At 36.8% G+C, this 57,671-nt stretch carries 61 protein-coding genes and 4 pseudogenes (1 of these 65 running past the window's edge); 43 read left to right on the top strand and 22 right to left on the bottom strand.

All coding sequences use genetic code 11. The features are described from left to right. The first annotated feature begins 131 nt into the window (after positions 1–131). The 7 genes and pseudogenes from GLW08_RS03915 to GLW08_RS03890 form a co-directional block, all read left to right on the top strand. Entirely contained in the window at positions 132–725 is a 594-nt protein-coding gene (locus GLW08_RS03915; RefSeq protein WP_237458290.1) for a CBO0543 family protein, read from the top strand. A 407-nt stretch (positions 726–1,132) separates the two neighbouring features. Further along, positions 1,133–1,735, top strand: a complete 603-nt coding sequence (locus GLW08_RS03910) for a hypothetical protein (RefSeq protein ID WP_160847252.1) — start codon at positions 1,133–1,135, stop codon at positions 1,733–1,735. A gap of 46 nt (positions 1,736–1,781) precedes the next feature. After that, positions 1,782–2,213: a hypothetical protein gene (locus GLW08_RS03905; RefSeq protein WP_160847251.1), complete on the top strand. Its 432-nt coding sequence runs from the start codon at positions 1,782–1,784 to the stop codon at positions 2,211–2,213. Between the two features lie 461 nt (positions 2,214–2,674). Further along, entirely contained in the window at positions 2,675–3,664 is a 990-nt protein-coding gene (locus GLW08_RS03900) for a Gfo/Idh/MocA family protein (RefSeq protein ID WP_160847250.1), read from the top strand. A 60-nt stretch (positions 3,665–3,724) separates the two neighbouring features. Further along, positions 3,725–4,153, top strand: a complete 429-nt coding sequence (locus GLW08_RS03895; protein ID WP_160847249.1) for a ferritin-like domain-containing protein — start codon at positions 3,725–3,727, stop codon at positions 4,151–4,153. Between the two features lie 70 nt (positions 4,154–4,223). After that, positions 4,224–4,388: a hypothetical protein gene (locus GLW08_RS21570; protein WP_202406380.1), complete on the top strand. Its 165-nt coding sequence runs from the start codon at positions 4,224–4,226 to the stop codon at positions 4,386–4,388. 296 nt (positions 4,389–4,684) lie between these two features. Further along, positions 4,685–5,020, top strand: a pseudogene (locus GLW08_RS03890) (DUF4256 domain-containing protein); the annotation flags it as partial. Between the two features lie 63 nt (positions 5,021–5,083). Here the strand turns inward: GLW08_RS03890 and GLW08_RS03885 are convergent. Further along, on the bottom strand, positions 5,084–5,620 hold the full coding sequence (locus GLW08_RS03885; protein ID WP_160847248.1) for a DUF420 domain-containing protein: 537 nt from the start codon (positions 5,618–5,620) through the stop codon (positions 5,084–5,086). Positions 5,621–5,845: 225 nt separating this feature from the next. Between GLW08_RS03885 and GLW08_RS22365 the strand changes: the two are divergent. Then, positions 5,846–5,980 (top strand): annotated as a pseudogene (locus GLW08_RS22365) (IS200/IS605 family element RNA-guided endonuclease TnpB); the annotation flags it as partial. A 197-nt stretch (positions 5,981–6,177) separates the two neighbouring features. Here GLW08_RS22365 and GLW08_RS03880 read toward each other — a convergent pair. After that, positions 6,178–6,639: a hypothetical protein gene (locus GLW08_RS03880; RefSeq protein WP_160847247.1), complete on the bottom strand. Its 462-nt coding sequence runs from the start codon at positions 6,637–6,639 to the stop codon at positions 6,178–6,180. 88 nt (positions 6,640–6,727) lie between these two features. Here GLW08_RS03880 and GLW08_RS03875 point away from each other — a divergent pair, with 88 nt between their 5' ends. The 5 genes and pseudogenes from GLW08_RS03875 to GLW08_RS03860 form a co-directional block, all read left to right on the top strand. Further along, on the top strand, positions 6,728–7,132 hold the full coding sequence (locus GLW08_RS03875) for a hypothetical protein (protein ID WP_160847246.1): 405 nt from the start codon (positions 6,728–6,730) through the stop codon (positions 7,130–7,132). 187 nt (positions 7,133–7,319) lie between these two features. Beyond that, on the top strand, positions 7,320–7,535 hold the full coding sequence (locus GLW08_RS03870; protein WP_160847245.1) for a hypothetical protein: 216 nt from the start codon (positions 7,320–7,322) through the stop codon (positions 7,533–7,535). A gap of 254 nt (positions 7,536–7,789) precedes the next feature. Next, positions 7,790–8,278, top strand: a complete 489-nt coding sequence (locus GLW08_RS03865) for a GyrI-like domain-containing protein (RefSeq protein ID WP_160847244.1) — start codon at positions 7,790–7,792, stop codon at positions 8,276–8,278. 181 nt (positions 8,279–8,459) lie between these two features. Continuing rightward, positions 8,460–8,600 (top strand): helix-turn-helix domain-containing protein, encoded by a 141-nt coding sequence (locus tag GLW08_RS22360; protein WP_237458634.1) that lies wholly within the window; start codon positions 8,460–8,462, stop codon positions 8,598–8,600. Positions 8,601–8,684: 84 nt separating this feature from the next. Further along, a pseudogene (locus GLW08_RS03860) lies at positions 8,685–9,264 on the top strand (RNA-guided endonuclease TnpB family protein); the annotation flags it as partial. A 168-nt stretch (positions 9,265–9,432) separates the two neighbouring features. Here the strand turns inward: GLW08_RS03860 and GLW08_RS03855 are convergent. Beyond that, a complete protein-coding gene (locus GLW08_RS03855; protein WP_160847243.1) occupies positions 9,433–9,588 on the bottom strand; it encodes a hypothetical protein in 156 nt (51 codons plus the stop codon). 310 nt (positions 9,589–9,898) lie between these two features. On the opposite strand from GLW08_RS03855, the gene GLW08_RS03850 reads away from it, so the two are divergent. Beyond that, positions 9,899–10,048, top strand: a complete 150-nt coding sequence (locus GLW08_RS03850; RefSeq protein ID WP_160847242.1) for an FbpB family small basic protein — start codon at positions 9,899–9,901, stop codon at positions 10,046–10,048. 59 nt (positions 10,049–10,107) lie between these two features. On the opposite strand, the gene GLW08_RS03845 is transcribed toward GLW08_RS03850, so the two are convergent. Beyond that, complete coding sequence (locus GLW08_RS03845) at positions 10,108–10,845, bottom strand: SDR family oxidoreductase (RefSeq protein WP_036823747.1); 738 nt, start codon at positions 10,843–10,845, stop codon at positions 10,108–10,110. Positions 10,846–11,160: 315 nt separating this feature from the next. On the opposite strand from GLW08_RS03845, the gene GLW08_RS03840 reads away from it, so the two are divergent. Beyond that, positions 11,161–12,531 (top strand): esterase/lipase family protein, encoded by a 1,371-nt coding sequence (locus tag GLW08_RS03840; protein ID WP_160847241.1) that lies wholly within the window; start codon positions 11,161–11,163, stop codon positions 12,529–12,531. 259 nt (positions 12,532–12,790) lie between these two features. On the opposite strand, the gene GLW08_RS03835 is transcribed toward GLW08_RS03840, so the two are convergent. Beyond that, on the bottom strand, positions 12,791–13,012 hold the full coding sequence (locus tag GLW08_RS03835) for a hypothetical protein (protein WP_160847240.1): 222 nt from the start codon (positions 13,010–13,012) through the stop codon (positions 12,791–12,793). 443 nt (positions 13,013–13,455) lie between these two features. Between GLW08_RS03835 and GLW08_RS03830 the strand changes: the two genes are divergently transcribed. Beyond that, the gene (locus GLW08_RS03830; RefSeq protein WP_160847239.1) at positions 13,456–13,773 is read left to right on the top strand and encodes a DUF3243 domain-containing protein; all 318 of its coding nucleotides are present in this window, start codon (positions 13,456–13,458) and stop codon (positions 13,771–13,773) included. Positions 13,774–13,815: 42 nt separating this feature from the next. Here the strand turns inward: GLW08_RS03830 and GLW08_RS03825 are convergent, their stop codons facing one another. Then, positions 13,816–14,391 (bottom strand): helix-turn-helix transcriptional regulator, encoded by a 576-nt coding sequence (locus GLW08_RS03825; RefSeq protein WP_337193893.1) that lies wholly within the window; start codon positions 14,389–14,391, stop codon positions 13,816–13,818. Positions 14,392–14,495: 104 nt separating this feature from the next. Beyond that, positions 14,496–16,256, bottom strand: a complete 1,761-nt coding sequence (locus GLW08_RS03820; protein WP_160847237.1) for an HD domain-containing phosphohydrolase — start codon at positions 16,254–16,256, stop codon at positions 14,496–14,498. 222 nt (positions 16,257–16,478) lie between these two features. Between GLW08_RS03820 and GLW08_RS03815 the strand changes: the two genes are divergently transcribed. Together GLW08_RS03815 and GLW08_RS03810 are read left to right on the top strand one after the other, a co-directional pair. Beyond that, entirely contained in the window at positions 16,479–19,415 is a 2,937-nt protein-coding gene (locus GLW08_RS03815) for an EAL domain-containing protein (RefSeq protein WP_160847236.1), read from the top strand. A 347-nt stretch (positions 19,416–19,762) separates the two neighbouring features. Then, complete coding sequence (locus tag GLW08_RS03810; protein WP_160847235.1) at positions 19,763–19,939, top strand: hypothetical protein; 177 nt, start codon at positions 19,763–19,765, stop codon at positions 19,937–19,939. A 310-nt stretch (positions 19,940–20,249) separates the two neighbouring features. Here the strand turns inward: GLW08_RS03810 and GLW08_RS03805 are convergent, their stop codons facing one another. Further along, positions 20,250–21,026 carry a methyltransferase domain-containing protein gene (locus tag GLW08_RS03805; RefSeq protein ID WP_160847234.1) on the bottom strand — a complete coding sequence of 259 codons (777 nt, stop codon included), beginning with the start codon at positions 21,024–21,026 and terminating at the stop codon, positions 20,250–20,252. 163 nt (positions 21,027–21,189) lie between these two features. On the opposite strand from GLW08_RS03805, the gene GLW08_RS03800 reads away from it, so the two are divergent. From GLW08_RS03800 to GLW08_RS03785, 4 genes are all read left to right on the top strand, one after another. Further along, the gene (locus GLW08_RS03800; RefSeq protein ID WP_160847233.1) at positions 21,190–21,639 is read left to right on the top strand and encodes a methyltransferase family protein; all 450 of its coding nucleotides are present in this window, start codon (positions 21,190–21,192) and stop codon (positions 21,637–21,639) included. A 72-nt stretch (positions 21,640–21,711) separates the two neighbouring features. Beyond that, a complete protein-coding gene (locus GLW08_RS03795; RefSeq protein WP_160847232.1) occupies positions 21,712–22,551 on the top strand; it encodes a DUF2785 domain-containing protein in 840 nt (279 codons plus the stop codon). 757 nt (positions 22,552–23,308) lie between these two features. Then, the gene (locus GLW08_RS03790; RefSeq protein WP_160847231.1) at positions 23,309–23,893 is read left to right on the top strand and encodes a hypothetical protein; all 585 of its coding nucleotides are present in this window, start codon (positions 23,309–23,311) and stop codon (positions 23,891–23,893) included. Between the two features lie 69 nt (positions 23,894–23,962). Continuing rightward, positions 23,963–24,100, top strand: coding sequence for a hypothetical protein (locus GLW08_RS03785; protein WP_160847230.1), 138 nt, complete (start codon positions 23,963–23,965; stop codon positions 24,098–24,100). Positions 24,101–24,215: 115 nt separating this feature from the next. Here GLW08_RS03785 and GLW08_RS03780 read toward each other — a convergent pair whose 3' ends face one another. Then, positions 24,216–25,274: an NAD(P)/FAD-dependent oxidoreductase gene (locus GLW08_RS03780; protein ID WP_160847229.1), complete on the bottom strand. Its 1,059-nt coding sequence runs from the start codon at positions 25,272–25,274 to the stop codon at positions 24,216–24,218. Positions 25,275–25,465: 191 nt separating this feature from the next. On the opposite strand from GLW08_RS03780, the gene GLW08_RS03775 reads away from it, so the two are divergent. From GLW08_RS03775 to GLW08_RS03765, 3 genes are all read left to right on the top strand, one after another. Beyond that, positions 25,466–25,711: a hypothetical protein gene (locus GLW08_RS03775; RefSeq protein ID WP_160847228.1), complete on the top strand. Its 246-nt coding sequence runs from the start codon at positions 25,466–25,468 to the stop codon at positions 25,709–25,711. Positions 25,712–25,894: 183 nt separating this feature from the next. Next, positions 25,895–26,854 carry a sodium:calcium antiporter gene (locus GLW08_RS03770; RefSeq protein ID WP_160847227.1) on the top strand — a complete coding sequence of 320 codons (960 nt, stop codon included), beginning with the start codon at positions 25,895–25,897 and terminating at the stop codon, positions 26,852–26,854. A 174-nt stretch (positions 26,855–27,028) separates the two neighbouring features. Continuing rightward, entirely contained in the window at positions 27,029–27,640 is a 612-nt protein-coding gene (locus GLW08_RS03765) for a metallophosphoesterase family protein (RefSeq protein ID WP_160847226.1), read from the top strand. A 39-nt stretch (positions 27,641–27,679) separates the two neighbouring features. Here the strand turns inward: GLW08_RS03765 and GLW08_RS03760 are convergent, their stop codons facing one another. Next, on the bottom strand, positions 27,680–28,426 hold the full coding sequence (locus tag GLW08_RS03760; protein ID WP_160847225.1) for a DUF7662 domain-containing protein: 747 nt from the start codon (positions 28,424–28,426) through the stop codon (positions 27,680–27,682). 107 nt (positions 28,427–28,533) lie between these two features. On the opposite strand from GLW08_RS03760, the gene GLW08_RS03755 reads away from it, so the two are divergent. The 3 genes from GLW08_RS03755 (at position 28,534) to GLW08_RS03745 (ending at position 30,714) form a co-directional block, all read left to right on the top strand. After that, positions 28,534–28,758, top strand: a complete 225-nt coding sequence (locus tag GLW08_RS03755; protein ID WP_160847224.1) for a DUF3892 domain-containing protein — start codon at positions 28,534–28,536, stop codon at positions 28,756–28,758. A gap of 1,036 nt (positions 28,759–29,794) precedes the next feature. After that, entirely contained in the window at positions 29,795–30,154 is a 360-nt protein-coding gene (locus GLW08_RS03750) for a hypothetical protein (RefSeq protein WP_036823303.1), read from the top strand. A gap of 224 nt (positions 30,155–30,378) precedes the next feature. Then, a complete protein-coding gene (locus GLW08_RS03745) occupies positions 30,379–30,714 on the top strand; it encodes a nucleoside triphosphate pyrophosphohydrolase (RefSeq protein WP_160847223.1) in 336 nt (111 codons plus the stop codon). Positions 30,715–30,893: 179 nt separating this feature from the next. Here the strand turns inward: GLW08_RS03745 and GLW08_RS03740 are convergent, their stop codons facing one another. Continuing rightward, positions 30,894–31,892 (bottom strand): zinc-binding dehydrogenase, encoded by a 999-nt coding sequence (locus GLW08_RS03740; protein WP_160847222.1) that lies wholly within the window; start codon positions 31,890–31,892, stop codon positions 30,894–30,896. Between the two features lie 143 nt (positions 31,893–32,035). Here GLW08_RS03740 and GLW08_RS03735 point away from each other — a divergent pair, with 143 nt between their 5' ends. Further along, positions 32,036–32,818, top strand: coding sequence for a C39 family peptidase (locus GLW08_RS03735; protein WP_160847221.1), 783 nt, complete (start codon positions 32,036–32,038; stop codon positions 32,816–32,818). Between the two features lie 157 nt (positions 32,819–32,975). On the opposite strand, the gene GLW08_RS03730 is transcribed toward GLW08_RS03735, so the two are convergent. After that, complete coding sequence (locus tag GLW08_RS03730) at positions 32,976–33,545, bottom strand: GNAT family N-acetyltransferase (RefSeq protein WP_160847220.1); 570 nt, start codon at positions 33,543–33,545, stop codon at positions 32,976–32,978. Positions 33,546–34,243: 698 nt separating this feature from the next. Here GLW08_RS03730 and GLW08_RS03725 point away from each other — a divergent pair. Both GLW08_RS03725 and GLW08_RS03720 read left to right on the top strand, forming a co-directional pair. Then, on the top strand, positions 34,244–34,390 hold the full coding sequence (locus GLW08_RS03725) for a hypothetical protein (protein WP_160847219.1): 147 nt from the start codon (positions 34,244–34,246) through the stop codon (positions 34,388–34,390). Between the two features lie 85 nt (positions 34,391–34,475). Then, positions 34,476–35,567: pseudogene (locus GLW08_RS03720) on the top strand (DEAD/DEAH box helicase); the annotation flags it as partial. Positions 35,568–36,172: 605 nt separating this feature from the next. On the opposite strand, the gene GLW08_RS03715 reads toward GLW08_RS03720, so the two are convergent. After that, positions 36,173–36,721 (bottom strand): HTH-type transcriptional regulator Hpr, encoded by a 549-nt coding sequence (locus GLW08_RS03715; RefSeq protein WP_160847217.1) that lies wholly within the window; start codon positions 36,719–36,721, stop codon positions 36,173–36,175. Between the two features lie 167 nt (positions 36,722–36,888). Continuing rightward, complete coding sequence (locus GLW08_RS03710) at positions 36,889–37,752, bottom strand: DMT family transporter (RefSeq protein ID WP_160847216.1); 864 nt, start codon at positions 37,750–37,752, stop codon at positions 36,889–36,891. Positions 37,753–37,979: 227 nt separating this feature from the next. Here GLW08_RS03710 and GLW08_RS03705 point away from each other — a divergent pair, with 227 nt between their 5' ends. Next, positions 37,980–38,828, top strand: coding sequence for a YihY/virulence factor BrkB family protein (locus GLW08_RS03705; protein ID WP_160847215.1), 849 nt, complete (start codon positions 37,980–37,982; stop codon positions 38,826–38,828). Beyond that, positions 38,821–39,906: a mechanosensitive ion channel family protein gene (locus GLW08_RS03700; RefSeq protein WP_337193892.1), complete on the top strand. Its 1,086-nt coding sequence runs from the start codon at positions 38,821–38,823 to the stop codon at positions 39,904–39,906. Before GLW08_RS03705 ends, GLW08_RS03700 begins: the two co-directional genes overlap by 8 nt. A gap of 470 nt (positions 39,907–40,376) precedes the next feature. On the opposite strand, the gene GLW08_RS03695 is transcribed toward GLW08_RS03700, so the two are convergent. Beyond that, complete coding sequence (locus tag GLW08_RS03695; RefSeq protein ID WP_160847214.1) at positions 40,377–40,916, bottom strand: TetR/AcrR family transcriptional regulator; 540 nt, start codon at positions 40,914–40,916, stop codon at positions 40,377–40,379. Between the two features lie 253 nt (positions 40,917–41,169). On the opposite strand from GLW08_RS03695, the gene GLW08_RS03690 reads away from it, so the two are divergent. The 4 genes from GLW08_RS03690 (at position 41,170) to GLW08_RS03675 (ending at position 44,260) form a co-directional block, all read left to right on the top strand. After that, the gene (locus tag GLW08_RS03690) at positions 41,170–42,060 is read left to right on the top strand and encodes a 3-keto-5-aminohexanoate cleavage protein (RefSeq protein ID WP_160847213.1); all 891 of its coding nucleotides are present in this window, start codon (positions 41,170–41,172) and stop codon (positions 42,058–42,060) included. Next, the gene (locus GLW08_RS03685) at positions 42,060–43,022 is read left to right on the top strand and encodes a 3-hydroxyacyl-CoA dehydrogenase NAD-binding domain-containing protein (protein WP_237458289.1); all 963 of its coding nucleotides are present in this window, start codon (positions 42,060–42,062) and stop codon (positions 43,020–43,022) included. The genes GLW08_RS03690 and GLW08_RS03685 overlap by 1 nt, the downstream gene beginning before the upstream one ends. Positions 43,023–43,038: 16 nt before the next feature. Next, positions 43,039–43,509: a thioesterase family protein gene (locus GLW08_RS03680; RefSeq protein WP_337193891.1), complete on the top strand. Its 471-nt coding sequence runs from the start codon at positions 43,039–43,041 to the stop codon at positions 43,507–43,509. Between the two features lie 127 nt (positions 43,510–43,636). Next, positions 43,637–44,260, top strand: coding sequence for a flavin reductase family protein (locus GLW08_RS03675; protein WP_160847211.1), 624 nt, complete (start codon positions 43,637–43,639; stop codon positions 44,258–44,260). 83 nt (positions 44,261–44,343) lie between these two features. Here the strand turns inward: GLW08_RS03675 and GLW08_RS03670 are convergent, their stop codons facing one another. After that, complete coding sequence (locus tag GLW08_RS03670; RefSeq protein ID WP_160847210.1) at positions 44,344–45,219, bottom strand: NAD(P)-dependent oxidoreductase; 876 nt, start codon at positions 45,217–45,219, stop codon at positions 44,344–44,346. Positions 45,220–45,967: 748 nt separating this feature from the next. On the opposite strand from GLW08_RS03670, the gene GLW08_RS03665 reads away from it, so the two are divergent. Further along, a complete protein-coding gene (locus GLW08_RS03665) occupies positions 45,968–47,917 on the top strand; it encodes an aconitate hydratase (RefSeq protein ID WP_160847882.1) in 1,950 nt (649 codons plus the stop codon). A gap of 14 nt (positions 47,918–47,931) precedes the next feature. Continuing rightward, positions 47,932–48,108, top strand: coding sequence for a hypothetical protein (locus tag GLW08_RS21565; protein WP_202406395.1), 177 nt, complete (start codon positions 47,932–47,934; stop codon positions 48,106–48,108). 74 nt (positions 48,109–48,182) lie between these two features. Here GLW08_RS21565 and GLW08_RS03660 read toward each other — a convergent pair whose 3' ends face one another. Continuing rightward, complete coding sequence (locus GLW08_RS03660) at positions 48,183–49,019, bottom strand: hypothetical protein (RefSeq protein WP_160847209.1); 837 nt, start codon at positions 49,017–49,019, stop codon at positions 48,183–48,185. 145 nt (positions 49,020–49,164) lie between these two features. Between GLW08_RS03660 and GLW08_RS03655 the strand changes: the two genes are divergently transcribed. Next, positions 49,165–49,692 carry a hypothetical protein gene (locus GLW08_RS03655; protein WP_160847208.1) on the top strand — a complete coding sequence of 176 codons (528 nt, stop codon included), beginning with the start codon at positions 49,165–49,167 and terminating at the stop codon, positions 49,690–49,692. A gap of 121 nt (positions 49,693–49,813) precedes the next feature. Here the strand turns inward: GLW08_RS03655 and GLW08_RS03650 are convergent, their stop codons facing one another. Both GLW08_RS03650 and GLW08_RS03645 read right to left on the bottom strand, forming a co-directional pair. Then, entirely contained in the window at positions 49,814–50,311 is a 498-nt protein-coding gene (locus GLW08_RS03650) for a flavodoxin (RefSeq protein ID WP_160847207.1), read from the bottom strand. Positions 50,312–50,341: 30 nt separating this feature from the next. Continuing rightward, complete coding sequence (locus GLW08_RS03645; RefSeq protein ID WP_160847206.1) at positions 50,342–50,725, bottom strand: hypothetical protein; 384 nt, start codon at positions 50,723–50,725, stop codon at positions 50,342–50,344. A 231-nt stretch (positions 50,726–50,956) separates the two neighbouring features. Between GLW08_RS03645 and GLW08_RS03640 the strand changes: the two genes are divergently transcribed. Beyond that, a complete protein-coding gene (locus tag GLW08_RS03640; protein ID WP_160847205.1) occupies positions 50,957–51,421 on the top strand; it encodes a GNAT family N-acetyltransferase in 465 nt (154 codons plus the stop codon). Position 51,422: 1 nt separating this feature from the next. Here the strand turns inward: GLW08_RS03640 and GLW08_RS03635 are convergent, their stop codons facing one another. The 3 genes from GLW08_RS03635 to GLW08_RS03625 form a co-directional block, all read right to left on the bottom strand. Then, positions 51,423–52,373 carry a nucleoside hydrolase gene (locus GLW08_RS03635; protein WP_160847204.1) on the bottom strand — a complete coding sequence of 317 codons (951 nt, stop codon included), beginning with the start codon at positions 52,371–52,373 and terminating at the stop codon, positions 51,423–51,425. A 312-nt stretch (positions 52,374–52,685) separates the two neighbouring features. Then, positions 52,686–53,594 (bottom strand): homoserine O-acetyltransferase MetA, encoded by a 909-nt coding sequence (gene metA / locus GLW08_RS03630; protein WP_160847203.1) that lies wholly within the window; start codon positions 53,592–53,594, stop codon positions 52,686–52,688. Positions 53,595–54,060: 466 nt separating this feature from the next. Next, positions 54,061–54,786, bottom strand: coding sequence for a GntR family transcriptional regulator (locus GLW08_RS03625; protein ID WP_160847202.1), 726 nt, complete (start codon positions 54,784–54,786; stop codon positions 54,061–54,063). 390 nt (positions 54,787–55,176) lie between these two features. Here GLW08_RS03625 and nagE point away from each other — a divergent pair, with 390 nt between their 5' ends. Both nagE and GLW08_RS03615 read left to right on the top strand, forming a co-directional pair. After that, positions 55,177–57,084 carry an N-acetylglucosamine-specific PTS transporter subunit IIBC gene (nagE, locus tag GLW08_RS03620; protein WP_160847201.1) on the top strand — a complete coding sequence of 636 codons (1,908 nt, stop codon included), beginning with the start codon at positions 55,177–55,179 and terminating at the stop codon, positions 57,082–57,084. 140 nt (positions 57,085–57,224) lie between these two features. Then, positions 57,225–57,671, top strand: the 5' end (the start) of a protein-coding gene (locus GLW08_RS03615) for a haloacid dehalogenase-like hydrolase (protein WP_160847200.1). It continues 465 nt past the right edge of the window; 447 of the gene's 912 nt are visible here — the first part of the coding sequence; its start codon is at positions 57,225–57,227; its stop codon lies off the right edge, out of view.

Raw genomic sequence — 57,671 nt, 5'->3', positions numbered from 1 at the left:
TATAGGGAAACCACCATAAAGTATATGGTAAAGGTTTTCCTTTTTAAATGTATAAAAAGATAAGAAAGTTGCAAAAATAAGAAAATATTTTCTCTGTGAATAAGACATTCACAGAAGTGGGGGAAAGGTGTATGTCTGACTTTTTAAACTACCCATTAGAATATTTCATTATGCTATCTGTCATTATAGGTAGTTTATTTGGAGCTTTCTTTATATTGCGGATAAATTGGAAGCGTTATGGACTACTATATCTTTTAAGTGGCTTAATGGGAAATATTATTTGTCTTATCTTTATTTTCCTGAATTTTTATAAATTTCCTGTCGTCCCTTTTCATCTTGGTATAAAAATGCCTATTTCTGCTATTCTAACTGCCTTTCCATACTATGTTTTATTAGGTGTTCGATTTAGTCCTAGAAGTTGGGCATGGAAGATCCCCTTTTACATGGGGATGGTTAATCTTGGTATATTAGTGGAAAAATTATTGGAAGAGTACACAGAAATTATAGAATACACGAATTATTGGGATACATTCGATTCATACGCTGTTTGGTGGATTTATCTTTTAATATTTGAATATTTAGGTCAACGAATTGTTCCGAATGAATATCGCAAACCGATACGCGTGAAGTCATTATGGTATGGTCGATGGGCATGGTTTGTTTTGCATTTTATTTTTTTGGTGACAATTTTTCTCGCAGGAGTGTACGTGGGTTGGCTATTATAATGTAATAAAGTCCATAAAGTAGCGAGTTTAGCTAGATGAGAATGAAATCTCATCTGGCTATTTAATAGGACAGAGTCTAATCAACATCCATTTACATTATCAATACCCACCTAGAGTGCACAGTACTACAATACCCATATCTCGATCACAAAAACAGCAGAGGCGAGGAGGAGTAGCAGCAAGAATATGGGGCATTTTTCCAACCGCGAAGTATGTATATTTTTTACATATAAAAAAGGAACTTAAATAGTTAGCTATATGGAAAACATCAACATAAATTAATCAGGTTTTTTCCGTCCTTATTTAAACTAGAATAGGTTGAATAAATAACAACTTATTTACTTCTAATTTATAGGGGGAGCCTTCTATATAAGATGCTTAAGCAAAGCGGAAAAGGGGTAAGATGAATGAATCGAATCGGTGGATATGTAACATCAGTCATGTTTGGATTGGGTTTAGGTGTTTGGTTAGGTGTTATGATATTTTATCCTGAGGGATTTCAATCCAATACTGGTAAAAGCGATGCCCTAAAAGAAGCAGAAAAAAGGATTCAATTATTACAAAAAGAGGTAAATGAATTGAAAGAAGGAGCTTCCTCTAATAATTTAGATATTCCAGAAGAAAAAGCTTTCTTTCAAGAATCTACCATTTCGAGAAATAGCATAACAATGGAGCAATTGAAAAGTAAACTTGGGGAGCCATTATCTATAGAAAAGTATAATTCTATCAAAGGGCTTCAGTATGATTTACAATACGAAAAGGCATCGTTTACATTTGAAAAATCTGAAAAGAAAACATGGTTGAAGTCGTTTTCAATTACTTCCCCTTTGATCATAACGCAACATGGAATAACAGTTGGGGATTCTAGAGAGAATGTATTGAAAGTATACGGAAGTCAATATCGGCTAGAAAAAGATGCGATGATTTACGGAGGTAAATCCAATACTATTTTATTCATCTTGCAGGATGACCAAATCAAAAGAATTCAAATTAGATATGATTATGAGTAACTGCCCGAAAGATTCAATTAGCAGATGATAGGAAGGAAACATGTATATGAGTCATGCATTTAAGGTTATGATGTCCGTTCTTCTCTTGTGTATCGTATTTCTCGGAGGATATATTGTTGGCGATAAGCAAACGAACACTGTTACAAGAAAAGTAATGGTTGGGTATGACAAAGAAGGAGTTCAGCGGCAGATAGATTTTGATAAAGTAATCACAGATAAACAAAGCCAGAAAACAGTCGATCAACTGATGCAACTATTGATGTATAGTAGCCAAATGAAGAATGTAACTATTAATAGGAAAGAACCTGATGTTTATCTGATGATCAATAGTTCTGAGCGAGGGATAAGCTTAGTTCGGTCAGAACTCTGGTTTAATGAACGTGAAACAATTATCAAAATGGAAGAAGGCGACTACCGCATCCTTAACCCAAGCCAAACGGAAAAACTGAAGAAATTAATTGACTATAGCAGTAGATAGTGGAATGTAGGAAAGGTGAATCGACTGCTCAACAAATAAGGCTAGTTACTTATGATGATTTTTGCTAGGTAGTGTTGAGGAAAGAATATAACTGACTAGGAAAAACACCCCCATCACAATGGAGATGTTAAAGAGTATTTCATAACCAGAACCTATCATCGGGTCATAGTTGTTGTAAGGACTTAATAAAAGGCACACGAAAATATCTAACATCAATAACGTGAAAAAGATCCTGTTATAGATTGCTTTTACTCTCGTGGTTTTGTTTTTGACCACAGTATAGACCATGTAGGATGCAAGCAAAAACAAGAATAGAAGTGTGAAATAAGTGCTGATAGGATGACCTCCATTTCTTGAAATCGAAATTATTTATGAAAATGTTACACAAAAAGCATATCATAAGTGAAAAAATGTTTTAATAGATTGATTGTAAAAATATGTATAGTCAGGAGCTTTATTATATGGTTAAATTTGGTGTTATAGGAACAAATTGGATTACGGATCGTTTTCTTGAATCTGTTAAGGACTTAGAAGATTTTGAGCTAACAGCAGTGTTTTCGCGTACAGAGCAAAAAGCAAATGAATTTGCTCGAAAGTATAATATAGCAAAGACGTTTACAGACTATGAAGATATGGCAAAGAGTGACGCCATTGATGCTGTATATATTGCGAGTCCTAATTATGTACATAGTGAACAAGCTATAGGATTTATGAATCATAAGAAGCACGTGCTATGTGAAAAACCCCTTGCTTCAAATATAAAACAAACCCAAGCGATGATTGATGCAGCGACTAAGAATGGTGTTGTTTTAATGGAGGCTATGAGAACTACCCTTGTCCCGAATTTTAGGCGAATACAAAATCATTTACATAAACTAGGTAAAGTTCGTCGTTATGTTGCTAGCTACAGCAAGTATTCTTCCCGATACGATGCCTATAAAGCTGGAACAGTACTGAATGCATTTAATCCTAGCTATTCCAATGGCTCCCTAATGGATTTAGGCGTGTACTGCATCTATCCGATGGTGGTCTTGTTTGGAGAACCACAGAGCATAAAGGCTTCTGGCATTATGCTAGAATCAGGTGCTGATGGTTCAGGTAGCATCCTAGCTCAATACAATGAAATGGATGCGGTGATTATGTATTCTAAAATGAATGATTCTTATCTACCTTCAGAAATTCAAGGAGAAGAAGCAAGTATGGTCATTCACGATAATATTTCAACTCCGCATCATGTTGAAATTAAGTACAGAGATGGATCAGTGGAAACGATAAGCGAACCTCATGAGCAACAGGACATGTATTATGAAGGACAAGAGTTTATTCGTTTAGTTCAAGAAGGAAAGAATATGTCCACTATTAATACTTTCCAAAACTCTCTTACGACAGCAGTCATTATGGAAACGGCTAGAAAACAAATAGGCTTGATTTACCCAGCTGACCAATCATGACACTTCTCCGCATATTCCCTTTGTTATACGAAATACTAATAACGACTAGGAGGGATAGGCATGTCAAATGAAGATGTAGTGAAAACGTTAAATAAATTTCTACAAGGTCAATACATGGGTATCCATGCTTATGAACACTACATAGGCAAGTTGAAGGATCACTATGTTAAAAAAGAATTCCAAGGAATTCAACAAGATCATAAAGAACATGCTCAGCGGGTGGCTGAACGCATTCAAAACTTAGGTGGAAAACCAGTGGATAATGAAGGTATGCTAGGTTCTATTCAAGGGTATATCGGTAAATTTAGCATACCAGAAGATACAAAGGGTATTATCGAAAGTGCATTAAAAGGTGAGAGCTATTATGGTGTTGAAATTTCCGAGGAAATAGTAAAAGGAGATTTGGACAAAGAGAGTCACCGAATTGTGAAGGGGATACTGGACAAGGATCGACAACACGTCGATATGTTGAACCAAATGAGCCATTAACTCGTATAGATTAGCATCTCGTTTCCCATACTACACATACATTTAACATAGGGAAGGAAGGGATATACGAATGGAGCCAAAAAAGCGCAAATCAGACTCTTTAGAAGATGAGAAAGTAGCTCCCACTATGAACGAGGAAGATTCATATGGAGAGGATGCAACCGAAGAAGAAGTAGAACATGGCAATTCAACCAAAGTAACTCGGCTTGTTAATGACGAGATTGAACCCAGTTAAAAAGTTTATATCATGATAATAGAAGTCCTTATAGGGCTTCTTTTTATGGTCATTATATGTTGTGATAAAATTACAGGAAGTGGTATCAGACGTGAACTTATTAACTTAAGAATTGGAGAATGGATGAGGAGTAAAAATTATATCAAATCGAGCTAAGCATTGGTACTGATTCTAAACTTGATTCTAGTTTATCTTTTTATCAAAATCCCAAAAAATAACCGAAAGAGGATTTAAAATTCAATGATAAAACTTATTCTAATATTAAAAGTGGAGATAATGGAGACGTTATCAATTTCCGACATAAAGATCTTGAATGGGCTGATGTTCAAGCTAAACTTAAACTGAATGCAAATACCGAAAAACTTTGGTGACTGCAGGAAATGGAGAGAACTGGTGGAGAACCGGGTGTTGTTGGTTCTGATAAACAGAAGGGTGAATACCTCTTTTTTGATTGTTCAGCGGAAAGTCCTAAAGGTCGAAGAAGTGTTTGTTACGATCGTGAAGCTCTAGAGTTTAGAAATAAACATAAACCCGAAAATAGTGCTATTGATATGGCAACTTCTATGGATATCGAACTTTTGACTGAAGAGCAATATCGTGCATTGCAAAAACTTGAAAATTTTGATAAAAAACTAAGGGTTTGAATAAAAAAGCTAAGCTCGACTTTTTTTGCTGAGCTTAGCTGAGAAATCCATTTAATAATATGGAGAAATCATCAAGTAAACAATAACCCCTGTAATACTTACATATAACCAAACGGGCATCGTCCACTTTGCAATTCTACGATGTTTATCTACTTTCATTGCTAGTCCTCTGAATAGAGTTAACAAAGCTAATGGAACAATTGCGGCTGCTAGGATTATGTGTGATATTAAGATGAAATAGTAGATATATTGTAATATCCCTTCCCCTCCATATGACGTGGAAGAGGACATAGAATGATAGGTTAAATAGGATACCAGAAATAATGCGGTTGTTGTAAAGGCCGCAAAAATAAATCGCTTATGCCATGTGACATTTTTCCGTATAATCATATATAATGCAGCTAGTAAAAATACAAATGTAAATGAATTCAAAATTGCATTTAACAATGGTAATAGTTTGATATTGAACCCTGTACTGCTATCTATATTAGGGATAAATAGTAGAGCTATGACGAGAAGATTGATAGCAATAGATAGCCCAACTACCCACGGTACATAGTTAAAATCTTTCTTAAGTTCCAACGACATTCAACCTCTCTTAATAAAGTGATTCTTATCAAGTATATCGAAAAAAATAGGAGAATTCATTATATAAGTGGTTGAAAAAGTGACAGGTTTGTGAGCCAATGGTGCAGTTAGATTATTAAGTATTAAACTGTACATTCCTCATGCAAATTAAAAATGTCGTAAGTAATGTCCCTTTGTGTTGATCTAACACGCGGATATTTCCGTGCGCAAATTTCGTTGTTCGTTTTGCCAAAAGCCATTAGTGAATTGTCATGGTCACAATTCAGAAGGATGTTGGAATACAAAAGGGATATTAACGCAAGTATCAACCTTCGTAATGAAGCATTGCGATTAACCGTAGGCGCTACGGGGATAGCCTAATCCATAATTAGCCGATAGGTTGATGTTCTTAGGAATCCCCCACTTCAACGAAAGCGGTTTTCTTTCGTAAGTGATGGTAGTGTTCAAAAAGTCAATTACCATATAGAAAGAAAGCAGTTCAATGAAGTTGGTACAACATGTTTATTTGTATTCCAATACGGAACTACTTATTTCATGGGGAAGTTGGTTATCATTATTTATGCACCATGACGATGCAAATGTTGTGTGAGTGCTAACACACTATAATAAGCTAGTCGTTGATCTTGGTAGTTAGGGTTTGTGTAGACTGCTCCAATCAAACAAAAGTTTTCGGTAGTATGAGCTAAAGCACTCGAAATGAGGTGTTGTCCATCTTTCACAATAAAAACAAGACCTTTTTCTATTAAAGATGGGAGTAGCTCTTCCATTTCTAATTGAATGTTTTTTCCATCGTAAAAGGTAAGTAAGGAATCTATATCATATTTAGTTGCTTGTACAACATTTTGTGGGATATCATCTGGGAGCTTTCCAATTGGTAGCTTGCCGTAACAATAAGAGTGTTCTTTTCTGTTAGGTAATGGTAAGACTTTCGTTAAAATGCTCTTTTTACCATATAGGAATGTAGATGGTAAAGAGGATAGTTTTTCTTTGAATACATTAGGGTCAATACCTTCTTTCATAGTTAAACCCATGTTAAAGGGCTGAAATATAAAGCCGGAAGAAGAGGCATGCAATAGATAAGAGCAAACCAGTAAGGAGAGATGTATTATGAAGATTAATAAACTGTATGTTGTTGTTTTGAATCTAATAATTGTCGTAGCACTTACCGCGTGCTCTACACAAAATCTTTCCTCGGATGACATAAAAACAGCAAATCCTACTGCTGAATCCTTTTTATCTGAAAAACCAGAAGCAGATATTTTTGTGAAAGGGAACATCGTATATAAAAATGCTGAACAAATAGACTGGATACAGGATACGTCTTTTACATTAGGAGAGAAAGTAATGACTATTAAGGAAGTTTCTAATGAAGGTAATAACTTCAAACATGGTACAGCTTCAAAACTTTCAGTTGGAACGGAGATTTTTGAGTTAGAAAAGAAGAATGGTCATTTATTAATCGCATTAGTAAATGAAGAAAAAATTCCTTACATTGGATTAATAGAAGGGTGAACATATTCAACCAAATCGAGTAGATGCTGTAACTAAATATCTCAAAGCCAAATGAATACTATGGTATTGGAGAAAAAAGTCAGAAAACCACTTTTTATATCGAAAAATAACCTTGTAAATTGTCTAACTTCTATCGTATTAAATTGAATGAATCCCCTCGTATAATGGAGAAAAGGGAGGGGATTGAGTGGGTATTATAGTTCCTATTCTGTCTATTGTCGTCTTCATATCCGTTATTGTTTTTGTGAAGTACCCTGAGTATCTTAAACGTAAAGGCAAACCAAGAAAGCAAAAGTGGGAAGGAGAAACAGAAGAAAGGTTACAGAAACGAAAAGAGGAAGCTGAACGTAAGTCAGAGCTCCAAAAAAGCATGGGTCGAGGAGGAGGACCAGGAACATGGTAAATCCAAACAAAAAGCAGGTGCATCACCTGCTTTTTTGTTGTCTAGCGTACTATAAAAATGTTGGCTTGTGTCTAACTTTATAGTATAGAAACGACGTCTACTCCAACTCCCAGCGACTAGTACACTACCGCTAAACGTGAGCCCTGAGCTTTTGTTTTTTAAGATTTTCTGTTGATTTAAAAAAGGATTTCAAGGACCTTGGAAAGAAGTGTGAATGTAGGTGGTAATCAATTATTAAGAAAGGAGTGGATGTTTTGAGTAGTGGAAAATTAACGATTTCAAAACCAGAGATTGTGGAATTAGATGAAGTAAAGCTAGCAGGTAAATCTTGTAGTACAACCATGGAACAGAAGGATGTTAAAATTCCTAATATGGTAGAGGAATTTCATGTAGGAGATATCCAAAACATAAACAATCGAATCAATGCACCTTCTTCCTATGGGATGTATATTGATCCCCCTAATTGGGATCCAGAAAAAGACGAGTTTACTTGGTTTGCTGCTGTAGAAGTTAGTAGTTTCGATGAACTACCAGTGGGATTAGAAGGTAAGGTGATTCCTGCAGGTAGATACGCTAGTCTACGATACAACCCTGTTGAACATAAGGAAGTTGAACCTTATTCTTATTTGTATCGTTGGATTAAAGAATCAGAATATGAACAAGTGGGAGACTTCGGCTTTGAATATTACGAGCCTTTTGTTGGAGAGAACACAGAGTATACATTGTACTTTCCAATCAAATAAAGACATATAAAATAACACCCTCACCCTGATTTAAGTAGCTCAGTTGTGGAGTACAAAATACTAATTGTACCCTTAATTGAGCTGCTTTTCATTTTATCTAAAAAGGCGAGAAAACGCCCTCTTCAAGCGTTGAAGGGCATAGCTCAACGTTAAGGGGGGATCAATCGCCTTCGGATAAGGGATGGCTCTAGCCATCTCCATTATCGAACTTATCCATAAAACAATTGGTTGCGCTCGATTCGTCTATAATTATTTTGTGGGCAAACAAAAAGACAAAGATGCTTATTGGTATATCGTAAGCGACATTATCCAGAATGGTTAACTCATTCAAAACAACTAGAAAGGGGGGAGTTCTTTTTTCCATAAAAATCATCCATTAAAGCGGTTCGTGAGTTAAAAAAGCACTATCAAACTACCAAAACTGGGGAATGTTCGTTTTGCCAAAAGCCGGGGTATTGAAGGACGAATCATGAGTGTCACGATTAGAAGAAACCCATCGGGTAAATACTTCGTTTCCGTTCTAGCTGAAACAGAAATGCAACCTTACAACAAAACAAGTTCTTTTATTGGAATAGATGTTGGGTTGAAAGACTTGCCACCCTTTCAGATGGAACGATATACGCAAATCCAAAATGCTTCCATACATTAGAGTAAACGTAGCAAAAGCTCAACGTATCCTTTCAAGAGGACAACTTGATTCTTCTAATTGGCAAAAAAAAGATAAAAGTGGCTCGACTTCACGAAAAGATGGCAAACGTAAGAAAAGATATGTCGGATAAAATCTCTACCGATATCGTCAAAAACCACGACATGATTGGTATTGAAGATTTGGCTGTCCAAACATGTTGAAACATCACAACCTTGCAAAAGCCATTAGTGAAGTATCATGGTCGCAATTCAGAAGGATGTTGGAATACAAAGCGAATTGGTATGGGAAACAAGTTGTGACCGTAGCGAAAAATTTTCCTTATACATATTATTTGTAATCCGGTCTGTTGTTTTATTATTCAAAATTCAGACACTAAATAAATGCATAGTATAAAACGTAAAAAGGAGCATTAAATTGAAAAACAATTCAATGCTCTTTTTTTTTGCATCTTTAATATTAACTCTTATACTGTAGTCTACATTAATACAACAAGGCTATCTATTTACTATCGGATCTGATCTTTGTCAAACTGTTGTTGTTTGGTTTGGTTATGCAAACTGTCATCTTTTACGTAGCTTTTTCGTTTGGCACGCATATCTGATATGAATCCAATGACAAGGAACAAAATCAATACACCTACCACCCACATCCAAAACTCCATGCAGCACCTCCTATGATTGTTACTACATACCTATTAAGAAAACTGGATTATATACAAATATTATTTTTTGATTACAATAACAACCTTGTATGTAAGCAATACATACTTTCAAATGAAAGGTCCATGTTGGTGAACAAAGAAAAGTTTTATAACTAATCAATGCGATTTAGTGAAATACAAAATATGGATGAAAACGTATTGACTTTATTGTCAGAATGTTCTAAAATTAATTGAGTAGAAAATTGTGAAAAATGTAACAAGGTTTATGTAAAATCGTTTTACACCAAATCGAAGGGTGAGATTGGATAAGATGAGAAGGAGCAAACGTTCCATCCAACAACTCATACAAACGAACAAAGAAGAAATGTTGCTCAATAAGAAAGCTATTGAGGAAATAGAGGACAAAGTAGACAAAAAGTTGTTATCACGTAATAAAAGTAAAAAAGATGATAATTTATAAACAAACAAAAGAAAATCCTTATCACATGAAGTGATAAGGATTTTCTAATAACTTGTTGTTTATAAGGACTGGTTGCTTGGACGAACAACAACCTCGTTAACATCAACATGAACTGGTTGATCAATTGCATAGCCAACTGCTTCTGCAATATCCTGACTTTGTAATGGTTGCATGTCATTAGAATTGTTCTTGAATGCATTAAGAATATCTTCGTCCGTGATGGTTTCTGTTAATTCTGTAGCGACCATACCTGGAGAGATGATTGTTGTGCGAATATTTGTGTTAGCTAATTCCCCACGCAACCCTTCAGAAATACCGTGAACGGCCATTTTCGTACCACTATAAACGGCGCTTCCAGGCATGATTTTGTGAGCTGCAACAGAAGAGGTATTGATGATATGACCTTTGTTCTTCTCTTCCATGTAAGGAAGCACAGCATAAATGCCATGGAGAACACCTTTTATGTTTACATCTACCATCTTGTTCCATTCATCTAGCTTCCGTTTATTCATGAAGGAAAGAGGCATGAGACCAGCATTATTTACTAGAATGTCAACAGATCCAAATGTGTCGTTTGTTTCTTTTGCTAGAGCTTCCATTTCTTCTGCAGAAGTTACATCTGTTGCTTTATATTCAGCGGTACCGCCCATATCTTCAATTTCTTGTTTTAATTCTTTTAATCTTTCATCACGACGAGCAGCTAGCATGACTTTTATATTCTTCTTAGCCAATTCTTTTGCTGTGGCTGCTCCAATACCACTACTCGCACCGGTAATGATTGCTGTGTTTAGTTCCATGAATCTCACTCCTTTAGTTGGATTGAAGTAGTTTTGTTTCTTACATTTCTATGTGTACCCTATGTGTATAAAGACAAACTATCTGATGTGCTATTGTTGCGTTGTTTGTATTACAATTTTTTATTTAGGAATGAGAGGAATGGTTCTGTTACCTTCATTAGAATGAATTTTTAATTCACCTAATCTTAACTCTTCTTAAGTATTTGCCACTCTTTCTTCAATAATAATCTTTTAGCCATGTCTTCTACATTATGGAAGGAAAAGAAGGAAAATGGACTTTTTTATGTAAATACAATATAGGGAGGTGGAATCTAAATGAAGTACGATTTATATATCCGTTATTCTAATGTACAGAATGATTTTGAGAAAGTAAGAGATAGCAAAGATCGAAGTTTTATAATGGCTACGGACTTTTCAATGAAAATGGATGATTTAATAGATGGTATTGACTTCTTAATGAAACAATTTCCTTTTATTGTAGTATCTGAAGATGAGTTAGTAACATCAATGATGCAAGCAAGGGAACTACATCCATTCACTGATATTAAAGTTGAAATACCAATTGACACAGAAGCTATCTATTGTTTAAGTCTTTCTAACTTACATGAGTATGAAGTTGTTTATCTTAATGCATCTTCCTATCCCCAACAGTCTCCGTCTATAGATGAGAAAGTAGCTACCATACAAAAAGAAGTAAATACACATCATCGTGTACTTGTACTCATTCAGAAAGTTAAAGCATTTCTGAATCATTTTAATCCTTCCATACCTCGATTATACGAAGTGGAATTAGAAAATGGGGGAATAAGAGAGAGTGAATTATTGTTAGATCAACCCATAAATCTATCTTCTGATGTTAAGATAGCCATTATAGTACATGGGTTCTTATCAGCATCAGAACGGAACTTTGAAGCATTAAAAAAAGAAATTTTAGAACGGAACCATTATGATAAAGTAATTGGTTACTCCTACGCGACCACTCATGCCTCTATTGTTCAGCATGGTAAGAAACTTTATGAAGTACTGTGTGAAACCGATCTTCTTCAAGAAGGGCATCAGGTTGATATTTATGCTCATAGCTTAGGGGGGTTGTTGACAAGAAGTATGATAAATCATGAAGGAATTCGAGTCTGCTTTTGTATTCACAATGTTGTACTTGCTGGAGTTCCTAATTTAGGGACACCTCTTGCTCAATATGGCAATCAATTGTTTTCAGAAGAAGGATGGAATGTGGCTGAACTTTTATTTCATATAGTCCGAGACTTGATTCAATATGGAGAAGAAGCATTCCCCATTTATGAAGCGTTTTTAGGAGAAGCAGCTTTGCTTCAAAGTAGTTCACCTGTATTAGCGGATATGTCACCTCATTCGCTATTTATTAGGCATCTGAATCAAACAACATTTCACATTACCGGTCAAGTGTTCCTAATAGGCTACTGCATCCCAGAAACAGGGGATGGAGATTCTTTTTTTATGAAAAGCTATCGCCACTTTTTACATAAATCGCAAATATTTCAGGATTCTAAGCATGATGGTGTCATTCCTTATAAAAGCTCAAGTTATAGATTTCTAGGGCAACCAAAACCAATCGTTATTTCCGAGGAAACTCCTGGCTGGCATACGTGGTACTTTAGTAAAAAGGAAAGGGTTACCCATATAGTTGACAAAGTCTTACATTCTCCTTAATGCGAGGCAATCTTTCTTTGGACAGACTGAAGATTTAAATGAAATTCTACCTCAAGGGAAGGGTCTACTGAATGAATCATGAACGAGCAACATTCGGTTTAATTCCTGTTATGGAAACATTCGTCCCTATAAGAATAAGTTACCTTATCAATAAATTCACTATCAACTGTACTAATAGTAGAAAAGTCGATAATCAAGTAGTTTGCTCTCATGTATGACATTCGCGATACCTTTATCTAATATATATCGAAATTCAACTTCATCTATAATAGGTTGATGGGGAAGCTAAGCTACTCCTTCTGATTAATGGAATGACATTAACGGCCATATCTTCCATTCTATTAATCAACCTCAGTTGCTTCTCATAAAGTTGGGTTACACCAGTAAATTCAACCATTGCTTCGATAACATCGTCTTCATCTTTTAAGAGGTGTGTTTGAACGGAAAGATATAAATCATAATCATCCCACTTATAACGCATTACATCAATTTTAAATTCTTTTCCTGTTTCAATCGTTCTCTCTATATTTCTAACTTCAGATGGAGCTTCTGGGAAGAGGTCATATACATTGCTTCCTAATGTGTCTTCTTTATTAATTTGTAGTTATTGTGTTCCTACATCATTAATGGACGCCACAAGGTAATGTGTATCAATTGTTAAGACTCCGATACTTAGCCCATTTATGATTTTTTCACTTAGTTGTGTCACTTTATCTCCCCCCTCATTATAGAATTCTATAGGATTCAATTATTTATCCTCTTGGAGCATATATGTATAATTCTCTAATTCATAAAAGTATCCTTTATTTTATAACAAATTAAATAGGTAGGGGGGGTTACCATATAGTTTCTTTATTGGTTATGTTTAACATTTTAGCTGGGAGGAAATTATATTAAAAGAATAGTTAAAGGGAGGCTATCGTAATGAGCGAACAAAATAATTTAAGTAAAATGGAACAAAAAGCGGCAGATATGAGTCATGAAAAGAAAGAGGAGATTTTAGAGAATTTTAATCACTTTGCCAGCTACCTCGGAAATAAAGTGAGTATGGCTGAGAAAGTTGGAATGAGTGAAGAGGCGTTAGCACAAAGTGCGGAAAAAGTGGCTAATTATCTATCAAATAATGAAGAGCCAAAAAACCGTGAGGAAAAGTTATTGCAAGAGTTATGGGAAAATGGAACTGAGGATGAACAGCACGTTTTAGCGCATATGTTGGTTCGTATGGTTCAGGACTACAAATAAACTATCCCCCCTCTGAAAATATAGGAGGGGGATGCTATTAATCTAAGCTTGTTCTTTTACATTAACACCTAAAGGTTCTAAATTTGATAGATTGATAGATGATGTAGCAACACCAGTAACATGTCCCAATGAATCAACAAGTGGGGAGGCGAATACCAAGTAATTGGTCCACCCGTTAGATAAAGGGAACCTTATAATACATTGTCCACTTATTCCTGAATTAATCACTCGTTGTTTCAGTACTGTTAACTTATCAATGCCTTCATTATTGGCCAAATCTTTATCTTTTTTTCCTATTGTATCATTGTCTATAAAATCATCATGTGGATTAAAAACCCACGTATATTTCAATTCTAAATCACAATGAGCAATAACAATTGGGACGTTTTGTAGAGCAAGCTGAAAGGGGCTGCTTAGCTCTTCTGTGAAAAATACAGAGGGATCGAAGTTTAAGACTTTGGCAATATTAATGGCTACATATCTACTTGGGTTTCGATTTCCTGTTTCAATTTGAGTATAGTAGGATCGATCGATAAAACATTGGTTTGCTACGTCTTTCTGTGTCATGTGCTTGGTTTCTCTTATGTCTTTTAACCATTGTCTCTCCAGTGCCCTCACCTACCATTTTTATGATTAGTGTAATATTACCTTGAAGAAAAATCAATCAAATTGCTATGGGAATATTTACTATAAATATATAGATTGATATACTATAATGTTTATCATTTTTCTTTTCCACTATTCTGTTTGTAACTCAGGATAAAATGTATATATGTTTGTAAATCCGTAGTATGAAAATCGAAATGAGGAAGATGGTTCTCGTCTCTTTCATGAGAAGTATGTTCTATGAAAGCTACTGTTGTATTGGGAATCTTTTCTTTTAATCTTTTTACGGTTTTTAATGTAGCGTGACAGGTTTGCCTTGTAGCTGTAAGGGCTACGTGAGAGATTTCCTGTTCTTTTATATATTGTATGAGTTCTTCCTTCGGGAGCGAAGATTGTAAATCTTGTGTCTCCATATTAAACACTCGAAATCCGGTTGATGACAATAAATCAGTAAGAATGTGAATTTTCATCATGACCTCATTGTTTCCAACTCCAATTACCAATACGGTTCCTTTGAAATTTAGCTGATCTTTAGAATACTCATAACGCTTGTAGTTCATGACCTTTAATAGTGTTGACATGCCAATGTGCAATTCTGCTTTATTTATTTGTTTTTCATCTTTAAGCCTATGAATTTCATGTAAAGCTGGCTCGAATATATTGGTGTAAATTTTTTCGATTCGGTAGCCATCTTCTAAAAGATTAAAATGATATAAAGCCTGAGATTCATCTTCATAAAGAATACTATTTAAAAAGTATTCCCACTCTATTTTCTTCTGTGAACGATCATCATCTTTCCATGCTACGAGGTGGCTAATATAAATGGATTTATCAACAGGTAACATGAATTCGGTTTCATCTTTAGTCTTTTTAATAATACATAAAGTGGGTAGTTCTTTTGGTACGTCCATGACATGGGCCAATTCACCCGTATTTAACCGAACAAGAGATTTCTTAGGGTACACCTTAAGTGTGTTAATGAAATGGTATAACATTACTTCATCGTAATTCTGCCTTTCATTTAACATAATCGCTAGTGCTTTAGAAGCTGAAAATGCATTACGGTACGACCTATCTAGTGTGAGCGCAGAATACACATCAATGATCATCAACATCTGTAATTCTTTTGACATGGGAGTTTTCTCTCTGCTTAGTTGATCTGGATAACCTGTACCGTTTACTCTTTCATGATGGAAGCGAGCTAAGTCTACTATGAGTTGATTGTATTCATAGTCTTTCATTAGTTGTTCGCCTTTGATGGTATGGTTTTGAATGATTTCGTATTCATGGTGTGTGAGTTTTGTGCTTTTTTGAAGGATATGTAAGGATATTTTTACTTTTCCTATATCGTGTAGGATACAAGCTTTTGTGAATCGTTTTAACTCGGTGATTTGTACTTTTTTCCCTAATACATATCCTAATATAAATACATCAACTGAATGTGTGAAACTATATTCATCATAGCAGTAAAGCTTCATTAACAGTTGTTTCGTTGTTGGTTCTTGTAACAATTGAATAAATAAATCTCTGACTTCCTTAAGGGTATAATCAGACTTAAGTAATTCTCCATATCTTCTCTCATTTACAATTTTATTTAGTTCCTGATGAAAGATATGTTGTAAAAAGCTTACTTCCTCTGTATGAACTTGTTCATTATGTACCCTTTCCCGTGATAAATGTTCTCCCTCCGAAGACAGAGATCTTGATTCTTCATCTTCTTCTATAACTACTTCCCGAATATTCCAGTTTCGTAACTTTTCAATATGATGGGAGGTTAATATCGTTCCTTTTGGCAACACCAGTGTATGATTTTGATAGACTGGTTCCTCTAGTTTGTCGTAAGGTTTGATTTGATTAATCGGTAAAGAAACGGCCATATCTCCACTCCTGCTATATGGAATTTATATTCGTATATTATCCTAAAACAATTCTACTATAACCAGCAATTAATGTAGGTGAATGTGTCTAAATGACACATAGGAGAGTCAAAGAATGTTAAATATGATAAGTTTTGTTATGCTGTCTAATAATCATTAAGAATAGTAGGTGATTGCAATTACAAAGAACTAGGACTTTTGCGTCATGTGTAGGAGGGTTATATGGGAAAACAAGCTATGATTCAAAAGACACTACCGCTGCTCTTTATTGTATTGGGATATATATTAAGTAGTTTCCATGTCTCCCTGTTCCTAGGGGTAGACTTTTTATTCGGATCGATTGTTACAGTAATTGTGATTTGTGTATATGGGTGGAAATATGGTTTGTTAGCAGGATTTATCTCGAGTCTTTATACGATTATCCTATGGGGGCATCCATATGCGGTAATAATCTTCACAGTTGAAGCATTTTTTTTAGGATTCCTTTATGAGAAAAGGAATTACAAAAATATTGTCTTGCTTGATGGTGCCTATTGGCTTTTGATTGGAGCATGGGTCACTTTATGTTTGTATCATTTTGTGCTAGATATGAGTTGGATTGCAACTATTTTGGTGACGTTAAAGCTAATGTTAAATGGGGTTTTTAATACTTTATTGGCATCTATTTTAGTGGATATTACACCCTTCAAAAGGTGGGTAACGAGGAATAATTCTAAGATATTACTGGAAAATGTTCTGTTCTATTCTGTTCTTTCTTTATTTTTAATTCCTATTATTATATTGGTGACAAACCAAGGGCAAAGAGAATTTGAAAAAACAGAAGATGAAATTAAAGAAAATCTCAGTGAGGCTCGAAAAAATGTTAAAATTTCCTTGGAGACTTTCATAGATTATCATCTTAATCCCATCAAAGCATTAGCTTTAAATGATTCTGTTCAAAAACTTTCCCCAACAGAGCAGCTCCAACAAAACCTGAAACAAACGGTTGAATCTTTCCCTAATTTTCACAATGTTTATGTAGCTGATGAAAATAGTGAGGTTTTTGGGTTTTACCCCCCAAAAAATAAACAAGATGATTCTACTCTTTTATTAAACTTTTCGGATAGAGAATACTTTAAACAATTGAAAGAAACGAATGATATTGTGGTATCAGAAGTATTTGTAGGTAGAGGTGGCATAACTACGCCTACTGTAACAATTAACTACCCAATACATAATAAGGGGAGATTTCAAGGACATGTGACTGGGGCGTTAAATCTCGAATATGTAAATCGTTTGTTAAAAAACGAACAGCAAGATAAGCATTTCCAATTATCATTAATAGATAAAAATCAACACTTAATTGCGTCAACAAGCTCAGAAAGGAAAGTATTATCAAAGTTTAATGAACCAGCCAACGCAGTTGAACAAAAAGAGGAGGAAACAATCAGTCTATATAAACCTGACCAAGAAAATATGGCCGCAATGAACAGGTGGAAGCAATCATTTTACAGAAGCGAGGTAAAATTAGAAGCTGTACCGTGGACGATTATCGTTGATGCACCTGTTCGTTCCTATCAACAAGATTTATACAACGTCTATGTAAAGATTTTTCTTCTTTCCGTGATTATCACCTATATTATTATTATGTTTAGTTATCTATTGTCTCATAATCTATTTAAGCCAATTAGGTATTTAGGGGATATCGCAACGGAAGTTCAACGACGTATTGTAAATCGAAATAAGATTGAAGTGGGTTTTCCTGTCAGTCAATTTCAAGAATTGGATGTACTATCTCGGAATTTACAGAAAATGAGCGAAGAATTAGCTGCTTCTTTTAACCATGTTTATATAACACAGGAAAAGCTTAATTACATGGCATACCACGACAAATTGACCGGTCTAGCAAACCGTGATTTGTTAGCAGAGAGGCTGAAAAAAGAATTAGATCAGAATGTATTTGGAGCTATCTTATTTTTGGATTTGGATCGATTTAAATTGATTAATGATACATTTGGTCATGATAAAGGTGATGAGTTACTCATCCAAGTATCTAATCGCTTGAAACAAGTGTGCCCAGAGGATTCTCTTATTGGAAGACAGGGTGGGGATGAATTTATCATTCTACTATCCAAGGTTAATAAGGAACAGGCCTTTGACATTGCCAGTTCAATTGTAGACAAAATAAGTGATTTCTACATGATTAATAATCAACAACTTACGATAACAACCAGCTTAGGTGTTAGTGTGTACCCTGAGGATAGTCAAGATATCAATGAGTTGATAAAGTATGCTGATATTTCAATGTATAAAGCAAAAGAGTTAGGAAAAAATCGTGTAGAGGTTTTTGATTGTTCTTATCTTATGCAAAACCAACGAAGAGTCATTCTGGAGAAGGAACTAAGGTTTGCTCTAGAAAAACAAGAACTTTTTTTACACTATCAGCCTAAAATAAATATTCAAGAAAATAAGGTTGAGGGGGTAGAAGCATTAATTCGGTGGAGGCATGATGAGTTAGGTGAGGTTTCTCCAGGAGAATTTATTCCTATTGCGGAGGAAACTGGTCTTATTATCCCGATTGGTGAATGGGTGATAGAGGAGGCTTGTAAGTTACTAGCTAGTTGGAAGGGTACGAACCAAGAAACTAGGACTCTCTCTATAAATATATCCATTAAACAATTATTAAATGAACATGTACTAGAAAAATTACAAGAAAGCATTCATTCTTACCATATTACTCCATCCCAGTTAGAGGTGGAAGTTACAGAAAGTAAGGCATTAGAGCAAGCCGAACTTGTTATTAGTAAGTTAAAGATTATTCGTAATATGGGGATTCGAGTTTCATTAGATGATTTCGGAACTGGATATTCATCCCTTAGTTATTTAAAAGACTTACCAATTGATGTTTTAAAAATAGATCGTTCATTTATTAATGAGTTGCATACCCAATATGGTCGTTCTGTCGTTCAATCTATTATAGATGTGGCCCATAGTTTACAAATGAGCGTAGTAGCTGAGGGGATAGAAGAACATGAGCAACTGTACACCTTGATTAAGGGAGGCTGCGACAGTGTTCAAGGATTTCTTTTTGCCAAGCCAATGAGTATGGAGGCTTTCTTAGAATATGAAGCCAATCTCGAACAAGAGCTTGAGACGATAATAGAGCAAGCAAACCATTAATATAAGGAGCGAAGCGTTATTTGAAGGTGCGGAAAATTTAGTTCCGCATCTTTTTTTGTTATATAGCGCACTATAAAAAGTGTTAGCTTGTGCATTACATAATAAGTTATACAGGCCACGGCCAGGTCCAGCGACTAGCCTGTTTTCCTTGACCTACGTCCAGTAGGCCTGCATCGTGCAGGAACATAGACATGTACGCTGAGGATAGTTGCTAACCGGGTGCTTGTATTTTTCTAATATCTAATAATGATACTTAACTATCTTTTACTTAATCTAATAATGTTGTCTATACACCTTAATCAGTTATGAATAGAATAATAATACACTGATTGAAGGGAGGGGTATGCATGTCAAATGAAAGAGAAGAACGTCGTCAGATTGTGATTAAAGCTGACCGTGTTATTATTGAAGCTGACAACGTAGATGTTATTGAGGATGATCGTAGAAGAGATGACAGAAGAAGAGCAGATAGAAGAAGAGACAGAAGAAGAAATCCTTGGGGATTTCATCGATATGAAGATTAAATTAGAATTAAAAAAGGAACTTTCCTTTGTAGGAAGTTCCTTTTTTATATTATACAAAGAAATTAAAGTGTCGGATGGGGAATAAGTTATAGAGGCCACATCCAGTTTCAGTGTCCAGTGACGATCAAGCTTCTTGCTCCTTCTTACGAATAAATCAACATAGACTCGCTATCGCTCTTCGTGTTTCCTTTATCTCAAAACGATTCATAGGGAGTTCGATTAAAAACGCTGCGTCACGCAGCAACATTGAACCCACGTCATGTGGGCAGCAGTTTGTACATCGCTAACCGTGCGCTTGCGCTTTTGTTCCTTACCTTATTCTTTTGTAGCATAAGACCATCCATTCATCAATTGCAAAAGCTTCTATAGTTCCTTCATCTTCAATAATATGAAAGTATTCTTTAATTTCTTGAGGGGCGGACTGCATAAATGCACGTACTTTTTCCATTTGAAGCTCATTGTCCATCGTTCTCGTTAACCAATTTTCAAAAGGGAGTTTCTTTTTCCTTGTATGCTCTTTTTTTACGGCTAACTGACTATTTGCTAAAAAATTCTTCCATTCCGTTATTCGAAGCGCCCTATTATGACTAGGATCGCGCATTTTTTCAAAAGTATTATAAAAATAATCTAAATTATCTTCATTGGCAGCTATGTTATCAATCATAATAAAAAGGCCATTAGGTTTTAGAACCCTTGACGATTCTTGGATGAATCGTTCTGGGTTTGGAAAATGGTGAGGAGCAATGCGACATGTGACAAAATCGAAAGTTTGATCTAAGAAAGGTAAGTCTTCTGCATCTGCTTTAACATAATGTATGTTATCAATTGTTTGAAGTGTAGTTGCTGTGTTGCTAAGCATTTCTTTGGTGAGATCAGTCGCAAATACTTCCCGTACATATGGTGCCAATTGTTTAGCGACATGGCCACCACCTGTGGCGATATCTAGTACCGACCAATGTTTTTCAGGTTTAGCCCATTCCACCATTAATGGGAGGTCCTCCCCAGAAGAGTGGGTGGTGCTGGTAACGTATTTATCGGCATATTTTGAAAAGGTGCGCTGAACTTCCTGTTTTTTATCATCATTCACTTTCGTCAACCCCTTTCTTATGTCTCTCCCTTCATCTTATTCGATTAAAAGGAAGAAAGATAGTAAATAGGCCTATAGTATTGGAGAGTTAAAAACGTATGTATTGAAATATGAGGAGAGAAATGGTTACGTTAGAATTACATTTACCAAAAGGAGACTCTACATGAGTAATCGTAGACTAATGCCACCAACCTACTTTTTGATGTATTTACTTTTATCCAATGTTCTTCATTTCACAATTCCGGTTATGACCTTTATATCCTTTCCTTATAACCTATTAGGTATTGTTCTGATTATCATAGGTATCGGGATTAATGTATGGGCTGATCAATTGTTTAAAAAGTACGAAACTACAGTGAAACCATTTGAAAGATCCGAATCTTTAACGAAGGAAGGTCCGTTTGTTTTTTCTCGTAATCCAATGTATTTAGGGTTTCTATCTATGCTAGTAGGTGCATCTTTGCTATTGGGATCTTTGACATCATTAGTTGGCCCACTTCTATTTATTATTATAATCAACACGGTATTTATACGTTATGAGGAACAAGATTTAGAAAAAACGTTTGGTGAAGAATATATGAAGTACAAACAGCAAGTACGTCGATGGGTTTAGGCGTAAAATAGTAGTAAAGGGGAAATTCATTGACTATGGTAAATGGTTATTAAAGGGAAGAAGGAGTATGAGATGGAAGCTCAATCAGAATTAAAAGAAACTTTAAAATCGTTTCAAGCAGAAGGAAACAAAAAGATAAATGTGAATACGCTTATCGAACAAATGCTTTATCAGATCGGAAGCACAGATGCAGAGTTAAGAGATAATCTAATCTATAGAACTTTTGGTAAGTTAATTATGAAAGAAGCATTAACGATACAACAACTTGAATATATTATGAGCACTTGCTTACGTGAAGATTATTTGTTTTATCGTATAGGTGAAAAAGAAGGAGATGGAGTTTTTACTCGCTCCTTTTCTTCCCTGGTTATAGCCCTTCTTTTAGAAAAAGATAGGGAAACGCATTACTTGCCAAGACAGGTTGCAAATGATGCTATCCTTCAAGGTATTCATTATTTGTACCAAGAAAAAGACGTTAGAGGATATGTGGAACATAAAGGGTGGGCGCATAGTGTAGCTCATGGGGCAGACTTATTGGAGGCAGCTATTAGACACCCCCTATTTGAATTGGAATTAGCTGAGTCCTGTTTAGAGTCTGTTGAAGCATGTTTGTTTAAAGGTCAAGTGTATATTGATGATGAGGATGAACGTTTGCTTATTGCACTGGAAGCTTTAATAGAAAGGGGACTTGATGAAAAAGTATTAACACGTTGGATTTCTAAACTTTCTAATAGCCTCCAACAAGTTGAGGATCGAGAGGGGGTTACGTTAGCTTTTGTCCGTCAGAAGACGAATGTGATGAACTTCCTTAAGTCAATGTACTTTCGATTAATGTCTAAACATGTAAGCTCTCTCCCTATGGAGAAACTAAAAGAAATTGTTGAGCGTTGGCATACAAAAATGTATAGTTAAACGAGTATGTAAAAAGCCAGCACAAGTGTTGTGCTGCTTTTTTTATGGCTTGGTTAATATGACTGTAGATATTCCATAATAGCCCATTATCTTGAAGGCTTAGATTCGAAATGATCCGGTAAGAGAAATGTTTCCGTTGTATTATTTAGAGAAAAGATGGGCCTGGAAATAGCTCGCTTTTCTGCGGCCCTACACGATGTAGGGTTGTTCGACGTTGTCACACGATGTGACGGTTTTGGTCGAACTTCATCTGGATCGATTCGTCTCCTCGGGCCAAAATGTGGCCCGGTGGGGTCTCGACATCCGTTTTTCCGCGGGAGTTTCGCCATTTCCAGGCCTATCTTTGCATTCGTTTACTTTAACGGAAACATCGCCATTTGTTGTGGGTGTACACAAATTGATATACGTTCTTCGTTAGGCACATACATATCTTTTTGTGACAAAACACATTTTATTAAAAGATATCTTGGTGTTTTGCAAAGCATGAAATATATAGTCCCCCCACACCACCTTTTTCTAACTAAATTTACGGATACATCGCTCTTTCTGTGCGATCACCAAATTTATCTCAATTTCAAGTCTTCAAGGTTATGCCTCTTCTGTTGAATAACATTCCTTGCCTATTCTTATCTGTCATAGAAAAACAAAAACATAGTCTGACATACCTTGTTATTAACAGTCCTTATTTTCATAAATTTTACTCACTAGTAAATACTAAGAATGTAAAAAAATCTGAGATGAAAGTGAGGGGGCTAAGTTGATTAAACAATTAGGTATTATCATGGTTGGGTGTTTTCTTATTATTTCAAGTAACGCTGGTGTAGGTTACTCTATGCCAGACAAAATACCAAGCAACCTAGATTTTAGTGAAGTAACCTTTATGAACTCAGAGACGAAAAGGGACGTAGATATTGAGAAAGCATTTAGTGAAATCTATGATGTGAAGCCTGGAGATAATATAAGGTATTACTATAATCGAATTGACTTAAATGATGATCATAATCCAGAGACATTTGTGCTTCTTGTGGGTCCTTATGTATGTGGTACTGGAGGATGTAGTGCACTAATACTCCAAAAAGTAGACAAACAGTATAAAGTCATCTCCAAATTCTCTTTAGTAAGGAATCCAATTATTATACGAGATAAGATGACAAACGGTTGGAACAACATCCTCATGTATGTAGCTGGTGGCGGAGAAGAACCGAGTTATAGGGAGTTAATATTCGATGGGAAGACTTATCCTAGTAACCCATCAGTACAAACAAAGATAGAAAATGAGGAAATCTCAGGTGTAGGGATTATTAATGATGATTTAGCTAAATCAAAAGGTATTACCTATTAAATTTTCATAATAATATTTTAGTTTTTTGAGTCATACTACGTTGTATAGCATGATAGGAGGGACAACCTTATGGACACAAAGCGAGACACTAAACAAGAAAAAAATACAACGAAACCTACTGAAAATCAACAGAAAGAAACTGCCAATAGTAACCATAAAGATGAATCAGAGATAAATCGAGTTGTAAACGTGTACGACCCATTGTAAGGAAGAATAGTGAAATTGAAAAAAGCGCATTCCTAGTAATAGGTTGCGCTTTTTTAGCTGTTTTAAGAGCGAGGTACTATTATATAAAAAGTTTTTATTTGGAAGAAAGCCATCTCTAGTTCTGAAACTTATGATACCAAAGTACACCTGTTTTAATAACTCTTGGAAGAATCCCCTTTAAAGGGTAGTAAAAGGTTAGTCCGAATCCATCTTGTTTACCTAGGGAACCAAGTGTACCTTTTACGGTGATTTTAGATGGTTTTTTTGGGTCTTTACCTCTTAGAATTGCACTTAAAACATCGGCAATTTGTTTTCCTTGTTGTTCAGCTAGTTGCGCACTTGGAGGTAGTTCTAGGCTTGCGCAATCTCCCGTTACATAAATATTTTGATGTGCTGGGATTTGATGGTAGTCATTTAGAATTACTCTTCCAGCATTGTCTTTTTTTACATCCAGCTTGTCCACGACTTTGCTCGGTTTAATGCCTGCAGTCCAAATGGTGACATCACTGAGTAAACACGTCCCAGCATTACATAGAATATTCGGTTCCACGTAATCAACTTTTGAATTGTACACTAGTTCAACATCATGTTCTTTAAACCAATCAATTGCATGTCCTTGGATTGATTCAGGAAAAGCCTTTAAAATACTATCTCCTCGATCAAGAAGACGAATGTTAATGTCAGGGCGGCTTTCCCGTAGTTCAGAAGCCATTTCCACACCACTTAATCCTCCACCTACGATGGTAGCGGTTCCATAGTTCTTCATATTATTAACCGCTTCATATGTTTGGCGGGTTTTTTTTATGGTAGAAATTTTGTGCGTATACTCACTGGCTCCATCAATACCGTGGAAGTTATCTTCCGAGCCAAGGCCAATAATAAGGTAGTCATAATACACCTTCTCTGTATGACGTAAAAAAACAGATTGTTGTTCTACATTTAGATGAAGGATTTCGTCTGCTATGATTCGCATATTTTCATGCTTTGGAAAAGGAGAGCGGATATCCTTTTCGGCAATAGTACCTGCAGCTAGCGCGTAAAATTCTGTTTTCATAGAATGATACGGATTGCGATCAATTAATGTTATCGTTGTATCTCGATCAGTGTTAGAAAGAAGCTGTTGGGCAATTTTTACCCCCCCATATCCTCCGCCTAATATCACGATGCGGTTCATGTAAATCACCTCTTGTTATGTATATACATTCTTATTTTATCATGCATTTCGTTGTATGAAAGCGAAAACATTAAAAAGCTGGAAAGGATTTAAGGGAAGTTTACATGAAATTCATGTAAATTGAATGATTCTATTAGATGTAATAAAATGTTAAATTGAATGTTGAACATATACAAAAGGAGAATTTTTGTATGGCGGAAGAACGTTTGATTAAACAGTGGACTTATAACTATGTTTTTATTATATTCTATACGATTACCATTGTTTTGAATTTTCCTTTTCCACATAAGTACCCATTGGGAGAGCAGATTATTCTCAACATCTCCCTTGCAAGTCCACAAGGTGTTCAGTATTTTGGGATTATTACTTTAGTTATTTTTATTACTAGTCTTGTTATTTTAGCTGGAGATATTTTTGAGGAACGAAGTGACCGGTAAGGTAGGGAAGAAGAGTCACAACAGTAGTTTTTTTGAAATAAACAATCTATAATAGGTGAAGGTAGCATCAGCCTGAGGGCTGATGCTTTCTTACACTTTTAGGAAGTTTTATTATTTTAATTTAAAGGAATTAAGGAAGATTAGGATTCTGTTTGTTTTTCTTTTACTCAAGGAGAGTTAATCATGATTATTCTATCTTTTAGCATCTCAGCAATTGTCGTTATTATTGCCGCCATTTACTTAAACCAGTTTGGTGATGTGATTAGTAAAAAGACCTCATTAAGCGGTGCTGCGGTTGGAACTTTTCTCATTGCAGGTGCAACCTCGTTACCAGAAGTGACAACTAGTATTACAGCTGTATATATTGATAATGCTGATATTGCAGTTGGTAATATGCTTGGGAGTAATGTTTTCAACCTTCTAATCATTGCTGTAATGGATGTTATGTACCGCAAACAAAGGTTGTTCCAAGCTGTCAGTGCAAGGGCAAATATCCCAACGGCAACGATTGGTTTATTGTTTATGATTACGTTAATTGTTGCTTTAATTCGCCCTGGTACGATTGAATTGTTCAACATAGGAATCGAGATGTTTGTAATATTTGTTTTATATTTTACTTATGTTATGTTTACGAGTTCTAGTGGGGAGCAAGATGAAGATGTTCCAGAGAAAGATTATACCAAACAAAATGCGATTGTGGGTTTTATTATTGCCGCAGTAGTAGTATTCATTTCAGGTAGTGTGCTTTCTATATCAGGCGATCGTCTTGCACAAGTTACTGGTATGAATGCCAGCTTTGTAGGGAGTATCCTCATTGCAGCCGCTACTTCCTTACCAGAATTAGTAGCTGTTCTTGCGGCAATACGGTATTCCAACTATAGTATAGCGATTGGTTCTATTCTGGGGAGCAACCTATTTAATATTCAAATTCTAGCTTTAACAGATGTGTTTTATCGAAGAGAGCCCATTCTAAAAGCAGTAGCAACGAGTAACTTGTACACTGCTTGCTTGGGGATTTTTATGACGCTTGTAGTGATGTACAGTCTATTACGCACTAATAAAAAACAGCATACGTGGGTCTATACTGCACCATCCATCTTGATGGTGGTTGTATATATAGTAGTATCCTATATGTTGTTTTAGAAATAAATTAACTAGCACATAAAACAATAAGGACAGGTTGTTTTTACAAAAATAAGCAATTAATATACTATGAAATGTTTCAACCCTTCACAAAAAAGAAATAGGGAACCATGGAAGTCAAATGTTATGATACTGATTGATGCCCAATTCAAGATAGCAAAGGAGGATATTTCAATGCGGTATCTTGTGGTTTCAGATATACACGGAGAACTTCATAAATTAGAAGAAGTCCTTCAAGAAGCTTCTTTTGATCCTAGTGAAGACCAACTGATATTACTTGGTGATTATATTGATCGAGGTCCATACTCCAGGGATGTAGTGGCTAAGGTGAAGGAGCTTGTCGAAGAACATGGGGCTATTGCGATAAAGGGAAATCATGACGATCTTTTCATCCGATCTAAATATGATGGAGAAGCCATGAAATTATGGGAAATGAACGGCGCTTCTAGCACGTTAAAGTCCTATAATTCGGTGAGTGAAGAAATGAAGGAACATCGAGAATGGCTAGAAAACCATCTCCGTCTCTATTATGAGACCGATCAGTATATATTTGTTCATGCAGGCTTAGAACCTAATGTGCCCCTTGAGAGACAGGAAGAGGATACGATGCTATGGACGCGACATACCGAAACCGTAGGACTTGGAAAAACAGTAGTTCATGGACATACTCCCGTTCAACACATTGCTTATTATAAAGACCAAGTTGATATTGATACTGGAGCAGCCTATGGAGGGAAGTTAACGTTACTTGAGTTACCGACTCATAAGGTGTACACCGCCTCATAAAGAAAAGCAGCAGTGTTAATCATTGCTGCTTTTCTTTATTTATATAGCCTCAAAAACAACATACTCTCCTAAATAGGATGCTTTAACCCTATAACCAGCATCTAACCAGGCTCTTCCTTGGGTATGACTTCTGTCATTTGCCCACCAAGCGTGGTGTTGTTTAGATGAATGAGGGAGCTTTGCTTGAAGTAGGTTGGCTATTTCCTCGAACGTGAGGTATTCATAAGGTTGACCATAACCTTGTAGATAGTCATAGAGTGGGCCGTATTTCCCTTGTGTTTTGATAAATATTGTATCTAGACATCGAGGGTCTATTTGTGTAGCTGGACTAGGGCTAAGATTCCATTCTGGTTGAAACCGCTCAAACATAAAGTTTTTTATATGTTTTCGATTATTGGTTTTATGAAAAAACAGCTTAATCTCAGCACCTTGATAGAGCTTTTGTAATAGTCGAGCGTTGATTCTACACGTATTAGGTTGCCCCCCTATAAAACAATTTTCCGCTGAAATGCTACCGTATCCGTCGTTAAATTGGGTGTGTAGGTCTGTGCATTCTCCTACATAATACACGCGATCATTCACGAGTAATACATACACACCTTCTTCTTTTACATTTGGTATAGAAAATGCGCAAAAAGGACCTTCTCCAAATCCATGTAATACTCTATCTATTTCATTGTCATATTCCTCTTGTGGTATGTATTCCATAACACGGCCAGCTTTATTTGTTTCTGGCTGGATATCTGTTATGTATTCAAATAAAAGACGATCCAAATGAATGTTCAAGCAATCATCCCCTTTTGGAGTATTTTAGCATAAGCGTCCTTAAAGAGGGCAATAAAACACATATTATTAGGAACCCTCCACACACTATAAGTAAGGAGGCGATTCATATGGCAGATCGAATTATAGCTGTACGCAAAAACAACAATGGAAGCATTGTAGAAATGAAGCTTTCTTCAGGGCAAGTAGTGGATTACAAGCAAGCTCAACAAATGGCACGTGAGGGACAATTAGAACATGTAGACCTAACACGAGGGAAAGATGGAGAAGACCATTTAAGAAGTCAGCCAGACGGTGATCCAACCAACAACTTGGATAATATGCCCCACTTTTAAAAAGATCCCCCCTTGCAGTTCTAAGGCAGGGGGCTTTTAATTTATCTCCCGATTAAATCACTGCTTCACGCAGCAACATCGAACCAACCTACATCCTGTGGGAAGCAGTTTGTACGTCGCTAACAGGGCGCTTGCGCTTTTCTTTGATGTCTAGCTCCAGCGCCCAGCGACTAGCAAACTTCCTGCTCCTCCTTACGATAAGTCAATATCGAATCGCAACCGCTCTTCGTGTTTCCTTTATCTCCTACGGAGCCGTCCAGTTTGTACGTCGCTAGCAGGGCGCTTGCGCTTTTCTTTATTAATATGTATAATTTTCTGACTATTTGTATATACTCAAAGTAAGATAAGATTTCAACTAGATCTACATCATGAGAGGGGAGAACGATTTGCGCAACTTGTCCATTGCGTTGCTTATCGTGTTTGGCGTTTTAGTTGCTGGGACCATTTTATACGGACTACTCATGAAAAATTCGGACTCTGGTGATGAGAGCATAAAAACTCAATATCACCTAGGTGAAATGTCAGTTGTTAGCTGAAACCCACTAATGAAGTGCCATGGGTTTTACTATATTCATCCTCCTACTTACATCTGTCTCCTTCTGGGGACAGACTTTTTTTGATTTCAAGGAAAGATTATTCTAAGTCATCATCATTTGCATTACTTTTTGAAAAAGATTATGGATTTTCAACATTTTCGATCTTTAGAGGATTTAAATCAGTACAGCCTAACCTTGCATGATGTACCTATTGGAAAAACGAAAATTTTAGCAGAAAAAGTCGAAAATGTTTAATTTTTATCGAAAAATAAGTTACACTTAATTTGATATGAGTATGTAGTTCGCAAACCTTTGTTTGAGAGAATTACTATTATCGCGAAATACAATCCTACTGCATATATTAGTAAGATAATGCAAGTTTACTAGGTGGATATATACGTAATGTTAATTCTGTTATAAAAAATGCATAGAACCATTTCGTGTCTGGGTAGAATATGCTTTAATCTTTATAAAGGGATTTTGGGTGAGGAGGAAGAGTGATGGTCTCTTTTATTCAGTATTTGAGTGAACAGTTTGATTTGGAATTAATGGAGCTAGCCCAATGGGGCGATCCAGATGAACTTCAGCAACCAAAAGAGTTAGATCCACTTCAGGCTGTTGCCTTATATGAATTCATGAAAATGGACTGGAAGAAAGATGATTTAGAAATTTGGATGTGGATTCAGCAAAAATGGCATGATTATAACCACTATTTCATCCCATCTAGCTTTTCTATTATATATGGAAGTACGTATTTCAATTGTCTACAAAAAGGCACAGGCTTAGCAGTATGGATGGAACTGTTTGAAGAACTTGTATTACGGGTGCTCAAGCAGAAACTAAAATATGATGTACAATAAAAAGACCTGCTTCCCATAAGGAAACAGGTCTTTTCCATATTATTTAATCAACAAAATTCATGAGGTTTATTATATCACGACGGCAAAAAAGATATAGGTAAATGTAACCATTTTCGTAAAAGTGAACAAACATTGGAACGACTTAAATAGTTAGCTTCTGTAAGGGATACTTTTCCTTTATCATTGGGGTAGACATACATATTTTAAAGAAGTAGGGGATAGCTATGCCAACTTATAACAAACTGGTTAGAGATTTAATTCCAGATGTGATTCATCAGGAAGGAAAAGCATTTGAAACCAAAATTCTTTCAGATGAAGACTTTAATGTTGAACTAAAGAAGAAGCTTCAAGAAGAAGTGAATGAATATATGCAAGCTGATGGTGATGAAGCTTTGGATGAATTAGCTGATATGCTTGAAGTAATGAGTGTTTTAGCAGAGGAACATGGAGCTTCTATTCAGGAAGTGGAACAACGTCGTAATAAAAAGTCTGAGCAGCGAGGATCCTTTTACGATAAAGTGTATTTAGTTGAAGTGAATGATGAGGATTCACCCAAATAATTATAAGTATGGACAAAAGGTGAGATGAGGGTTTAAACCCTCATCTCACCTTTTATAAAAATTAAAGTAAGCATTACTACTGTCGCATGCATGTATAGCTCCCAGCGATAAACTTCCTGCCCTTTTTGCAATATCCTATGGGGGGATAGTTTGTACGTTGCTAACTGGTCGCTTATGCATTAGCCGTTTATTTCAATGCCAATTTTCCCAAACTGTTCAGACTCGTTCAATCGCTGCATGGCTTGAGTCGTTTCGCTAAGTGGATATACTTTGTCCATTACTGGTTTAATGTTGTACTTGTTTACTAGCTGCAACATTTCCTTGAATTCTTCGTGACTTCCCATTGTTGTACCTAACAGGTTGTACTGACCATAGAAGAACTTACGAATGTTAATTGTCACCTGATCTCCTGCAGAAGCACCAAAGGTTACAAGTGTTCCTCCTTTTCGTAGCTGGTCTAACGTTTTATTAAATGTAGCAGCTCCAACCGTCTCGATTGCAATATCGACTGTTTCATTTTGTAATGATCTTTCCCAATCTTTTTCGTTGCTATCTATGGCCAAATCAGCGCCGAGTTCTAATGCTTTATTACGCTTGTATTCGGAGCGAGATGTAACGATGACCCGCGCACCAATTGCTTTGGCAAATAATAATAAGTACGTAACAGCACCGCTACCTACGCCGGGCAGAAGAACTGTATCTCCTGATTGAACTTTAGCTCGAGTAAATAAAGCACGATAGGCAGTAAGACCAGCTAGCGGGAGAACACCTGCTTCTTCCCAAGTAAGGTGTTCTGGCTTCGGCTCCACATTATCAGCTGGGACCGTAATGTATTCTGCAAATGTGCCGTGGCCAGGAAGACCGATTAATTGGAAACCTGCAGGAGGTGCATCGCTCTTCTTGTGCCAGCCAAGGGCTGCATCAATCACCACTTCATCACCAACGCTAACTGTATTTACCCCTTCTCCTACTTCCTCAATAATACCTGCACCATCAGAGCCAATGATAAGAGCAGGGTCACTTTCTTTATGACGTTCTAGTACAAATAAATCTCGGTGATTCAAGCCTGCATAATTTAGTTTTACTTTCACTTCACCTGCGTTTGGTGATTTATCTTCCATTTCTTGATACTTCGTACCTTCTAATCCATTTATTCCTTCATGTACAAAAGCTTTCACAACAACAACTCCTTTTTGATCGTGTCTACTTGCATTGTAATGTTTTTGTTGTAGCTTGTCATTTTATAGGCTGGAGTACACATATTTTCCTTTGTATTTCGGAATAGTAAAGATAACATTATACGATTTTGAGGAGTTTTGTCATGCGAGTCTTTATAAACCTTTGTTTTGTGATAATCCTGTTATCAGCTTGTGGCATTAATGAAGATAGCTCTAAAGAAAAGCCTGTTGAATTTAATAAGATTACTTCTAATTTAACAGATGAAGAATACAAACCATCTGAAGAAGAGAAAAAACAGAGTGGAGATCATACAGCTACAAAACTAAAGAATAAAGCAATGCTTGAAGTTCCTTTGATTAAGCAAAATCCTGAATTGAAATATGGATGTGAAGTTACGAGTTTAACCATGGTTTTACATCATGCAGGCGTAGATGTGGATAAGATGGAATTAGCCAAAAAAATGCCTAAGGATGATGATCAAGTAAAAAAAACAAAGCAGGGAGATATCCTTGAATGGGGAGATCCTAATGAAGGATTTGTAGGAGATGTTACTGGTGAAAAGCCAGGCTATGCAATGTTTGATGAACCTATGGTGAAGCTAATGAAAGAATACTTACCAAACAAAACGATAAATCTAACCGGTAGCGATTTTGATCAGGTTTTAAAACAAGTAAGTAATGGGAAGCCTGTCATTGTGTGGACAACTGGGGATTATAAGCTTCCGGATCGTTGGGAGTCGTGGAGGCATCATGGTGAAAAAATCACTACGCCACTGGATTTACATGCTGTGGTGTTAGTGGGTTATGATCAAGAGAGCGTCTATATCAATGACCCGTTGTCTGGTAAGAAAGCTGCTAAAGTTGATAAAGGGATATTTTTGGAATCATGGAAAGCTTTAAAGAGGAGAGCTGTTTCCTATGAGTGATAAAGAAACCCTAGGAGCGTTTTCCTGATGTCTCAGATAGAATTAAGCAAAGACTCCAGCCAGGTTTTTTTTAAGATTCTGAGGAAGGTGCTAGAGCTAGACCTCTACCAAACTCATTAAATCTTCTCTAGAATGGGGATGTTTTAGATCGTTCCCTTTAGGTGTTTGCCATATTGTGCTTTTTGAGATAATCCTCTCTTAACAAGCTCATCATGACTAGATCCTTGTATTCAAAATCCAAGTAATACGCCTGTCGCTTCAGTCCTTCCTTTACGAAACCGAGTTTTTCATATACTGCAATAGCTCTTGTATTAGTAGAGAATACCTCTAGCTGGATTCGGTTTAGGTTCAGCTTTCCAAAAGCAAATTCAATGGCAAGCTCGCTGGCTTCTGTGCCAAAGCCTCCGCTAAAGTATTGACTCTTATGTATTGAAATTTGGAATTCAGCACAACGGTTCATTGCACTTTCCATTCCCAATAACGATACTTCTCCGATCATTTCATCCGTTTCTTGGAGACATATAAAGAATGCGTATGTATCCTGACGACTTGGTTGTTGTAGCGCATGTTCAACAGAAGAAAAAGATACGGGAGTTTGACGACCTCGAAGTCGTGTTGATTCCGATTCTTGATTTAATCCTTCATACAATAGTTCGGCATCCTCTACCGCAGGAATTTTTAAATAAACGTTATTTCCTTCGATATATTTAACTATACGTGAACTCATCAGAATCCTCCTAATTAAAATGTGAAATACATATACAGAAAAATGTAAATTAATATAATATCCACAGCATAATCCCAGTCCCTGCTTTTTTGTAATTCTTTTTCAATGATTTCAAGGTATTTAAGCATAGTAACTGGAAAGAAGAAATATGGGGATATTTCCACGTCATGCTTTAATTGAAGCATAATTAAATAGAATATTGTAACCTAAGTAACTAAGGATGTTGCTCGATACTTTTGTGATCTTCGCTAAAGGAATCGTCTCCCACATGAAAATCCTCCATATTTTGATTCATAGAAAATCATACTTGTTAATGACAATTCATTGAAAATATTTCCTTTAATCGATAGTATAATATTTCGGTTTGAATTATGAAACCAGAAAAAAGTTTCATATATTGTATTGATATAAAAAAATTTGCATTTTATAAAATGGACTCCGTTTTAATCATAGTAGTTAGTGGAACCTCTCTTAAAAAGGTTGTTTAAAGAAATAATTGACCAACTCCCTTTATATGCGATGGGTTAGTTAAGGGGAATTTATACTATTATATATAACGAAATAGAAATAAAAAACTCTCCCCCTCTCATAAAATTAGGTGGGAGTCTTTATATAAAAGGATCGGCTTATGAGGGGTTACTATTTTGAGTATTTTTTACTTATACGTAATGAATGGGGGGGGGATGGAGTACGTTTATATGAGTAAATGTAAAATTCACTCGTACGGACAGGGTGGTGAGCGAATGAGTAACGGTTTGAAAATAACCCTCGTTATCTTAAGTATTCTTGTCATCATAGCCATTATTGTATTTTTGATTGCATCTGTCATGTTCTTTACTGTTTAACGGGCATCGTGAAATAGAAATATCTTTTTACTTAGTGAAAATGGTACAATAATAGGTACGTCAATCAATAGAAAGAGGCACCTACATGAGTGATTTTCACCAATTTACGTTAAGCAAAAACTATATAGAAACATTACGAACAAATGGGATTACAACTCCCACTGAAATTCAAACGGAAGTAATACCGTTATTAACAGAAGGCAAAGATGTCATTGCTCAAGCACAAACGGGTTCTGGAAAAACATTAAGTTTTTTACTACCAATGTTAGAAAAAATAGATCCGAATGACCATACTATTCAAGCATTGATTGTAGCACCTACACGAGAATTAGCTTTACAGTTAACATCCGAGCTTGAACGTATGTCTGGTGATGTGAACATGCTTGCAGTATATGGTGGTAAGGACGTGCACCAGCAAGTGAAACGGTTGGATAAACACGTTCAAATCGTTATTGGAACACCAGGGAGATTATTAGATCACATTCGGCGAGAAACGATTGATTTATCCAACGTTTCCATGCTTGTCCTAGATGAAGCAGATCAGATGCTTCAGATAGGGTTTCTAGACGAGGTAGAAGATATTATTAAACGAACTCCTTCCTCAAGGCAAACGGCATTATTTTCAGCAACTATTCCATCCGATATTAATAAACTAGCCTATAAACATATGAAAAATCCTCAACAAGTTCGAATTCAGTCAAGAGGGCGGACGGTTGAAGAGATTGACCAATATGTGGTGGAGACCACAGATCGAAGAAAGCAAGATGCCTTACGAAAAGTCATCAAAGAAACACAGCCTTTCCTAGGTATTATCTTTTGTCGTACAAAAAGACGGGTAAGTAAATTATATGGAGAATTGAAAGCTCAAGGCTACCTTGTTGATGAACTACACGGAGATCTAACGCAAAAAAAGCGCGAAAAGGTCATGGAAAGTTTTCGTGATGCGAAAATCCAATTACTAATTGCAACAGACGTAGCCTCAAGAGGGTTAGATGTTGAAGGCGTAACCAATGTGTACAACTATGATATTCCTCAAGATGTAGAGAGCTATATTCATCGTATTGGACGAACAGGAAGAGCGGGGGAAGATGGAGTTGCTATAACCTTCATTGCTCCGAAGGATAAAAATATGCTCAGTATGATTGAAAAAGGAATTGGAAAGAAGCTTAAAAAGCAAGAAGTGTAAGAAGTAAATAGATAGAAAGACTACATTCAACTAATGTGATCTAATTTTCAACATGAACTATTTGCATCTCTAGGATGGGAAGGTATTTTTTCTTAATATTTCTTGATCAAGGAGATTACAATATAATAGAATTTCTGCTATGGTAATGACACTAGCATACCGTTCTTGAATAGGTTTGTAACGAAGGGAGAAAGCAATGGCGCAACCAAAAACAGACTTTACGCCACATTATCTTGTCAGCTCACTTATGATTCTCATATTAACTATTAATATTATTTTTGTAGATATGCCTTTGTGGCTTGAAATTGTACTAGGGTTCGCTGTGGTTATGAATATTGTTGTCTTAATAATATTGCGAAAAATCACATCGCAATCAGGTAAGTAGAGAAAATGTATAGCACTTAGACCTAGCAATCTTACCAGAATATCTCTGAACTAAATATGACTTTTCTGTCACTAATAGCGTGATATATGTCCTGGTATAATTCTTACTTATCACTAATTTACAAAGTAACCATATAAAAGCCTAGCTCATATGAGCTAGGCTTGATTTTATCTGATATGTACTCCACATAAAGAACTGCCTCGTGTTTTGGTTATTCTTTTGGGAGCTTATCTGATTCCATGTCTGTTCCAAGATGTTTAAGCAGTTCTTCATCAAGAGAATCTGTTTCCTCATAATCAGTATCATATAAATGCTGGATAATAGCAGAAATTTCTTTGAAATCAGGTAGTTTTCCGAATGTTTCTTTGAACGGTTGTACACCCGCTAGAATGGTATGGTTGTCTGGATTAAAAGATGAAATTGTCTTCATTAATAAATTTTTACCGGATTCGGTAAGCGTAATGTACGTATTTCGTTTGTCTTCATCATTTTTAGAGAAGACAAGCAATTCACGTTCTTCAAGCTTCCTTGAGAAGTTAAATGCTGTTGATACGTGCATAGCTCCTTGGTTGGATAAGTCTGAAATGGTTGTGCCATCTTTTTCATACAGAATCCAAAGAATGTGGTGTTCATTGATGTTAAGACCATGAGGCTTTACCCATGCTCTCCAGTCCTTTTCGATTGATTTCCATAATGCTTTACTAAGCTGGGTCATCCTATGACTAAACAGGATGGCTTCTTTTAATGAATGATTATGCATTGATATACCCTCCTACTTAATCTATCACCTCTTAAAACATTCCATATAAACATTCTATTGTTTATCATACGCAATTGAAAACCCATATTCAAAATAAATGTTTTTACATATAGTGTAGTATAACAAAAAATACGCCAGTAGAGGAACTGACGTAAGAAATGTTAAGTTTAACCATAGGCTTTATCAAGTTGTTTGTTCTTCGAGTACATGTAAAAAGAAGCGCTAAAAATAATAAAATAACCAATAATACTGTATAAATCAGGGAACTGACCAAAGATAACCATACTTAAAATAGAAGTGTATACAATGGTTGAGTAGAAGAAGATGGATATTTCTTTTGCTGGTGCAAATTTATAAGCGATTGTGATGCCGAATTGACCAAGTGTTGCGAAAGAGCCAGCTAATAGTAGATACATGACTTGCTGAAACGTCATAGGTTCATAAAATGCAATGACAAATGGTAATAAGGTCACTGTTGAGAAAAAGGAGAAGTAAAAAACAATAGTATAAAACTTTTCCTTATCTCCAAGGAAGCGAAGCACTGTGTATGCACCCGCAGCGAATATAGCCGATAGAACCCCCGCGCCATATGGAATGATTTCAAGTGAGAAAGCGGGTTTTATAACGAATAAAGTTCCAATAAATGCAATCAATACGGCTACTAACTGGAAATTTTTTGCCTTTTCCTTTAAGAAAATAGCCGAAAAAATGATTAGTAGAAAAGGACTTAGTTTATTTAGCATATCAGCATCAGATAGTACTAGGTTGTCTATGGCATAAAAATACAACACCATACCGAGCGTACCTAATCCAGACCGAAGAAGCAGATACTTCTGATTTTTTCTTTCTCCGAAAACTCGAACTTTGTTTTTTAAAACAAAACCTAGAGCGATTACAGCCGTTACTAAGTTACGAAACATAGTTTTCTGTGTGGTAGGCAATTCACCTGATAACTTAACGAATGCAGACATCATTGCAAAACCAAATGCAGATAATAATAATAGAATAATACCTTTGCTTGTATTGCTCATAGTAATTTTTCCAACTCCTATATGAATAATGAGCAGTTCTCTTATTATGTACTAAACAAGTCTAATTCATAATAGAAACCAGAAAAACAGGTTAAAGAATTTCCTCTATAATGTCAACTAAATTGTCTGGGATAATCTTATTCATACTCTACAAAGCCAAGCCATACATTCATAGGGAGGACAAACTTCATGGGAAGTGAATCTTCTATGAGAGGCTGGAATCCATCATGATAAAGGTAATACAATTTAATAGGCAGCTTATAAAACGGCTAAATCAAGATGATGTAGTAGGCTTATCTGCACAGTTGTCTTATTTCTTTTTGCTATCTTTGTTTCCATTTTTATTTTTTCTTGTAACATTAATTGGTTATGTAAACATATCCGAGCAAAAGGTTATGGGGATTGTCCAGTCTTATGCTCCTGAAGGGGCTTATGAGATTATACATTCTAACCTCCAGGAATTAATGAATAACCAAAACGGTGGGCTTCTCTCATTCGGAGTAATAGCTACGTTGTGGGCTGCTTCCAATGGAATAAATGCATTGATAAAAGCACTTGATCGTGCCTATCAGGTGCAGGAGAAACGTCATTTTATTATACAAAGGATGTTATCTGTCTGGTTAATGTTTGCGATGATTTTTATTATCTTACTTTCCCTTTTGTTACCTGTATTTGGTACACTAATAGGAGACTTTCTTTTCTCTACATTCGGTTTTTCAGAGACATTTTTATCCTTATGGCATCTTCTTCGATGGGCCATTTCGTCTATATTGTTTTTTGTAACCCTATTATTTCTGTACACGTTAGTCCCAAATCGTCCAATTCGATTTAAAGAAGCGTGGATTGGGGCTTGTTTTGCTACAGTGGGATGGCAGATTGTTTCCCTTTTATTTTCCATGTATGTGAACCGATGGGGGGGTTTTTCGGCTACGTATGGTAGTCTTGGAGGAGTTATTGTCATCATGATTTGGTTTTATATTACAGGGATTATATTAATTACTGGTGGAGAAATCAATGCACTCTTACGGGAACGCATTGTAACGGAGAGAAAATTGGGGGAATACATTCGTGGTTAATCCTGACCTGATTAGACTTCTATTGATTGATGGGATTCCATTTATCATAGGCCTAGTACTAATTTTATTCATACGCTGGTCGATATTTTGGATCGATCGTTCCATACGCAAAAAACGCCAGGGAATCGCTACTATTAATCCTATTTTGAAAAGTCTGGTTAACTGGATTACGTTTTATGCTGTGGTGTTCTTTTTATTATTCTATTTCAAAACATCGGAATGGATGTTTCAAACGCTATTCTCTATCGGGGATCAGCAAATATCAGTTTTTCTTGTTGTACTGGTCATTCTTATCCTTTCTTTGTCTCAGAGGATTTCCAAGCTGATGACCTCTTATATATTTCCAACAGTGTACAAAAGATATGACTTAGATCGAGGCGTGCAATTCACATTCGATAAAATCTTTCACTATACGATTATGGTGCTTGCTGCAGTCATTAGTTTATCAACAATTGGAATTGAATTGAGTGCTTTAACTGTTTTCGCAGGTATAGTGGGAGTTGGTATTGGGTTTGGTCTACAGAACGTTGCCAGTAACTTTATATCTGGAATCATCATCCTCTTTGAACGACCAATTAAGGTAGGGGATCGCGTGTTGGTGGATGATATTATTGGTGATGTTGAAAAAATAAACATGCGTGCAACGATTATTCGAACATTGGATAATGAACGAATCATTGTTCCAAACTCTTATTTCTTAGAGGAGAAAGTGATTAATCGTTCTTATGGTGATCGGGTCATGCGATTAGTACTACCTGTTGGCGTTGCTTACGGAAGTGATGTGAATCAAGTTCGTGAGGTCTTACTTCAAGTAGCGGAGCAGGAAAGGTTAGTGTCTCCAACAGTTCTATCTAAACCGGAGCCATTTGTGAACTTTGTAGGGTTTGGAGATTCTTCTTTAGACTTCGAATTATTTGTTTGGATTTCTGAACCTGATAAAGTTATTGTGATGAAAAGTAACTTGAATTTCAGAATCTATAATATGCTCGCTGAACATAATATAGAAATACCATTTCCACAGCGTGATCTTCATGTCAAAAGTGTTGATCCAGAAGTGTACAACCACTATGCAGAATAAAGAAAAGTTCAAAGCGCCTTGCCCCCTCTCAAAAGACTATCTTATGAGGTAGTGTGGGAGCTTGGTTGGATGAGCTGGAAATTTTATAATTCATTTACGAACAAAAGCTCGGCGCGCCTGTTTAGCGACGTATGTGCTGCGGCCCACACGACGTGGGTTGGTTCGATGTTAACTTATCGTACGCAGGCGAGGGAAGCATACTAGTCGCTGGGAGCTGGACGTGGCCACATCACTTTTTTAGTTATACACAAGCATTGAATTTTATAATATCCTATACAAATAAAGGACACACTCCCTTTCATCTCGGGAGTGTGTCCTTTTTAAGTAAAAAAGAAAGAAATTATAATTTTTAGCGCTTATATCTCTCCCCTTTCTCGGGCTTAAGCAAATACTTTCCGTGGAATGAATCGTCATGAAGTGGATTTTGCTTAAGACAGTAGGGGGCACAAGGTACTCGGGTTTTTCTTACCTTATTTGTGGGTATGTTGCAGTAATCTCTCCAGTACTTTTTGTCGCAAGTCCTCGTCCAACGTACCTAGACCGAAGATTTCAGATAACCATAATCCATCTACAGCAAGGCGTAATATGGTAGCTTGTACCTCATCTAGGCCATCCTCTTGCTGGATTTGTTGCTGCCAGTTAGCGTATGTATCTTGGAGAGGCTTTAATAGTTCCGGATTAATACCCTGAGCTGCAAGCATCCCTGCACTAATTTCTTTGTTTTCTATTCCAGCTTTGTACATGGTATTAACTAAAGCGCGCGTCCATTTTCCTGTTTCTTCTTGGTCTGAGTCTGCATATCCTTCCACGTTTCCACGATAAATCGTATCCATGTGTTCAACAAGTCCTTTTACTAAGGATTCCTTGCTAGAAAAATGGTACAGCAAACCACCTTTGCTTACTTCTGCTTGTTTTGCCACAGCATCGAGTGTCAATGCATCTGTTCCTTGATTATGAACAATCAACGCTGCTGCTTCCAAAATTTTATGCCGCTTCGATTCTCTAGGCATGCTAATTCCCTCATTACGTATTAGATTTTCATTATGTACATAATCGTACCAACATAAAAGATTATTTTCAATTTTATAGTGAAAGTTAGATTCGTAAAAATGAATCGTTTTTTGATTTAGAAGAAGATTAGATATAGGTGAAATATGTAAAAATAAATTTATTGAAAATAAACCGTCTGGATGGTATAGTTTAAAAAGATTACGTAAAAACAATTAAACGAAAACCATTCTCAACCTTAAGGAGGAATTCGTAATGAAAAATAAAGTGTTAGTAACAGCTGCGGTAACAGGTGCTGGGGATACTACGGAAAAGAATCCAAATGTACCTGTAACACCGAAGGAAATTGCAGATTCAGCTATAGCTTCCGCTAAGGCGGGGGCTACAATCGCTCACGTCCACGCCCGTGACCCAAAAACAGGAGGTATTAGCCACAATATTGAGCATTACCGTGAAATTGTAGATCGTATTCGTGAATCTGAAACAGACGTTATTATTAATATCACCTCTGGTGGAGGCGGTGACTTTATCCCTAGTCTAGATAAGCCTGCTGCTGGTGGTGATGGTACAGACATTCAAACTCCTGATGAGCGTCACGAGCCTGTTGGACAATTATTGCCTGAAATGTGCACGCTGGATTGTGGAAGTACAAACTTTGGTAACATGATCTATATGAGCCCAACCGATTGGCTTCGCAAGCAGGCAAAGCTTATCCAGGAGAGCGGTGTTAAACCAGAATTGGAATGCTTTGATACAGGGCATATTCGGTTTGCAAAACAACTCATTCAAGAAGGACTTATCGATGGAGATTCAATGTTTCAATTTTGCTTAGGTATCCCTTGGGGAGCTGAAGCGGATGCAGAAACGATGATGTATATGAAGAATCGTCTTCCTGAAAATGCTCATTGGTCTGCATTTGGTATTGGACGCATGCAGATGCCAGTTGCTGCACAGTCAGCACTACTTGGAGGAAATGTTCGTGTCGGCCTTGAAGATAACATGTACCTTTCTAAAGGAGTTCTAGCCAGTAACGAACAGTTAGTCGATAAAGCTGTTACCATGCTTGCAGGCCATGGAATAGAGCCAATGACACCACAAGAAGCAAGAGACTATTTACATTTGCGTAATCCACATGGAGGGAAGTAATGATGATAGCACAGATGAAAAAAGTAGCAGTGGTTGGGACAGGAGTAATCGGTAATGGATGGATAGCTCGGTTTTTAGCACATGGATATGACGTCATTGCAACCGACCTTGCCGAAGGGGCAGAAGAACGTATGCGTAAAGCCGTAAATCATGCTTGGCCTTACGTGGAGGAACTAGGATTGGCAGAAGGTGCTTCCAAAGATCGATTAACATTTGAAAAAGATCTATCCAAAGCAGTAGCGGATGCTGATTTTATACAAGAGAATGTACCCGAAGTAGAAGAGTTGAAACAAACGGTTCTTCAAGACATTGATAAGCACGCCAAAGCTGATGCGTTGATTGGTTCTAGTACTTCTGGCATCATGCCTTCTGAGTTACAAGAACATCTTCAGCATCCAGAACGTTTTGTGGTCGCTCATCCGTTCCACCCAGTATATATCCTTCCACTAGTAGAAGTGGTTGCTGGACAATCGACAACGCAGGAAAATGTAGATAAAGCAAGAATGTTTTATGAGGGACTAAATATGAAAGCTTTACTAGTGCGTCATGAAATTGAGGGTCATATTGCTGATCGGTTGATTGAAGCAATTTGGCGTGAGTCTCTTCATATAGTGAACGAAGGAATTGCAACGACAGAAGAGGTAGACCAAGCCTTCACATACGGGGCAGGACTTCGCTATGCACAATATGGACCATTTCTTACCTTCCATTTAGCTGGAGGTGAAGGAGGCATGCGTCACATGTTAAAGCAATTTGGACCTGCACTAAAGAAGCCTTGGACAAAGCTAGAAGCTCCAGAATTAACAGACGAGTTATACAATCGTGTCGTGTCTGGATGTGAGGAGCAGGCAGGGAATCTTTCTATGTCAGAATTAGATAAGAATCGTAATGAATTCTTAGTTCGGTTACTCGATTTAGTAAAAGATTATTGGCCAGAGTCGCAAAGTAATGCAAAACAATAGCAGAGGAGGGACTTTAGTGAATCCACTATTTTCTACGAAGCAGCATGTGAGTCCAGAATGGGTAGACTACAATGGTCATATGAACGATGCGGAGTATGCTAGAGCATTTAGTCTGGCTGCTGAAGACTTTATCAATTTTATTGGTTTAGATGAAATGGGTCGAATTGAGCACTCTTACACGATTTTTACGCTTGAAACTCACATCTGTTATTTGAAAGAAGCCCATGAGGGGGAAGAGCTTACGATAAAAAGCCATCTCCTTGATACCGATGCTAAACGAATTCATCAATTTTTACTGATGGAGAATCAAGAAGGTGAACTTATTGCTACAATGGAGCAGATGATTATGGGCATGGACCAGAAGGAAGGCAAGCCAGCGCCTTTCCCAGAAGTGGTGGCGAAGAAAATCGAGGAAATTTATAAAGAAGATGCGAAACGAGAACAACCTAAACAAGCAGGTCGAAGGATTGGTATTCGACGAAAATAACAGATAGCGCTGATTCTTTTGAGAGTCAGTCTTTTTTTTATTTTATATTTCAATCTTTAGACTACTCGACATTACTTATGTAAAGTGAAAGGTACAATACAAGAGTAGTGAAAGGGGGATACAATGTATGCCAAATGAAAAAGCTATACGTTTTGAAGCGAGTCAACTAGAGAAGAAGGAAATGTATAAATTGATGTCTGGCTCTGTTGTTCCGCGCCCAATCGCGTGGGTATCTTCGAAAAGTAGAGAGGGAATATTGAATATAGCACCATTTAGTTTCTTTACAGTTGCTTCACCCGAGCCACCTATACTTGCCATATCTATTGGACAAGGGGCTTATCAAGAAAGTCGTGATACAAAGACAAAAGATACCTTGACGAATATTTTAGATTTAGAAGAATTTGTAATCAATGTTGTACCTGAATCCTTGGCCAATGCTATGCATGAATCATCAAAGCCTTATCACGAACAGGATGATGAATTTAAAAAAGCAGGCCTTACTCCTCAAGGATCAACTACAATTGAGGTTCCTTCTGTTCTAGAGTCTCCCATAGCCTTCGAGTGTAAGTTAGAACAAACCATACAATTTGGTGACAATCATATGGTTTTTGGTAGGGTGAAACAGGTACATGTTCATGAGGATATCTATCTGGAAGGTTATAAGACTGATATCAATCAATGGAAACCGCTAGCACGGTTAGCTGGAGACTATGCATCTTTATCAAATCCATTTACATTACCGAAAGAATAAAGGTTATAAGTAGTGAATGTAGTACAAAAAAATATTATTTTACTAAAAGGCATGTGCTTGGGAAAGTCACATGCCTTTTTATACTAACTATTCAATTTATAGTACTTATAAAGAGCTTGAGTTCCGCTATCGCCTTCACCGTCTTCTGCAATTTTGTCGTACAGTTCTTTGGCAAGTTGTAGTCCAGGGAGATCTAATCCCATACGTTCTGTGGATTCGATTGCGATACCCATGTCTTTTATAAAGTGTTTGACAAAAAATCCAGGGGAGAAATCCTCTGCAATCATGCGTGGTGCTAAGTTTGTTAGAGACCAGCTTCCTGCAGCGCCTCCACTAATGCTTTGTAGAACAGTTTCAGGGTCCAAACCTGCTGATTCAGCATAGATTAATGCTTCACAAACTCCCATCATATTGGAAGCGATTGCTATTTGATTACACATTTTCGTATATTGACCAGCTCCAGCTTCTCCTTGGAGGACAACATTACTCCCCAAAACGTTAAAAACAGGTTTCATTTGTTGGAACGCTTCAGTATTTCCGCCTACCATAATTGAAAGATTACCGTTCTTTGCACCAATATCTCCTCCTGATACTGGCGCATCCATTGCAATTAATCCCTTGGCAGTTGCTTTATCATGAATGTCCATTGCTACTTCAGGTGACGACGTAGTCATATCAATAAGATACGTATCTTGTTTGGCATTTTCCATCAATCCGTCTTGACCATAATATACTTCCTCTACGTCATCTGGATAGCCTACCATCGTAATAATGATGTCAGACTCTGATGCGACGTCTTTTACTTTTTCCTTCCAATAAGCACCTGCTTCGATTAATTCCTCTGCTTTTTCATACGTTCGTGTATATATATGAAGTGGATACCCTTCATCCATGAGCCGTTTTGCCATGCTTTTTCCCATTACACCTGTTCCAATAAAGCCAATACGCGGTTTTGCCATGATTCTCCACTCCTTTCGTGGCTTGACTATATCATTATGAAAAGAGCCGTGCAACAGTGGGACAAGTTAGTGTTTAGTAGAGATGCATAAGTTTTTAAGTTCCATTTTAGCCCCATTATCTATCTGGAAGACTTGGACTCGAGATGATTTGGGTAAGAGAAATGTCCGTTGCTTTCGATAGAATAAAGGTGGCATGGGAACAGCCCCGTCCTGCCGGCCCTACATGATGTAGGGTCGTTCAACGTTGTCACACGATGTGATGATTTTAGTCGAATCTCCTCTTAATTATTCTACCTTCGGGGAAAAACACCCTCAGGGGATTTTGCCTACCTCTTTCTCCCGCGGGAGTCTCCTTGTTCCCAGTCCACCTTTGCGATGATGGGATGAATGGAAACATGGCCAGGGAAATTGGGGCGGTCGCTCCTATTTTTCAAAAGTAGCTCCTGTTTTTCGATTCTCGCTCCTAAAGCAGGGAAAGTCGCCCAGAGCCCATTTTATATAAATTTGAGTACAGTTGCAGGTTATCTCGAATTCAATTTTTCAAGATTAAGCCTCTTATACTTATACACTAAATTAGCAATACTATTTCAAAATTTATTAATCTCAAGAAACACCATTATTCTCATTTATTAGACCTATTTCTAGAAAAAAGTTAACTCATCGATTAGTATCTAACGATTGATTTTCCCATTTTCAGGGTATAGTACTGATAGACGAAGTAACTGTAATAACTGAAGGAGGTCGAATGATGGCTTTAAATGTCACGCAAAAATTAATCAAAGATCATCTTTTATCAGGTGAAATGACACCTGGAGAAGAAATTGGACTAAAGATTGATCAAACACTAACACAAGATGCTACAGGTACTATGGTAATGCTTGAGTTAGAAGCCATGGGATTAGATTATGCAAAAACCGAGGTTTCTGCTCAGTATGTCGACCACAACTTGATTCAGGAAGACAGTAAAAATCCGGATGACCACTTATTTCTAGAAAGTGCAGCACAACGTTTTGGTATTTACTTTAGCCGTCCAGGAAATGGAGTGAGTCACCCTGTACATATGCAGCGGTTAGCTGTTCCTGGCAAAACGCTGTTAGGGTCTGACTCCCATACGTGTGCAAATGGAGCAATGGGAATGCTCGCTATGGGTGCAGGTGGTATTGATGTTGCCATGGCTATCGCTGGCGAACCATTTTATGTGAAAATGCCAGAAGTATGGGGCATCTATCTAGAAGGTGAATTACCTAAATGGGTAAGTGCGAAAGATGTTATTCTAGAGCTTTTACGTCGTCATGATGTAAAAGGTGGCGTTGGCAAAATTATCGAATATCATGGTCCAGGTCTTAAGAACCTCTCAGCTGATGATCGCCACGTAATTGCGAATATGGGAGCTGAGCTTGGAGCAACAGGTACTGTTTTCCCTTCGGATGATGAGGTGAAGCGCTATTTGAAGAGCCAAGATCGTGAAGATGACTGGACTGAAATCCTGGCTGATGACGATGCCAAATATGATTTATCAGAAACAATTAATCTTTCCGAGCTTGAACCGTTAATTGCCAAGCCATCTAGTCCTGGTAACGTAGTTCCAGTAACAGAAGTGGCTGGAGAGCCAATTTATCAATCTTATATTGGATCTTCTGCAAACCCTTCATACCGTGACTTTGCGATGGCTGCTGAAATCGTAAAAGGAAAGCAAGTTGCTCATGGTGTCTCTTATGATATTAACCCATCTTCTCGCCAAATATTAACTGATTTAGTTAAACATGGTCATATGGCTAGCTTATTGCCATCAGGGGCTCGTCTTCACCAGGCGGGCTGTAACGGTTGTATTGGTATGGGACAAGCGCCTGCAACAGGTAAAAATAGTTTACGTACTACTCCTCGAAACTTTCCGGGACGTTCTGGTACAAAAGAAGATAGTGTATTCTTATGTAGTCCAGAAACTGCAGCGGCTTCTGCGTTATTCGGTAAAATTATCGATCCACGCACGCTAGACATGGATTATCCTAACGTCAAGGACCCAGATCAGCCAACGATTGATATGACATTACTGGATAAACCGCTGTTACCTGAAGAGGCTAAGAAAGTTGGTTTAGAAAAAGGACCTAATATTGCATCTATTCCAGAGATGGATGAATTACCAGATGAAATGGAATTACCAGTTCTTCTTAAGATGGGAGATAATATTTCTACGGATGAAATTTTAGCTGGTGGCGCTCGAGTGCTACCTTATCGTAGTAATCTCCCTGAAATCAGCAAATTCACATTTGAAATAGTTGATGAATCTTATTATGATCGTGCGATGGACATTCGTGATGAGGGTGGTCACGCTCTTGTTGGTGGCTATAACTATGGTCAAGGCTCCAGTCGTGAACACGCTGCCCTAGCACCTCGTTTCTTGGGTACAAAAGTTGTGATAGTTAAGGACTTTGCTCGAATTCACTGGCAAAACCTTGTAAACTTTGGTGTTCTTCCATTAACCTTCTCAACTGATGAAGAAGCTGACAAATTAGAACAAGGTGATATCCTTCAATTCAGTGGTTTGCGCGATGCAATCCAAAAAGGAGAAGAAGTTACAGCAACTGTTAAAGGAAAAAATGAAGAAGTTAAGCTTCGCCATACATTATCTTCACGCCAAGTGGACATGATGTTAAAAGGAGGACTCATTAATTGGGTCAGAGATCGCGATAAAAAATAAGAGGAGCGATGTTCATGGCGAGGCACGAAATACGTTGTACTGCATGTGATGGATCTGGTTTACTCATGGATGACGAAGAATGGCGTTATACTTGTACTATATGTGATGGTACAGGAGAAATGAAGGAAGACCAGCCATATGGTGTAAATAAACATTTCGATGTAGATGAAAACAACCGAACATTGGAATAGGAAGAAGAACTGCCCACCAGTTAGGAGGGCGGTTCTTTTTAATTGGTAATAAATCGGTTTATTTTTTTATTAGACTATACATGATTATTGTATGGGGGAGTAAGAAAGTAAAGAAATAGATGAACAATCCAAATCATGATGATTCGTAACACAATATACGTTGCGAATGCTAATAGACTAGTGAAATGTAATGTGTTTGTATTCATAAAAATAATGTCGATTATCAGGAGTATCAGAATAGTAAATCCTACAGGTATTTTAAGTGTAATACATTTACACAGAAGAAATGAGAATATGAATAAATGAGGTATAGAAACACTTAAGTGGTCTCTGAAATTGTCTTGGTAAAGACCGGCCTGAAAGTGAAACAAATCATATGCACCTAAAAGAGTGAAATTAAGTGCTCCTAATGTGGACACACAAGCAAAATATAGGATGAAAAATAGTAGCCACTTAGGGGGCTCATTGTACTTGTATGAGCAAAAAAACTGCCATAACTTTTTTCCAATGAAGAAGTGAATAGGTAACAAAATAGCGGTATAGTATGTTTTCCACCACAGTGGTATAAAAATATCGAGATGAATAAATAGGATTTCTATAAGAACAAATATCCCAGAAATAACCCAAAACCATCGAGTTTTTAGTTGATTTGCAGCAATAAATAAACTAGCAGCTGGAACTGCTAATAAATTCGAAACAAAATTACCAGCTACGCTGTCTTTATAGATATTTTGAAATAGACCCAATGTGTAGTGATAAGCATCCAAATATACCAAAATGATTGTTTCAAATGGGTGAATTATACCTGCAAGTGCAAGGAAAAAGGGGAGTAACCTACGATCATTGTGCTTACGTATGGTATAGATTATCAATAAAATACTAATAACAGATAAAATTAGATACCAAATCATAAGAAAATCACTCCTTTATCCCTCTCCTATGTAGTGTTTACAGTGCACCCTCACTTATTCAAATACGGACTAAGGACTATGTTGACGATGATAATCATTATCAATTATAATAATTCTATATAGAAGGAGAATGGAGTGTGCGTTTATGAAAACTACTGAAGGCTGGAAGAAAGAGCTTCAGTCTTTTGTGGATCAAGTTGTGCATGAGATATATCACCGCCCCCAACAAGAGCGAAATATGCTTATGATTTTAGAGATAATTGGGAATAAACAGCGAGAAATTAATGAAGACATCTTTCCATCACAAGGGTGTTATTACATAAAATTAGCACAAATTATGGATCATCTTATTCAACAAATAATATTGGAACAACAAAAGGATAAACAAGCCTGGTTCTGTCAGTTTTGGAATGGTTTTGATGAGATTAGTGGTCAAGAATTCAGTCTTGACCACGTCGTTATTCAACAATCCGAAAAGGAACTCAATATTAAAAAATACGTGTTTGAGGGTGTAGAAGAGCAGCTTCAGCAATTTCACATGATGGTAATTCAATCCACAAAGCATATGTTTCAGAGGATACCAGATGTGATTGAAACGATTGTATTATCTACTGGGAAACGACATATTTTTTGGCCGAAAGAACATAGCAGTAATGGTGAAGCTTTCAGTTGATTGTCATCAACCATAGAAAAAAGCCAGGAATGAAACACCATGTGGTGAGAAGTTCCTGGCTCCTTTATAAATAAGAGAGCGGCTTGACGCTTACGCAGTGCAGGCTGCTGCCCATACGGCGCTAGACGGTCGCTTGCGCTTTTGTTCTTCTTCCTAAGCTGTTATAAGTAACAGTGTTAAAAAAAGTAGCGAATGTATCTCCAAAGGCCGAAATTTTCTCAAAGTCTTCATCTGAGGTAGGTGCCATTTCAATCTTAAGACCATCTTGGACAAGAGTAGCACCAGAAGACGTAAGTTGTTTCTCAAACGTATGAACTGCTTCACAGAAGAGAGGGTAATTTGTATCACCAGAACCAAACACAGCAACTTTGATTCCAGTTAAATCTAAATCTTCTATTTCTTCGTAGATGTCTTCTGCTTCATATGGGAGGTCTCCATCATTCCAAGTGTAAGATCCTAATAAAAGACCATCATATTGAACGAGGTCATGTGCACTTAATTCGTCAAGTTCTTCAAACGTGACTTCGTGTCCATGCTTTTCGATATCAGCTTTTAATAAATCAGCCATCTCTTCTGTATTGCCTGACATGCTAGCGAATGTAATTAGTATATTTGCCATCGGTATCTCATCCTTTCTTTCTATATATGATTAACTGGTGACTTTGTGATGAAGGAGTTCTTGACGTTTTTCTAATTTGGTAACATAAGTTGTAAAGGTTTCTTCGTCTTTTTCATCTAGTGCTTGATTAACCTTGTACTGGTAATAGTTAATTTCTAATTCAATATCTAATAAAGAATGGAGATAATCCATTTGGTACAGTTTTTCTAAATCTGTAATAACAAAATAGGCACTATACATGTCATTTATTAAAACTTTAAAATACCATCCTATATCGTTAACGTATCTTTTCTCCTCGGTTAGGTATAGGTGATCCCCTTTTCTAAAAGCGATGGTGTTCGTATGTTTAACATCTGAGCAAAAACACTCAACTTCGTGTTTAAAGGGTGCTGTAACTATAAATGAAGAGTACATGGGGCTAACTCCTTTCAATTGTTCAATAATAGATAATTGAGAATACTTATCATTTTAATTACTAATATAATAAATGATAACGATTATCAATGTCAATCATATTTTCATCCAGTTTATGCACATATGTAAAGAAAAAAAGATTATGTTTTGGGGTTTGGGCCAAGGAAGAGGTCATAGGGGGAAGAAACTTAACTGATGTGTTAAATAAAAAGATTAGAGGGCTGATAGATTATGATTACCTTCCAACCAATATCAGAGGAAACGATATATATTGCACAGGAGATCCAAAACTCAAACAGAGCTTATAATGAGATGGAAAATGGTAAATCCTCTCGAAGTATAGAAGAATTGAAAACCGAGTTTTTAGATAAGCAGACAGAGAGTCTATTTATCAAGTTAGAGGATACTTATATAGGTATAGTGGATTACTTAATGCGTAATCCTAAAGATGGTTATCCGTGGATTGGACTTTTTATGATTCATTACGATTATCAAGAATATTCCTTTGGTTACCAAGCTTATATAGCACTAGAAAACCTTTTGGTTGATCATGGGTTGAAGGAAATACGGTTAGGTGTGTTAGTGAACAATAGAAAAGCTCACTCCTTTTGGGAATCAGTAGGTTTTACGTATATAAAGAATTCTGTAACGAATGAGAAGAATGAAGTATATGTGTATGAAAAGTCATTGAACTAAGTTATACACTCCCAATAATTATCCTTTTAAATTCTTCCATTAGCCTCTTTTCATCCACCTGTAAAAGAATACGACAATAGTTGTTCGAATTTTTTTGTAGTGTTGGGTTACTTCTAAAGTCTGCTATGGTTAGCCCACTTGCAAAGTAGGAATCATCTACAACTGTCACATTCCTAAATAGGCTTTTGAATAAGGAAGGATTTGAGACGTAGATCATAGCAGTGAGGTCGTGGAGCGGAGCACCTTTCAAATTGGTGTTCTTTTTTTGATAAAATTTAAAATAAGGTCTAAATAATTCTTCTAATAATGACCCTAATTTCGTTACGGATTGTTGCACAATGGTGTCTAATACATCAGTCGTCAGAATAGCCTTTTCGGTTATGTTTAATGGAACCAGTGTTACATTTTCTGGGCTAGAGTTATTGATTACGACACTTGCTGCAGTTGGATCAGCATAAAAGTTAGCTTCGGCATAAGGAGTTACATTACCAGGTACTAGGAATGCTCCTCCCATAATGACTAAATCAGATATCTTATTCATAATGTCTGGGGCTGTAATATAAGTCATGGCGAGTGATGTAAGACGCCCTAGATTAACAAGTGTTACATCCTTGTTTTCATCTAGTATAGTGTAAAATTGATCAAAATTAAGTACGCTGAATTTTTCGATTTCTGTCTCAATTTCCCCTAGCCCACTGTACCCATGAATTTCCTCGTAAAAAGTAGGCGAATCTCCAGCTAATGATTTGGAAGCACCACTTATTATAGGGATGTCGGTGTTATTTGTTTCCTTTAAAAGGTAATATACATTACGAGTAGCCTTTTCTTTCGAGACATTCCCGTATCCAGCAAGAATGGCAAGCACATTTAAATTTGGATGCTTAAGCGCATAGATTAAAGCAAAAGCATCATCCACCCCTGTATCTGTGAAAATCACAACCTTCTTCTTCATCTTCATCCCCCCTTTTTTATTAACAGTATATGTAAAAGAACATGTCACTATCACTGAGCCAATGAAGCTATTTTCAATATGGTATCCATATTGAGAAGAATGAAGGAAACCTTACTAGCTTTCCTTTTTTCTTAACACCAAATAACGGACCCTGTGGGTAAAATAGGGTTAGGGGCAAGAAGTGTAGTGTTAATTTCGAGATTTAGAATTGATTTATGATCGAGATTGAATTTTATAAGCGACCTTTTTAATACAATAGATAAGCCCCGGTATAAATGTCCGGGGCTTTCGCTATTGCATCTACATTGATTTTTAGTCCCACTCGTAGGGAGTTTCTTGATAGACGTAATAATTTAACCAGTTTGAAAATAGTAAGTATGCGTGGGAGCGCCAGCGGTTTAATGGTTTTGCTTCTGGATCATTTTTTGGGAAGTAATCTTTTGGAATAGCCGTTTCTAAACCTTTAGCTATATCTCGTTGATACTCTTCAGAGAGAGTATAAGCATCGTATTCAATATGACCTGTAATCATGACATGTTTTTCGTCTTTTGACATAGCCATAAAGGCACCAGCTTCTTCAGAGGATGATAGCAGAAGAAGGTCATCGTGAGCTATAATCTCTTCTTCAGGAACGTCAGTATATCGAGAATGAGGAGCCAAATATTCGTCATCAAAGCCTCTCAATAACTCAACTGTGGAATTCATAATGTAGTGCCTAAATACACCAGTAAGCTTTTGTGGGAGGGTGTACTTGTTAATTCCATAATGATAGTAAAGGGCCGCTTGAGCACCCCAGCAGATGTGTAAGCAGGAGGTGACATTCGTTTTCGACCACTCCATAATTTTTGTTAACTCTTTCCAATAGTCAACTTCTTCGAATGGTAATAGCTCAACAGGCGCACCTGTTATAATCATGCCATCATAACGACGATCTTTTACTTGATCAAATGTTTTATAAAACTGATGCAAATGGGACTGACTTACATTTTTGGACTCATATGTTGCTGTATGCAAAAACTCGACGTTTACTTGCAGTGGAGAATTACTTAGTAATCTCAGTAATTGGGTTTCAGTTCGCTCTTTTTCTGGCATTAGGTTAAGAATAAGTATATTTAAAGGACGGATATCTTGGGTAACTGCCCTTTTATCATCCATTAAAAAAATATTTTCGTTCTCTAACACATCGTACGCCGGTAATTTACTAGGAATATTAATTGGCAATCGCAGTTCCCCCTTTATAAAATGAATACAATCATTATATCTATGGAACTTATAAAGGGCAACAGCATAATCACAATTATTGAAAAAGTCCGACTTTTCTATGATTGTTTAATTCTAGAAAGTTTTGATATTGCTGTCGATATTCCATTATCGCCCCATTATCTTGGTAAGAGAAATGTTTCCGTTGAACCAAATTACGTAAAGATGGGGCGGGAAATAGGGCTGTCACTCCTATTTTTAAAAGTAGCTCCTGTTTTTTGATTCTTGCTCCGAAAGCAGGGAAAGTCGCTCCATTTACCAGCCCATTTCTTCTCCCACTTAACACAACGGAAACACACCACTCCCCAAAACTATATCAAATTCAAGTCTTCAAGATTATGTCTCGTTTACTGAATAACATCTCTTATTTATTTATTAATGTCATAAGTAAAAAAAGCCTCCAAACCTGATTAGGTTTGGAGGTCTGTTAATTTCTTATCATATGGGTCATAAACTTATATCGATCTGAACGATAACTTGATTCAACAACCTCTAATGGGGTGCCATCTTGCAAGAACGTTTGACGTTTAATGAGGAGAATAGAAGAGTTTTCGGGAACTTCTAGCATTTTCATTTCAAATTCATTTGTCAAAGATGATTCTATTTCGTGAGTGGCAGATTCAATGACTAGGTTGAGAGTGTCCTCTAAGTAATCGTATAAAGATCCTTTAACGTGTTCTTCTGTAAGCCCTTTAACAAGATTAGCTGGAATATAGGTGCGTTCATATGCCATTGGTTTATCATCTGCAAGACGAATCCTTTTAATTTCATAGATAGGAGTATGTTCTTCTATCTTCAGTTTTCTAGCGATAGAAGATGGGGCAGGGATGATTTCAAAGCCAACTAATCGATTTCCGGGTTTCATGCCACGAGCTCGCATATCTTCAGAAAAGCTCGTTAAACCCTGTAGGTTTTTTTCAATTTTTTGCTTTGAGACAAAGGTACCCCTACCTTTTTGTCTATATAAATATCCAGCATGAACGAGATTGCTTATAGCCTGACGTACAGTCATCCGACTGATGTTGTATTGTTCTGTATATTCACGTTCAGAAGGTAATGCATCTCCTGGTTGTAGCACTCCGTTAATGATTTGGGATTTTATGGCTTCTTCTATTTGATAATAAATAGGTACAGGGGAGTTTTTATCGATCATAGGTGTTCCTCCTTATGTGTTACTTGGACGACTGTTTATAAAATTCTATGGTATAGATTACGAATCCATTGCAGAAACGATTCACATTTCTGTTCACATCATATCTTACTCAATGATAGATGTCTAGACAAGTTACGAACATAATAGACAAGTTATTATATAAAATAGGTGAAACATAAAATTGGAATTCATATGGACATTTGTATAAATGTATAGACAACTTATCATCGTACTGATATCCTCGAATTGTAAACGATTTATTATATGTAGATGTAGTGCTACGTAAAAGATAAGGAATAGAGCGTATATTGTAAGGGCTTTAATGATTTGTTTTAGAGCCTCTGTTCCTTATTGTATTCACATTTTATTTCGGAAAGGGGAAAAAGAGGAATGTTAAACTTTTTACAGCGTATCGGAAAAGCGTTAATGCTTCCAATCGCTTTACTGCCAGCAGCCGGACTATTGCTTCGGTTAGGACAGGATGACTTTCTAGGCATTCCGTTTATGGCTGCAGCAGGAGGAGCTATTTTCGATCAATTACCGCTCCTTTTTGCAATAGGTGTAGCGATAGGGATGTCGAAGGATGGTCATGGCGCCGCTGGACTTGCGGGTGCAATTGGGTACTTTGTGCTGCAAAATGGTGCCCAATCTATTAATGAGGACATCAATATTTCCTTTTTAGGTGGAATATTAAGCGGTGTTATAGCAGGTTTACTCTACAACAAATACGGTGAAATAAAGCTTCCGGATTGGCTTGCATTCTTTGGAGGTAAACGGTTTGTGCCCATCGTAACAGCAGGTACGATGATTGTGCTTGCAGGGATATTTGGGGTTATTTGGCCAACAATTCAGGATGGAATTAACGCACTAGGACAATGGATCATTGATGCAGGAGCACTAGGTGTTGGGATTTATGGTTTCTTGAACCGCCTCCTAATTCCAGTTGGTCTTCACCACGTACTGAATAGTTTTGTATGGTTCGTTTTTGGAGATTATCAGGGAGCTACTGGGGACTTGAACCGTTTCTTCGAAGGTGACCCTGAAGCAGGTATCTTTATGGCTGGTTTCTTCCCAATCATGATGTTTGGACTGCCAGCTGCTGCTTTAGCAATGATCGTGACAGCAAAAGAAAACCGTCGAAAAGCAACGGCAGGAATGCTTGGTGGTATTGCGTTAACTTCATTTATTACGGGGATTACAGAACCAATTGAGTTCTCCTTCATGTTTTTATCTCCATTACTTTATGGTGTGCACGCATTATTAACAGGTCTATCCATGGTTGTAGCATATGTATTTGACATGCTTCATGGCTTTACATTTTCAGCAGGTGCGATTGACTATGTGTTGAACTTCGGCTTAGCACAAAAACCACTGTTACTTCTACTCCAAGGTTTAGTGTTTGGTGCCATTTATTTCGTAGTCTTCTATTTCTTAATCATTAAACTAAATCTGCAAACACCAGGCCGTGAAGAAGAAGACTTTGATATGGAAGAAGGAGAAGAGCCAGCAGCTGGTGGACCTACTGGGGGCGACAAATTTGAAAACATGGCTGCTCACTTTATGCAAGACTTAGGCGGAAAATCGAACATTAAGTCTATTGATTATTGCGCAACACGTTTACGTTTAGCGATTCATGATATCGACCAAGTAGCTGAAAACAAACTAAGAAAGCACGGAGCAAATGGTGTGATGAAAGTAAGTCGCACAAATATCCAAGTGGTCGTAGGGACAAATGTTGAATTTGTGGCCAATGCGATGCAAAAACAACTAAATCAACAAGGTGAGCCTAAACCAACGGATGAGGTGGAGGAACAATCAACTTCTGATGCAAAGAGGCCACTAACAGGTAGTGATTTCGTATTACCGATATCTGGAAAAGTAGTGCCAATAACAGAAGTACCAGACGATGCATTTTCCCAAAAAATGATGGGCGATGGTTTTGCCATTGAACCAGCTGAAAACTCCGTTGTTTCTCCAGTAGACGGGGAAGTCACTACGGTATTCCCATCCAAGCATGCGGTTGGTATTACAGCTAATAGTGGTCATGAGATCTTGATTCACGTTGGGCTGGATACGGTGAAAATAGAAGGAGAAGGCTTCAATGATTTCGTGAAAGCTGGCGATAAAGTAACAAAAGGTCAACGTTTGTTAGAAGTAGATTTCAAAGCAATTGAATCTAAAGTGCCTTCTATCGTAACGCCGATTGTCTTTACGAACTTAAGTGAAGATGAAACGCTTACAGTTCACAAGCATGGTGAATTTGATCAGGGGACAGAAGGAATTCTAGAAGTGAAGTGATTGCAAGAAGGCTATCCCTAAGTGGGGATGGCCTTTCTTTTTACATTTTAAGATAGAGTGTAGGGATAAACAGAAGTTCGCTCTAAGCTTTAGTGATGATAAGGTATTATAGAGTTAGTGTTAAACTAGGAGGTTATACGATGAAACGTTTTTTAAATTGTACTGCATCAGATTTTCAACAAATGAATGGTCAGGATTTGGTTGAAAGCATTCGAACATCAGAGGGAAGAATTGTTTTATCAGAAGTCATTCCTTCCTTTCAGCCGCTATATCGTGAGGTGAGCAATATGGAGCTTATAGCATCATTTGGAGCGGATTTGATTTTACTAAATCTTATAGATGTATTTAATCCAGTTATGGAAGGTGTTCCAAATGAAGGTTCTATTGTTCAGCAAGTAAAAAACCTAACTGGTCGTCCAGTTGGAGTCAATCTAGAGCCAGTCGATCCAAACTTGAGAATGAATGAGCAACTTGAGTCACTACCGATTGGACGAAGATACTCTAAAGAAACGGTTGAAAAAGCAATGGAACTGGGATTTGATTATATTTGTTTTACTGGTAATCCAAGAACTGGAGTGAGTAATAAA

Origin of the sequence: Pontibacillus yanchengensis, from assembly GCF_009856295.1 — a bacterium.
Lineage (GTDB): Bacteria > Bacillota > Bacilli > Bacillales > BH030062 > Pontibacillus > Pontibacillus yanchengensis_A.
The sequence above is the reverse complement of the archived record's forward strand: the minus strand, read 5'-3'. Positions and strand labels throughout refer to the sequence as shown.

Coding starts and splice junctions, on each gene's coding strand:
- GLW08_RS03915 (WP_237458290.1), top strand. CDS start 132: ATGTCTGACTTTTTAAACTACCCATTAGAATATTTCATTATGCTATCT.
- GLW08_RS03910 (WP_160847252.1), top strand. CDS start 1,133: ATGAATCGAATCGGTGGATATGTAACATCAGTCATGTTTGGATTGGGT.
- GLW08_RS03905 (WP_160847251.1), top strand. CDS start 1,782: ATGAGTCATGCATTTAAGGTTATGATGTCCGTTCTTCTCTTGTGTATC.
- GLW08_RS03900 (WP_160847250.1), top strand. CDS start 2,675: ATGGTTAAATTTGGTGTTATAGGAACAAATTGGATTACGGATCGTTTT.
- GLW08_RS03895 (WP_160847249.1), top strand. CDS start 3,725: ATGTCAAATGAAGATGTAGTGAAAACGTTAAATAAATTTCTACAAGGT.
- GLW08_RS21570 (WP_202406380.1), top strand. CDS start 4,224: ATGGAGCCAAAAAAGCGCAAATCAGACTCTTTAGAAGATGAGAAAGTA.
- GLW08_RS03885 (WP_160847248.1), bottom strand. CDS start 5,620: ATGTCGTTGGAACTTAAGAAAGATTTTAACTATGTACCGTGGGTAGTT.
- GLW08_RS03880 (WP_160847247.1), bottom strand. CDS start 6,639: ATGAAAGAAGGTATTGACCCTAATGTATTCAAAGAAAAACTATCCTCT.
- GLW08_RS03875 (WP_160847246.1), top strand. CDS start 6,728: ATGAAGATTAATAAACTGTATGTTGTTGTTTTGAATCTAATAATTGTC.
- GLW08_RS22360 (WP_237458634.1), top strand. CDS start 8,460: ATGGCTCTAGCCATCTCCATTATCGAACTTATCCATAAAACAATTGGT.
- GLW08_RS03855 (WP_160847243.1), bottom strand. CDS start 9,588: ATGGAGTTTTGGATGTGGGTGGTAGGTGTATTGATTTTGTTCCTTGTC.
- GLW08_RS03850 (WP_160847242.1), top strand. CDS start 9,899: ATGAGAAGGAGCAAACGTTCCATCCAACAACTCATACAAACGAACAAA.
- GLW08_RS03845 (WP_036823747.1), bottom strand. CDS start 10,845: ATGGAACTAAACACAGCAATCATTACCGGTGCGAGTAGTGGTATTGGA.
- GLW08_RS03840 (WP_160847241.1), top strand. CDS start 11,161: ATGAAGTACGATTTATATATCCGTTATTCTAATGTACAGAATGATTTT.
- GLW08_RS03835 (WP_160847240.1), bottom strand. CDS start 13,012: ATGCGTTATAAGTGGGATGATTATGATTTATATCTTTCCGTTCAAACA.
- GLW08_RS03830 (WP_160847239.1), top strand. CDS start 13,456: ATGAGCGAACAAAATAATTTAAGTAAAATGGAACAAAAAGCGGCAGAT.
- GLW08_RS03820 (WP_160847237.1), bottom strand. CDS start 16,256: ATGGCCGTTTCTTTACCGATTAATCAAATCAAACCTTACGACAAACTA.
- GLW08_RS03815 (WP_160847236.1), top strand. CDS start 16,479: ATGGGAAAACAAGCTATGATTCAAAAGACACTACCGCTGCTCTTTATT.
- GLW08_RS03810 (WP_160847235.1), top strand. CDS start 19,763: ATGTCAAATGAAAGAGAAGAACGTCGTCAGATTGTGATTAAAGCTGAC.
- GLW08_RS03800 (WP_160847233.1), top strand. CDS start 21,190: ATGAGTAATCGTAGACTAATGCCACCAACCTACTTTTTGATGTATTTA.
- GLW08_RS03795 (WP_160847232.1), top strand. CDS start 21,712: ATGGAAGCTCAATCAGAATTAAAAGAAACTTTAAAATCGTTTCAAGCA.
- GLW08_RS03785 (WP_160847230.1), top strand. CDS start 23,963: ATGGACACAAAGCGAGACACTAAACAAGAAAAAAATACAACGAAACCT.
- GLW08_RS03780 (WP_160847229.1), bottom strand. CDS start 25,274: ATGAACCGCATCGTGATATTAGGCGGAGGATATGGGGGGGTAAAAATT.
- GLW08_RS03775 (WP_160847228.1), top strand. CDS start 25,466: ATGGCGGAAGAACGTTTGATTAAACAGTGGACTTATAACTATGTTTTT.
- GLW08_RS03770 (WP_160847227.1), top strand. CDS start 25,895: ATGATTATTCTATCTTTTAGCATCTCAGCAATTGTCGTTATTATTGCC.
- GLW08_RS03765 (WP_160847226.1), top strand. CDS start 27,029: ATGCGGTATCTTGTGGTTTCAGATATACACGGAGAACTTCATAAATTA.
- GLW08_RS03755 (WP_160847224.1), top strand. CDS start 28,534: ATGGCAGATCGAATTATAGCTGTACGCAAAAACAACAATGGAAGCATT.
- GLW08_RS03750 (WP_036823303.1), top strand. CDS start 29,795: ATGGTCTCTTTTATTCAGTATTTGAGTGAACAGTTTGATTTGGAATTA.
- GLW08_RS03745 (WP_160847223.1), top strand. CDS start 30,379: ATGCCAACTTATAACAAACTGGTTAGAGATTTAATTCCAGATGTGATT.
- GLW08_RS03735 (WP_160847221.1), top strand. CDS start 32,036: ATGCGAGTCTTTATAAACCTTTGTTTTGTGATAATCCTGTTATCAGCT.
- GLW08_RS03730 (WP_160847220.1), bottom strand. CDS start 33,545: ATGAGTTCACGTATAGTTAAATATATCGAAGGAAATAACGTTTATTTA.
- GLW08_RS03725 (WP_160847219.1), top strand. CDS start 34,244: ATGAGTAAATGTAAAATTCACTCGTACGGACAGGGTGGTGAGCGAATG.
- GLW08_RS03715 (WP_160847217.1), bottom strand. CDS start 36,721: ATGCATAATCATTCATTAAAAGAAGCCATCCTGTTTAGTCATAGGATG.
- GLW08_RS03710 (WP_160847216.1), bottom strand. CDS start 37,752: ATGAGCAATACAAGCAAAGGTATTATTCTATTATTATTATCTGCATTT.
- GLW08_RS03705 (WP_160847215.1), top strand. CDS start 37,980: ATGATAAAGGTAATACAATTTAATAGGCAGCTTATAAAACGGCTAAAT.
- GLW08_RS03695 (WP_160847214.1), bottom strand. CDS start 40,916: ATGCCTAGAGAATCGAAGCGGCATAAAATTTTGGAAGCAGCAGCGTTG.
- GLW08_RS03690 (WP_160847213.1), top strand. CDS start 41,170: ATGAAAAATAAAGTGTTAGTAACAGCTGCGGTAACAGGTGCTGGGGAT.
- GLW08_RS03685 (WP_237458289.1), top strand. CDS start 42,060: ATGATGATAGCACAGATGAAAAAAGTAGCAGTGGTTGGGACAGGAGTA.
- GLW08_RS03675 (WP_160847211.1), top strand. CDS start 43,637: ATGCCAAATGAAAAAGCTATACGTTTTGAAGCGAGTCAACTAGAGAAG.
- GLW08_RS03670 (WP_160847210.1), bottom strand. CDS start 45,219: ATGGCAAAACCGCGTATTGGCTTTATTGGAACAGGTGTAATGGGAAAA.
- GLW08_RS03665 (WP_160847882.1), top strand. CDS start 45,968: ATGGCTTTAAATGTCACGCAAAAATTAATCAAAGATCATCTTTTATCA.
- GLW08_RS21565 (WP_202406395.1), top strand. CDS start 47,932: ATGGCGAGGCACGAAATACGTTGTACTGCATGTGATGGATCTGGTTTA.
- GLW08_RS03660 (WP_160847209.1), bottom strand. CDS start 49,019: ATGATTTGGTATCTAATTTTATCTGTTATTAGTATTTTATTGATAATC.
- GLW08_RS03655 (WP_160847208.1), top strand. CDS start 49,165: ATGAAAACTACTGAAGGCTGGAAGAAAGAGCTTCAGTCTTTTGTGGAT.
- GLW08_RS03650 (WP_160847207.1), bottom strand. CDS start 50,311: ATGGCAAATATACTAATTACATTCGCTAGCATGTCAGGCAATACAGAA.
- GLW08_RS03645 (WP_160847206.1), bottom strand. CDS start 50,725: ATGTACTCTTCATTTATAGTTACAGCACCCTTTAAACACGAAGTTGAG.
- GLW08_RS03640 (WP_160847205.1), top strand. CDS start 50,957: ATGATTACCTTCCAACCAATATCAGAGGAAACGATATATATTGCACAG.
- GLW08_RS03635 (WP_160847204.1), bottom strand. CDS start 52,373: ATGAAGAAGAAGGTTGTGATTTTCACAGATACAGGGGTGGATGATGCT.
- GLW08_RS03625 (WP_160847202.1), bottom strand. CDS start 54,786: ATGATCGATAAAAACTCCCCTGTACCTATTTATTATCAAATAGAAGAA.
- nagE (WP_160847201.1), top strand. CDS start 55,177: ATGTTAAACTTTTTACAGCGTATCGGAAAAGCGTTAATGCTTCCAATC.